The sequence below is a fragment of the Shimia sediminis genome (genome assembly GCF_003990645.1).
GTDB classification, from domain to species: domain Bacteria; phylum Pseudomonadota; class Alphaproteobacteria; order Rhodobacterales; family Rhodobacteraceae; genus Shimia; species Shimia sediminis.
The window spans coordinates 283823-340713 of record NZ_RYZK01000003.1 but is presented as its reverse complement, the minus strand read 5'-3'; the positions used below and the strand labels follow the sequence as shown (position 1 = coordinate 340713).

Here is a 56891-nt window from a genome sequence, read left to right as displayed (position 1 = left end):
TGCATCAAAGTGAGCAAATCCTTGGGTTCGTCCTCTGCTTTCGGCCTGAGCGCGGCAAGGCGGTCCTCGACCCGGTCGATGTGCATTTGCGGCGCGCCGGTGTCGCGAGCCAGCATCAACCAGTAATCGGCCTCGTCCAGATCCCGGGCCACGTACTTGCCGTCGATGTAGGCATTAGCGGCATGAATCGCGGCCATGCCATACCCGCCATTAACCGCGCGGGTGATAAAGGTCAGACCGCGCTCAACATTCTTTTCAGCGTGGTAGCCCTGAAGAAAGCGAAAGCCAGTCACCATCAGTGATGCCGGGAAATTGTACTCGGATGCGTGCAGGTAAATCTGCGAAACCTCTGGCCCTTCGCCAGTATGGAACGCACATTCAGGCCCCGAGATCATCCAAGCCCATGAATGCATGGCCGCCGGGTTCAGATCGTTGAAGGCCATGTCGTAAAGCCGATCTCTGGCAGCGGTTTCGCCGTTGTTACACGCGGCCCGGGCCAGTTCCCGCGGTTCTTTTGAAACCTCTTGCCAGAATTTGGAAATCTCGGCGTTTGCTGCATTGGCCATTGTTGCAAGGATGGCCACCACCCACGAAAGCTTTTTCATGCTGTCCCCCCAAAACTGGAGGCCAGCTTAGCATGAACTGCCTGTTCGGCAACAAAACGAGAAACGCCTAGCGGGCTGACACCTTTTCGGGCTTGGCCAGCCATTCCTTGCCGCGCAGCATCGCTTTCCAATAAATCGGCGGCAGGATCTGTTCCTTGAGCACCCAGGCGCGGCGGGTGGCCTTGGTGCCATCGACCAGCCACGTAGGGAAGGTCGGCAGCAGCGTGCCGCCATAGCCAAATTCCGCCAGCACGATCTTGCCGCGTTCCACGGTCAGCGGGCACGAGCCGTAGCCGTTGTAGATCGCCGTGGGCGATTTGCCGTCGATGTCGTCGATCAGGTTCTCGGCCACCACCGGGGCCTGCGCGCGGGCGGCGGCGGCGGTCTTGGCGTTGGGGGCGTTCATCACGTCGCCAAGCGACCAGATATTGTCGAACTCTTTGTGGCGCAGGGTGGACTGGTCCACGTCGATCCAACCCGCCGCATCGGCCAAGGGAGACACGCGGATAAAGTCCGGCGCGATCTGCGGTGGGCAGACGTGCATCATGTCGAACTCGGTGGTGACGGTTTCCGGTTCCGCGTCGGGTTTGGTGACCTCGAAGGTGGCGGTTTTTGCGGCACCATCCACGGCAATCAGGTTGTGGTGAAAGTTGAGGTCGGCGTCGTAGCGCTCGACGTATTCCATCAGGGCGGGGACGTAATCCTTGATCCCGAACAACACGCCGGTGGCGTTCATGAACTGGATGTCGATGTCTTTCAGAACGCCCGCCTTTTCCCAGTTGCTGGCCGACAGGTACAGCGCCTTTTGCGGGGCACCGGCGCATTTGATCGGCATTGGCGGCTGGGTGAACAGGGCGCGGCCCGACTTCATGCCTTTGACCAGTTCCCAGGTATAGGGCGCGAGGTCATAGCGGTAGTTCGAGGTGACGCCGTTCTTGCCCAGCGTTTCGACCAGACCTTCAACCCCGTTCCAGTTCAGTTTCAGCCCCGGACAGACGATCAGGCGGTTGTATTTCACCACCCGGCAGCCATCGAGGATCACCGCGTTGTCTTTGGGTTCAAAGGCGGCAACCGCCGATTTCAGCCAATGCACCCCCTTGGGGATCAGCGAGCCCATGGTCTTGGCCGTGGTTTCGGCGTCGAAAATGCCCCCGCCAACCATGGTCCAGCCCGGTTGGTAGTAATGCGTGCCCGCAGGGTCGATCACGGCGATGTCCAATCCGGGGCGACGGGATTTCAGCGACGAAGCCACGGCGATCCCAGCGGCGCCTCCGCCCACGATCACGATGTCGAACGCGGCATCGGCGCTGTCGGTCGGCGTCTTGCCTCCGTTGACGATGCGGCGCACCACACCGGCCATGTCGTACCCGGCATTCTGCGTGGCTTCGAGGATCTGCGCGGTGTCCATGGATTTCGCCTGCGCCAGCGACCAGAGCGTCGCGCAGCGGGTGCCGGTGCGGCAATAGGCAAAGACCGGACCCGGCAGTTCCATCAGCGATTTGCCAAAGGCGGCGGCGTCTGCGTCTGTCACCTTGCCCGAGATCACAGGCATGTACAGACAGGTCAGCCCTGCCTTTTCAGCGGCGTCCTCGACCTCGTCAAAGGTGGGCTGGTCCGGACCTTCGCCATCGGGGCGGTTGCAGAGGATCGAGCGAAAGCCTGCCTTGGCGATCTCGGCCACATCATCGGGCGTGATCTGGGGCGAGACGGAAATCTGGTCAGAAATCTTACGGGCGTCCATGGGGCAATCCTTATCCGGGCAGGCCAAGCATATTTGGCGCGGATACTACCGCATAGAAACGCGCGGCGCCCGTGACTTAGGGACACAGTTTGCGGGGGGGTGAAAAGGCGATGTTAACCACGAAAGCCGGTGGCAGAATCAAAGGTGAACGTGCTAGGTTTTGCGGTATGCCCATGCCTGACCCCAAGATAAGCGATAATCGGCCTGTTATCCGACAGTTAGACGATGCTGCCATCAACCGCATTGCTGCCGGTGAGGTGGTCGAACGCCCGGCGTCTGCCGTGAAAGAGCTGGTGGAAAACGCGCTGGACGCGGGCGCGCGGCGGATCGAGGTGGCCTATGCCGATGGCGGCAAGACGCTGATCCGCGTGACGGATGATGGCTGCGGGATTGCGGGGGCGGACCTGCCGCTGGCCCTGTCACGCCATGCCACGTCAAAGATCGACGGCAGTGATCTTTTGGACATTCACACCTTTGGTTTTCGGGGCGAGGCCCTGCCCTCGTTGGGGGCTGTTGGGCGGCTGACCATCACCAGCCGGGTTACGGGGGCAGATGCGGCCTCGATCACCGTTGAGGGCGGCACCATGGGGCCGGTCAAGCCGGCGGCTCTGTCTGACGGCACCATCGTCGAGTTGCGCGATCTGTTCTATGCCACCCCTGCCCGGCTCAAGTTCATGCGCAGCGATCGGGCCGAGGCACAGGCGATCACCGATGTGGTGAAGCGGCTGGCCATGGCCGAGCCTTTTGTGCGGTTTGTGCTGCGCGATGTGACCGGTGGCGGCGAGGGGCGTGTGACCTTTCAGGCCGATGCCGAAAGTGGCGACCTGTTTGACGCGCTGCACGGGCGATTGGCCCGCATTCTGGGGGCGGAATTTGCCGAGAACGCTTTGCGGATTGATGCGCCGCGCGAGGGGTTGCACCTCACCGGGTATGCGGCGCTGCCGACCTATTCGCGTGGCTCGTCCACGGCGCAGTACCTGTTCGTGAATGGCCGCCCTGTCAAAGACAAGATGCTGCTGGGCGCGTTGCGGGCGGCCTATTTCGATTTCCTCAGCCGCGACCGCCACCCGGCGGCGGCGCTGTTCATCGAGTGTGATCCACATCTGGTGGACGTGAACGTGCATCCCGCGAAATCCGAGGTGCGGTTCCGCGATCCCGGACTGGCGCGCGGGTTGATCGTGAGCAGCCTGCGTCACGCCCTGGCCGAAGCGGGGCATCGTGCCTCGACCACGGTCGCGGGGGCCACATTGGGGGCGTTCCGGCCCGAACCCACCGGCCCGGCGCGGGTCTATCAGATGGACCGCCCATCGCTCGGCGCGCGCACGGCGGCCTATGCGGCGCAAGCGCCCGAAAGCGGGTTTGCCGAGCTGTCAGGTGCCTTTTCCGCGCGGGTTGAGCCTGTGGTCGAAGAGGCCCCGCACGGGGCCGAAGAGACATCTGCCGAACGTCTGCCTCTTGGCGCGGCACGGGCGCAGGTGCATGAGAACTACATCGTTGCGCAGACCCGCGACGGCATGGTGATTGTCGACCAGCACGCCGCGCACGAGCGGCTGGTGTATGAAAAACTGAAACACCAGATGGCCGAGACCGGCGTCGCCGCGCAGGCCCTGCTGATCCCCGAGATCGTCGACCTGAGTGACGGCGATTGCGCGCGGCTTTTGGCGGTGGCCGAAGACCTTTCCAGGTTCGGCCTGACCATTGAACCCTTTGGCGGTGGCGCCGTGGCGGTGCGCGAAACCCCTGCGATCCTTGGCGAAGTCAACGCCCGCACCATGATCCTCGACATTCTGGACGAGCTGGACGATCAGGGCGAAAGCAATCTGGTGCAAGCCCGCATTGAGGCGATCCTGAGCCGGGTGGCCTGTCACGGATCGATCCGTTCGGGCCGCCGCATGCGGGCGGATGAGATGAACGCCCTCTTGCGCGAGATGGAGGCAACGCCGCATTCGGGGCAATGCAACCACGGGCGGCCCACTTACGTGGAACTGAAGCTCGCCGATATTGAAAAGCTGTTTGGACGGTCATGATCACCATTGGAGAATACGTTGTGGGGCCGGTAGAGCTGGTCGCCTTGGGAATCGCCGCCATCGTGATCGTGCTGTTGATCCTCTCGGTGCGTGCGGCGGGGCGGTCGGCGCGGCTGGCGGAACCTTTGGCGCAGCAGATGGGCTCTGTCGCGGCGCGGGTGCAGATGCTGTCGGACGGGCAACAACAGCTGGCCGGAGGTCTGACCCATGTGTCCGAAGCACAAGCCGCCGCGCAATCCTCGATGTTGCAGCTGATGGAAAAGCGGCTGGCGCAGGTCAGTGAAAAGATGAACGAGAACCTGCAAGGTTCGTCCCGGCGCACGGCGCATAGCTTGGGTGAATTGCAGGAACGGCTGAAAACCATCGACAAGGCGCAGGAGAACATCACCAAGCTGTCGGGTGATGTGTTGTCGTTACAGGACATCCTGTCGAACAAGCAGACGCGCGGGGCGTTTGGTGAAATCCAGCTGAACGACATCGTGGGCAAGGCCCTGCCCAAGGACAGTTACGCACTGCAACATACGCTGTCGAATGGTAAGCGCGCTGATTGCCTGATCCACTTGCCGAACCCTCCGGGCCCGATTGTCATCGACTCCAAGTTTCCGCTGGAAGCCTATGAGGCGCTGCTCAATGCCAAGACGCAAAGCCAGTTGAACGAGGCCGCGCGCATGCTGCGCACCTCGGTCAAGGCGCATATCAAGGCGATTTCGGAGAAGTACATCCTCGACGGCGAAACCGCCGATGGCGCGTTGATGTTCCTGCCGTCCGAAGCGGTCTATGCCGAGTTGCACGCCAACTTCCCCGAGCTGGTGCGCGAAGGGTTCGCGGCGCGGGTCTGGATCGTGTCGCCCACCACCTGCATGGCGACGCTCAACACCATGCGCGCGATCCTGAAAGACGCACGGATGCGGGAACAGGCCGGGGCCATCCGGCGCGAGCTGGGGTTGCTTTATGCCGACGTGGAACGGCTGGGCACGCGGGTCGAGAACCTCGACCGGCACTTTGGCCAGGCCGCCAAGGACATCTCGGATATCAAGATCAGCGCGGACAAAGCCGGGCGTCGGGCACGGCGGCTGGACAATTTCGACTTTGAAGAGCTGGCCCCGGAAGACGACAAGGTCGTGCCCCTGGCCAAGCCCGACAGTTAAAACCCTGCCAGCGTGTCACGAACCTGTTGCCGCAACCAGCGGTGCGCAGGGTTTGTGGTGCTGCGCTCGTGCCAGACCATGCACAGCTCAGGCTCGGGCAAGGCAAGAGGCGGCTGGAACTGATCGAGACCCTGCGCGTGGGCAATATGATCGACATACTGATGCGGCAACAGCGCGATCAGATCACTGTGAGCCACTGCATTTGCCACGCCAGAAAACACCGGCAGGGTCATGACAACACGGCGGCTGCGCCCGATCTCGGCCAGCGCCGCATCGGTCGGTCCGGCCCCCTTGCCTTCGGGTGAAAACAGCACATGGCTCAGACGGCACATCAGGTCCAGGGGCATCACCGAGCCGGGCGCAATGCCAGCCGACGAGAGGGCCGGGTGCCCCTGCCGCGCCACGACGACAAACCGCGAGCGGAACAACGCCTGATGCGCAATCCATGACGGAAACGGCATGCGCGGGATCAGGGCCAGGTCGATTGTCGCATCCTCGAGAATGCTGACATAGCTGTCCGGGTGAAGATCGACTTGTTGAATACACATCCGGGGTGCGGTGCGCGCAAAAAGCTTGCCCAGGCGGGGCATCAGAAGCGTGGCGAAAAAGTCTGAACCAGACACTTTGAATGTGGTCCCGGCCTCGTGCGGATCAAACACCTCGGGACCGGCCAGCACATCCTGAAGGTCCGCCAGAATCCGGGCAAGCGGGCGTTCGAGGGACTGGGCAAAATCCGTCGGTACCAACCTTTGTCCCTCGCGGACAAACAAGGGATCGCCAAGCGCGTGGCGCAAACGCCCAAGCGCGGCAGAGACCGCCGATTGCGACAGGCCAATGCGTTCCCCGGCGCGCGTTGTGGAATGCTCGGCCAGAAGGGCGTTGAGCACCCGCAGCAGGTTGAGGTCGAAGGACAATAAATTCATGCCATCAATTCATACCATAAAATCTATTCGTTTTGTATATGCCCCCTCTGGCGGCACCCTTTCGTCACAGCCGGAGCGAACACCGGCGGTCACAGGGACGGAGGAAACAATGCAAGGGATTGCAAAAGCGTTTTTTGGGCTGGCACTGCTGTCGGCCATCATCGGCATGGGCTGGGGCATCCAGATGTCGGCAAGCGGGGATCACCTCTTGTCGCCGGCACATGCACATTTGAACCTGATCGGCTATGTGGGCTTTGCGATTTTCGGGATTTACTATCATCTGGTTCCGGCGGCTGCGGAGTCATTTTTGGCCAAGATCCATCTTGGGATCGCCGTTGTTGGCGTGGTTGTGATGGTGCCGGGAATCGTCATGGCCATCCGCGAAACCAGCGAGACTCTGGCCAAGCTGGGGTCAATCGCCGCCATCAGTTCGATGCTGCTGTTTGCGTGGATATTCCTGTCGACGGGGCGCAAAGCTTAACCCAAGAACCCGCCAGCCGTGTTGCGCGAGATCAAGGACGCAGGGCATACTAATCTGTGAAATAAAACCGCACAGGACATAGTGGAGACCCTGACATGCTTGAAATTACGCCGTGGAAAGTTGCACAGGTCGTGCTGATGGCGCGCGAGCTGGACCGCGCCGAAGGTGAGCTGCGCGGCTTTATCGAACGCCTGAACGAAGACGAACAGGCCAGTCTGGTTGCCGTGATGTGGATCGGTCGGGAGAGCTTTGCCGGTGAGGAACTGGCAGAGGCGATCGCCACCGCCAAGCGCGAAGCCACCGCACCAACTGCAGACTACCTGCTGGGGTCGCCGCATCTGTCCGACCACCTTGAGAACGGCATGGACGAACTGGGCATTTCATTGTCCGACGAAGAGGATGAACTGGTTCGGCGCGGGTAACCGCTCTGAACACGATCCCCTCAAACGCGGGGCCTATCCTTTTGGCGTGAGCCAGGCATTCAGATAGAGGGTCAGCCGGGCGCGCAGGTCGACCTCGGCGTGCAACGCGCAAAACACCAATGACATCGCCTGCACAGTAAAGGCCTGCACGCCTTCGGCCAGCAACATGCCGTCAATATCCTTGCGAAACGGGCCCTTGGCCAGCCAGGGCGCGACCACCTCGACATGGCGCCCAAAGGTGTTGGCGATCGGCCCGATCTCGGAAATGGCCGCGGCGCCAGAGTGGCGCAGGATGACGTCGAACACGTAGCGCTCGCAGGTCATGAAGCGCATCAGGGGCATAAAGGCCTCGACGATTTCTGCCACCGACTGCGGTGTCGCCAGCGCCTCGATTTGATCGAGATGCGCATCAATGCCCGCGCCGATCAGCTGGTCCATCAGGGCGTCCTTGTCGCGGAAATGGGCAAAGAACGTCCCCTTGGCCACGCCTGCACGCAGCACCACCTGCTCGACGCGCAACCCCTCGTAGCCGACGTCTGCGATCACCTCTTGCGCCGCCGCCACAAGGCGGGCGCGGGTTTGCAATGTGCGTTGTTGTACTGCCTTGGCCATGGGGCCTTGTGCCACGAAATCTGACCGCGGTCAAATTTATTATTGACCGCGGTCATTTTTTACATCATTAAAACTGACCATGGTCAATTTATGAGAATCATGGAGAGAGTTATGACTGGGAAACGCATTTTTGTTTTGAACGGACACCCGGCAGCAGAGTCGCTGACCGGGAGCATGGCCGAAGCCTATGCCGAGGCCGCACAAGGCGCGGGGCACGAGGTCCGGCTGGTGCATTTGCATGATCTGGACTTTGATCCGGACTATGGGTTTGGCGGCTATGAGAACAAGAAACCGCTGGAACCGGCGCTGGAAAAGGTGATGGCGGACATCGCCTGGTCCGAACACGTGGTGATCGCGACACCTGTGTGGTGGGGCGGCCTGCCTGCGAAGCTCAAGGGATTGTTTGATCGCGCTTTCCTGCCGGGGGTGGCGTTTGACACCCGCAACACCACGCGTCTGGGGTTGCCAGCACCCCTGCTTGGGGGGCGCACGGGGCGGGTTCTGATGCTGTCAGACACACCGGGCTGGTTCTTTCGGCTGATGTACCGAAATGCGATGATGGTACAGATCAGTGGTCAGATTCTGGGGTTTGTCGGGATAAAACCCTTGCGGATCACGCAGTTCAGCGGTGCAAGCCATCCAAAGGCCGGTGCAGTGCAGAAATGGCTGCGCTCGGTCGCACGCATTGGGGCGGCCGCGGCGTAACTGGCGGCCAGACCGACTTCGGCAGCGTTGGTAGGTCGGACAATATTGTCCGACCTACGAGGGTCAGGCGAGGTGATCGACCACCTGCAAATGCTGCGCCAGCTTGTCGATTTCAGCCAGCCACGGGGTGAACAGGGCAGGATCGCTGGGGGCGGCATGCACTCCGGTGGCAATCTGGCGGTTCAGCACGGCTTCGACCGCCAGTGACACCGGGATCGACACCAGGCGCGCCATGGCGGTGCCGCGGTCATCCCCCCAGGCGTCCATGGCATAGGTCTTGTGCCAGACCTCTTGCCCGTCCTTCTCGGCCTTGAGACCAACGCAGAGGATCACCCGGTCGGGCTCGCCTTCGTCATAGGCGTTCTCGGCCCAGAACTGGTCGGACATATCCTTGAGCCGCGCATCGCCCTCGGGGCCTGACAGGGTTTCGATTTCCCTGAACACATCACCCCAGGCCTCGGCCCAGCCATTCAGGCGCAGGGTGCCGCGCACGAATTCCTTGACGGTCCAGTCGGGGTCAAAGCGGTAGTCTTCCATGAAGGGGATCGAATCCCGGTTGGGATAGACTTCGAAGCTTTCCGGCGTGGGCAACGGGGCGACATAGCTGGAAATCGCGTCCCAGGGCCGGGCCACATCCAGCGGCGCGTGATCGCGGATCGAGCGCGAGGGGGATCGCAACGCTTTCAGAACACCCAGCGGCGACCAGCTGAACTTGTACCGGAAAGGGTTGGCGTGTTTCGGTACGCCGCCGCAGTAGCTTTTGAACGAGATCGTATTGGCCACGTCATAGGCGGCGGACGCCTTGTAGTCGGCAATCAGCGCATGGGCCATCAGGTGGTCGATACCGGGGTCGAGACCAACTTCGTTCACGCAGGCGACACCGGCCTTGCGGGCGGCGGCGTCCAGCGCCTTCATCTCGGGCGCGATGTAGGAGGACGAGACAAAGTTGGCGCCCTTGGCGATGCAGAGTTCGGCGAGCGGCACGTGCCAGTCACCGGGCAGCATTGAGACCACCACGTCGTCCTTGGCCAGAACCGCGCCCAGCGCGTCGATGTCAAAGGCACGGATGTCCTTGGCAATGTCGCCCACGGCCTCTTCTGCCTTGGCAATCGTGCGGTTCCATACGGTGACGTCTTGTCCCGTGTCGATCAGGCGACGCAGGCCGGGAATGGCGGAAAGGCCGGTGCCACACCAGTGGATTGTCATATTGCGTCCTCCTTACAAGTCTTTGGAATGGGTGATAAAATCGGCTTCGGCCCGGGTCCATACCCCGTCCGAAAGGTCATCAAGTGTCAACAGTGTTGCCAGAAGTTGCTCGGCGTAATCCTGCGAGGATTCGGCGGGCAGCATCGAGGGCAGGTTGTCGATCGCCATCACGTCGAGCACCGGCGCGTCATGCACGCGCAACGCAGGGGCGTCCCAGGTGGTGGCCTTGTCGTAGACCGGCACCGGGTTGTAATCGCTGTCGGGATCGCAGGCGACGTCACCGATGGCGGTGAGGGCACGGGGCGCGGTCTTGGCGGAGTGCGGCACGAACACCGGGGTGCCGGGGCGGGCGAAGATGCAGTTCATGAAGATGTTGTGGGACAGGATTTCGGGGAAAGGACCACCGCTTTGAGTTTCGGCCAGATCCCATTTTGTTACTGCGATTCCAAGCGTTTGCAGGAGATCAGAGGCCCCCGTCCCGACGCGGCCCAGGGCGCCGATCACGATGGCGTTTGGCAGGTCCACGGTGAGCTTGTCGAGGTCGAGACCAAGGTCATCCAGAAGCGCATCTTTGTCAGGGTAGACGCCGACAGGTCCGCAGATTTGACCGCGCTGCTGGGCCACCCAGGATTTCAGTGTCACGGCGGCACCCGCATAGCCCGCCCAGTAGCCGAATGCGGCGACGCGGCGGCTGGTGTCGTCGACCAGATATTCAAGATCATAGAGCGTGCCACCGCCCCCCTTGAAGCGTTTTAACAGAGCGATTCCAGAGTGTTGCCCCTTGTAGGCATGGCCGAACATGATGTGTTTGTGGGGCAGCGGCGTGCCGTCTTCGGGCAGTTCCTTGAGGCCAAAGATGATGGCATCCAGCGGGGCCTCGGGCCATGAATTCTCTGGCGCGATCTCGCAGCCTGCGGCCCGGTAGCCGTCAATCGGAATGGCGCGGACCGAGCTGTCCTCAACCGTCACGCGAATGCCCTTGTCGATCAGGGCCCTGGCCCCTTCGGGGGTGATCCCGACGCGTTCTTCGTTGGGCCGTTGTTCGGCGCGTACCCAGAGGTGAGTCATGGCTTTCCCTTCGTTGACCGCCGCATGGTAAAGCACTGCGCTGATGGCTTGGCAAGGGGGGCGCTGCCCCCCTGTGACCCCCCGGGATATTTTTGGCCAAAAGAAGCCTGAGGGAGGGAAATGACCATGTTGTACAACTTTTTTGGGGGGGACTCTCCATGTTGTACAACATGGAGAAGGGCGGATTTCTGGCTGGCACCGGGGGTCGGGGCGTGGCAAGAAGTAGGGGAACAAAACGGGGAGACGCGCGACATGGAAACCGGGTTTGGCAAGGGCTGCCATTTGCATCTGATCGACGGGTCGGCGTTCATTTTCCGCGCCTATCACGCGCTGCCTCCGTTAACGCGCAAATCTGATGGCTTGCCGATTGGCGCGGTGGCGGGGTTTTGCAACATGTTGCAGCGCTATGTCGAGGGCAACACCGGCCCGGATGCGCCAACCCATGTGGCGGTGATCTTTGATTACTCGGGCAAGTCGTTCCGCAACGAGATTTACGATCTCTACAAGGCCAACCGCCCCCCTGCCCCCGAGGACCTGGTGCCGCAGTTCCCGCTGACGCGCGAGGCGACCAAGGCCTTTAACATCGCCTGCAAAGAGATCGAGGGATTTGAAGCGGACGACATTATCGCCACGCTGGCCTGTCAGGCGCGCGATGCGGGTGGGCGGTGTACCATCATTTCATCCGACAAGGACCTGATGCAGCTGGTCGGTGACGGGGTCGAGATGCTGGATGCGATGAAGAACAAGCGCATCGACCGTGACGGGGTGCATGAGAAGTTTGGTGTCGGGCCGGAACGTGTGGTGGATGTGCAGGCGCTGGCCGGTGATAGCGTGGACAATGTGCCGGGCGCGCCGGGGATCGGGATCAAGACAGCCGCGTTGTTGATCAACGAATTTGGCGATCTGGAGAGCCTGTTGGATCGGGCCGAAGAAATCAAGCAGCCCAAGCGACGCCAGACATTGATCGAGCAGCGCGCGCAGATCGAGATGTCCAAGCGTTTGGTGCAGCTGGATTGCGAGATGCAGCTGGATTTCACGCTGGATGATCTTGAGGTGCAGGACCCGGTGTCGGAAGAGCTGATGCATTTCCTGTCCGAGATGGAGTTCCGCACGCTGGCGAAACGCATTGCCGATCAGCTGGGCGTTGAAGCGCCGGTGATCTCGGATGCGCCTGCAAAGACGGCTGAAGCCGGGGCAGCGGACTCGCCCGAGGACCTGCCGTTTGATGCCGGGGCTTATGAGTGGGTCAAGGACCGCGCGCGGCTGGAGGACTGGGCCGCCAAGGCGGTGGCGCGGGGCTATGTGGCGGTGGATACCGAAACCACGGGGCTGGACGAGATGGTCGTGGACCTTGTGGGTGTCTGCCTGTCGGTGGAACCGGGCGAGGCCTGTTACATCCCGGTGGCGCACAAAAAGGGCGCGAGCGACGATCTGTTTGGCAGTGACGAGCTGGCCGAGGGGCAGTTGAGCGTCGACGAGGTGCTGGAGGTGTTAAAGCCGGTGCTGGAAGACCCTGCGGTCATGAAGGTGTTTCAGAACGCCAAGTATGACTGCAAGATTTTCAAGCGCTACGGGGTCAGTGTCGCGCCGATTGATGACACCATGCTGATGTCCTATGCGCTGCAGGCCGGGTTGAACCGCCATGGTATGGACGCGCTGTCGGAGCTGTATCTCAGTCACCAGCCGATCCCGATCAAGACGCTGTTGGGCAGTGGCAAATCGGCCATCACCTTTGACCGGGTGCCGATCGAGGACGCGGTGAAATATGCCGCCGAGGATGCGGATATCACGTTGCGCCTGTGGCAGAAGTTCAAACCGCAGCTGCATCAGGAACAGGTGACGACGGTTTACGAGACATTGGAACGCCCGCTGTCGCCGGTACTGGCCGAGATGGAGATGCATGGCATCAAGGTGGACCGGGACACGCTGAGCCGGATGTCCAATGCCTTTGCCCAGAAGATGGCGGGATACGAGGCCGAGCTTTATGAATTGGCAGGGCATGAGTTCAACGTGCAATCCCCGGCGCAGGTGGGCGCGATCCTGTTTGAAGAGATGGGGTTGGAGGGTGGCAAGAAGACCAAGACCGGGCAGTGGTCAACGCCGGCGGATGTGCTGGAAGACCTTGCCGCGACACATGATTTTGCCGCGCGGGTGCTGGATTATCGCCAGCTGCAAAAGCTGAAAAGCACGTATACGGATGCCTTGCAGGACCATATCAACCCGGACACGGGCCGGGTGCACACCAGCTACGTGCAGACCGGGGCGAACACCGGGCGGCTGGCGTCCACGGACCCGAACCTGCAGAACATTCCGGTACGCAGCGAGGAAGGGCGGCGCATTCGCGAGGCCTTTGTCAGCGAGCCGGGCAAGACGCTGATTTCGCTGGACTATAGCCAGGTTGAGTTGCGCATTCTGGCGCATATTGCCGGGATCGACGCGCTGAAACAGGCCTTCCGCGAGGGGCAGGACATTCACGCCATGACCGCGTCCGAGATGTTCGATGTGCCAATGGATGAGATGACGCCCGAGGTGCGCAGCCGCGCCAAGGCGATCAACTTTGGTGTGATCTATGGCATTTCCGGCTTTGGTCTGGCGCGCAACCTGCGCATTCCACGCGGCGAGGCGCAGGACTTTATCAACCGTTATTTCGAACGGTTCCCGGGCATCCGCACCTATATGGATGAGACCAAGGCGTTCGCGAAAGAGAACCTGTATGTGCAGACGCTGTTCGGGCGGAAAATCCACATGCCGCAGATCAACGCCAAGGGGCCGCATGCCGGGTTTGCCGCGCGTGCGGCGATCAATGCGCCCATTCAGGGTACGGCGGCGGACATCATCCGGCGCGCGATGATCCGGATGCCGGAGGCAATTACCCATCTGCCTGCCAAGATGCTGTTGCAGGTGCATGACGAACTGATCTTTGAGGTCGAGGATTCAGCGGTCGAGGAAACCATCGAGGTGGCGCGTGACATCATGCAGGGCGCGGCAGAACCGGCGGTAAAGCTGGACGTGCCGTTGATTGTCGATGCCGGGCGCGGGCAAAATTGGGCCGAGGCGCACTAGGAGGACCCCAGAACGCCCCGGCCCGCAAGGGACGTCAGCCGAGAGTAAGCCAACGCAACCCCTTGGAGGTTTCGCCTGCAGGGTTGTATTCGCCACTGACATAGCCGCTATAACGGCCGGCCTTGAGCTGCGCGAAGAACTGGCGATAGTCGATATCGCCGGTCTGAGGTTCACGCCGCCCGGGCGCGCCTGCAATCTGGATATGTCCGGCCCGGTGACCATGCGCCTGCCACAGGGCCATCATGTCGCCCGAGATCATATGGGCGTGATAGGCATCGAACTGGAGCGCGAGATTGGGGGCCGAGACTTCGTCAAGGATGCCTGCCGCCAGGTCAAAGTCGCTCAGGAAATAGCCGGGCATGTCGGTGGTGTTGAGCGGTTCGATGGTAACCTTCTGGGTCGGCGCGTGATCCGTCGCCCAGCACAGGTTCTCGACCATGGTGGCGCGTGCCGCGTCGCCCTCAGCGATGCCGGACATGATGTGGATGATCCCGGCCCCCAGCACATCGGCATAGCGCAGCGCGCGTTTGAAATCGTGGCGAAAGCGATCCTGCCCGCCGGGGATGGCCGCAAAACCGCGGTCGCCGCCGGTCCAGTTGGGGGGCGGAGTGTTGATCAGCACCAGCGGCAGATCGGCCCCTTGCAGTGCGGCGCGGATCTCGCGGGCCGAGATGTCGTAGGGGAACAGAATCTCCACCGCATCGAAGCCTGCCTTCTTGGCGGCAGGTATCCGATCCAGAAACGGCAGCTCGGTAAAGAGCATGCTGATATTGGCAGCAAACTTGGGCATGTCATAACACCTTTCGCGCCCCTGTATGCCTGACGTGATTTGGCGTCAAGCTGATTCTGACGTTGGTTGGCGTCTATTTTCCACAAAAATCCGGCCTCAGTCTGAATACGACATCCTGTCGAAAACGGAACAGATCAAACACCGTCCGCACGCCAATCTCGCGGGCAATCGGGACTATTTTGCGCCCGTTTCTGATTCGTTTTGAAAGGTGTGGGAATGTCTGTGACAGGCCCCGACGCCGCTGGTTTTGACGCCCGCGCGCGCACTCGTCAGGTTGTGTCTGGCAATGCCCTGGGCATGGCCTCGATGCTGGCATGGGCCTGCGGATTTCCTGCGGCCGAATTCCTGTTGGCAAGCTGGCCACCGCTGGCGCTGATCGCGGCGCGGTTTGCTTTTGCGGTTGCCTTGCTGATGATCATCTGGGTGATGCGCGACGGCGTTCAGGCGCTGATGACCGTGCGTTGGGGACGGGGCACGCTGATCGGGGGGCTGACCTTTGGGCTTGGGGCCTATCTGTTGCTGCTGGCGCAGAGCCTGACTGATGCGGTGACCGTGGCCATCATTGCCTCGGCCTGCCCCGTCGCGGCAGCCATTGTCGAGGTCGCACATGGCACGCGGCGCATGACCTGGGCTTTCCTGATCGGGCTTGGGGCCTCGGTGGTTGGCGGCATCGTTGCAATTGGCGGCGGCACGGTCGGCAGCCTGGGTCTTGGGGCGCTGGCGGCGATTTTCTCGTGTTTCCTGTTTGTCTACGGCAGCCTTTATACGGTGCGCGACTATAGCCATCTGTCCGAGGTTGGCCGGTCGACCGTCACGCTGGTTGGCGGGCTGGTGTTCACGGCGGGCGCCCTGTTGATCTCTCACATGATGGGGCTGGACGTGCTGCCGACGCGGGTGATCGACGCCGAGCAGATCGGTCTTTTGGCGATTTACGCCATTGCCGGTATGGCGCTGAGCCAGGTGATGTGGATCGCCAGCGTGGGGCGGTTGGGCGTGGCAGTGGCGTCGTTCCATATCAACGTCGCGCCGTTCTACGTGATGCTGATCATGTTCGCGCTGGGGGATGGCTGGAGCTGGTCCAAGGCGCTGGGCGCAGGGATCGTGATTGCCGGTGTTGTGGTGGCGCAGAAGCCGCCGCGTCGGCGCAGGGCACACGCGCACCTATAGGACAAAGGGTTTCGAAACCCTTTGGAGCAAGCAAATTCGAATTTGCTTGGGAAAGCGCCTTGGAAGGCGCTTGTGCAAGCCGCTTCGAAGCGGCTTTGCCGTCGTAAAGGGATGTTAGACCGCCGGGGCGCCCAGGCGCTTGCGGCAGGGTCCGAAGATCGCGGTGAGCGCGAGGATCATCCCCGACATCGTCGCAATCATGCCCGCCGCGCTGACCGCATTGCCAAAGCCCAGCCAGAGCGGGCCAAAACCTGCCACGAAGTATCCCAGCACCGCCGCGGCGATGGCAAAGACCACGCTCCAGACGATCTGCATTTCCAGACGGTTGGTCATCAGTCGTGCGGCTGCGGGGGGGCAAATGAACATGGCGATGACAATGATCGACCCGACCGCATCAAAGGCCGCCACGGCAGCAATGGCCGCCACCACCACCAGCGCCAGCCCCAACAGATTGGTGCGCATGCCCATGGTGCGGGCAAAGCCTTCGTCAAAGGTCGAGATCTTCAGGGGCCGCCAGAACAGCCAGACAAAGGCGGTGACGGCGACCAGTGTCAGGGCCATGCGGATCAGCTCGGGCGGCAACCCGGCCAGTGCGACGGGGTCCCACAGGCTCTCCCAGCCCATGGCATCAAGCCAGATCAGGCTTTCCAGGTTGCCATAAAGCGCGTGTTCCACGTCCAGATGCACGGTCGAGGTGTCGGACTGTTCCAACAGCAGCACCCCAGCGGCAAACATCGAGGTAAACGCCACGCCCATGGCTGCCCCCGGCTCGATCCGGCCCAGACGGCGGATCGCCTCGATCAGGGCCACCGCCACAATCGCCGCCCCTGCCGCGCCGAACATCATCGGCCATGTGGCCACGGTGCCGGTGATGAGAAAGGCGACAACAATGCCGGGCAGGACCACGTGGCTGATGGCATCGCCAATCAGCGCCTGTTTGCGCAGCACCAGGAAATTGCCGGGCAGCGCGCAGGCGATGGCGGCAAAGACGCCGATCAACAGCGGGGTCAGGGAGAGGGGGACAAACTCTTCGCCGCTCATGAGGGCACTCCGGTGGGGGGGGCGATGCGGGCGTCGATCTCGGTCAGCTGGTCGGCGGTCAGGATGGTTTCCAGCTCGCGCAGCCCGTCATAAAGCGCCGCGGCGCCTTCGAACGCCTGATCGGCGCGGACGATCTCCCAGCGTTTCTCGTCCCACAGCGCCTTGGCGGCGCGGGCGCGCCCGGTCTCGGTCACCACGCCATCCGCGCGGGCAAGGCCTGCGCGCGTCAGCAGGCGCAGGGTGAGTTTCTCATAGATCGGTTGCCCCTGCGCCAGCGCCAGCAATCCCTGGCGCATATGCACGCGGCGCTGGAACTTCAGGTGTCGCAACACGGCGGCCAGCACGCCGCGATTGGGGGCAAAGAACAGGGCCAGCGCGAAAAAGGCAAAGCTGACCAGAACGATGATCGGCCCCGTCGGCACATTGGGGGCCGCCGCCGAGAGGCTGGCACCGAGATAGCCCGACAGCCCCCCTACCGCGCCCGCGATCAGCGACACGCGGTCGGTGCGCTCGGTCCAGAACCGCGCGGTGACCGGCGGGATGATCAGCATGGCGACAATCAGGATCAGGCCGACGATCTTGAGACCCACAACGGTGACCGCCATCGCCAGCCCCATGATCATCAGGTCGATCCGCGCCACGTTCAGCCCGTTGGCGGCGGCAAACTCGGGGTCAAAGGCCACCATCCCCATCGGGCGGCGGAACATGAGCACCAGGGCCAGCGTCGCTGCGCCGCCGACAAGGATCACCATGGCGTCGCTCCACAGCATGCCCGCGGTTGAGCCCAGCAGAAAGCCTTCGAGCCCTGCGGCACGCCCCGAGGACATGGACTGGATCACGGTCAAGAGCACGATGCCGAACCCGAAGAACACCGAGAGCACCGCGCCAATGGCGGCGTCTTCAGCCAGGCGGGTGTAGCGGGTGAGCCAGCTGACACAGAGGAGGCCGATCCAGGCAGAGACCGCCGACCCCAGCAACAGGCCGATCAGGTTGCGCCCATCGCCGCCAAAGCTGACCATAACGATAAAGGCCAGTGCCACACCCGGCAGGGTGGCATGGCTGATCGCGTCACTGACAAGCGCGCGTTTTCGCAGGAACAGAAAGGTGCCGGTCACCCCCGCGGCGATGCCAAGAAAGCAGGCACCGATTGTCACCAGCGTGGCGTTGTAACCAAGCTGGAGGAGCAAAGCGTCCCAAAGCATCGGGCTACCCCGCCGCCAGATCCAGCTGGTCGATCTGGCCGGTCACCAGACGCCCGCCATAGGTCTTGTCGAGATTGTCGGCGGTAAAGGCCTCGGCCACGGTGCCTTCGGCAACCTTGCGGGTGTTGATCATGAAGACGCGGTCGAAATACTCGGGCACCGTGGCAAGGTCGTGATGCACGGCGACAACGGTCTTGCCCTCGTCACGCAGGGATTTCAGGACCGAGATGATGGCCTTTTCCGTGGCGGCATCAACGCCCGCAAAGGGTTCGTCCAAGAGATAGAGGTCAGCCCCCTGCGCCAGGGCGCGGGCAAGAAAGACTCGCTGTTGCTGGCCGCCGGACAACTGGCCGATCTGACGCTCTGCGAATTCGGTCATGCCGACACGCTCCAGACAGGCCATCGCCTTGTCCCGGTGGTGCGGGCGGATGCGGCGCAACAGGCCCAGTTCGCGGTAGAGACCCATCAGCACCACGTCGATCACGCGGGTCGGGAAATCCCAGTCCACGCTGGCGCGCTGCGGCACATAGGCGATGCGCTGGCGCTGCGAGGCCAACGCGTTGCCATTTACCATCACCTGACCCGAGAGCGGTTTGACAATGCCCAGTGCGGCCTTCAACAGCGTCGATTTCCCTGCCCCATTGGGGCCGACAATGGCGGTCATGGCACCGGGCACGACGGTCATGTCGACCGAGAAGACCACGGGTTTCTGGCCGTAGGACACGGTCATGCCGCGAATGGCCAGCGGGCTGGTCTCGATCGCGTCGGCGGCGGGGGCTTGTCCCTGATTGGCTGCCAGTTCCAGTGTCATGCTGCCTGCTCTTCCCTTAAAACCCGGCTGACAGTTTGCCAGCCATGCCGCGCACCGGGGCTTTGCCGCCCAGCGCATTTGCGATCACGGTCACGTTGTGGTCGATCATGCCCAGATAGGTGCCTTCATAGCTGCCCTCCTGGCCCATGGCGTCAGAGAACAACTCTCCGCCGATAATAACATCATGGCCTTTTGCCGCAGCCCCTTCGGTCAGCGCGCGGATCGAGCGGTCCGAAACCGAGCTTTCGACAAAGACCGCGCCGATTTTGCGCGTCACAAGCAGGTCGACCAGGGCGCCGACGCGGTTCAGGCCGGCCTCGGATTCGGTCGAGATGCCCTGGATGCCCATCACCTCAAAGCCAAAGTCGCGGCCAAAATAGCTGAACGCATCATGGGCGGTGATCAGCACTCGGGATTGCTCGGGCACCGTGGCAATGGCGGTATCGGCATAGGCCTGCAACGCATCCAGTTCGTCCAGAAACGCCGAGGTGTTGGCGATAAAGGTGCCGGACATGTCCGGGCGCACCTCGATCATGGCGTCGCGCACGTTTTCAACACAGTGCTTCCACAGCGACGGCACCATCCAGACGTGCGGATCGAACTTGTCCTGATAATCCGGATGGGCGCGCAGCAATTCGCGCGGCAGGCCCTCGGCCACGGCGCGCACGGTGACGCGCGATTCCAGCTTGTGCAGGAACTCTTGCATCTGCGCCTCGAGGTAGAGACCGTGCCACAGCACCAGATCGGCGCGGGTCATGGCAACGATGTCGGTGCGGGTCTGGCGATAGGCGTGCGGGTCAACCCCCGCCCCCATCAGGCCCTGCACCTCGACAAAGTCGCCACCGACGTGGCGCACCGCATCGGCAATCATGCCGGTCGTGGCCACAACGGTCAGCTTATCCATCGCCAGCGCAGGCGTCGCCAGCGCAGCAGCCCCGGCAAATGTGGTCTTGATGAAGTCACGGCGCGACAGGCGCATGGAATCACTCCTACGGTCTTGTTGCATTTGAATATGAGAGCCATTCGCAACAAAGTCAATGCAATTGAGAATTGTTCTCAATTGCATTGACCATTTGGACAAATTTCAGGCCGTTGACCCGACGCATCGCCTTGAAATGCGGGGCTTGGCGTGACACGGTGGAGTCTGTTTTCTTGATGGTGAGAGAAATGCACACCCAAACAGCAACATCTGACGATCTGAAGCTGCCGCAGACGGTTGAGCCACGCAATCCCGGCATGGAGCTGGATCTGGACTGGGTGCGCCGCGCGCAGGCCAATACCTCGGCCATTGAACGGCGGGCCAAGACCCTGCCCGGACGGCGCTCGGTCAAGAAGGACTATCAGGCCGCGTGGCTGCTCAAGGCGATCAGTTGCATCGACCTGACGACGCTGTCGGGGGACGACACCGAGGGACGCGTACGGCGCCTGTGTGCCAAGGGCCGCCAACCGGTGCGCGCCGAGATGTTGCAGGCGCTGGGGATGGAGGGTCTGACCACCGGCGCGATCTGTGTCTATCACGACATGATCCCCACCGCTGTTGAGGCGCTGAAAGGCTCGGGCATTCCCGTGGCCGCCGTCTCGACCGGCTTTCCGGCGGGCCTGTCGCCGTTCCATTTGCGCGTCGAGGAAATCCGCGAAAGCGTCAAGGCGGGCGCGGAAGAGATCGACATCGTCATCACCCGCCGCCACGTGCTGCAGGGCAACTGGCAGGCGTTGTATGATGAGATGAAGGCCTTTCGCGAGGCCTGTGGCGATGCCCATGTGAAAGCCATCCTTGCCACCGGTGAACTCGGCACGCTGCGCAATGTCGCGCGGGCCAGCCTCGTCTGCATGATGGCGGGCGCGGATTTCATCAAGACGAGCACCGGCAAGGAAAGCGTCAACGCCACCCTGCCCGTGTCGTTGGTGATGATCCGCGCGATCCGCGACTATTACGAGCGCACGGGATACCGGGTGGGCTATAAACCCGCGGGCGGGATTTCCAAGGCCAAGGACGCGGTGACCTATCTGGCGCTGATGAAGGACGAGCTGGGCCATCGCTGGCTGCAGCCCGACCTGTTCCGCTTTGGCGCGTCGTCGCTGTTGGGTGACATCGAACGCCAGCTGGAACACCACCTGACCGGCGCCTATTCCGCCACCTATCGCCACGCGATGGGCTGAGCCGCGATGCTGCGCACCCTGTTCCTGACCCTCTGCGGCGCCTTGGCGCTTCCTGCCAGCCTGGTGGCGCAGGAGCTGATGTTCTGCGGTGAGTGGAGCAATGCCAGCCTGCGTCACAAGGGCGAGGTCACGCTGCGCGTGGCGGACACCGGATTGACCTGGAGCAACGGCAAATCCGAGTACACGGCGGCTTATGTCGATGGCAAACCGGGTCGCATGACCTTTGTCGACGATGCCTCGGTGTACATTGCCTATGGCGTGCCCGAGCAGAACGACCAGAACGCGTGGTTCCTCGGCAAGCCTGTGTCGCTTGTGCGCATCTTTTATGTGAGCAGTGAGCTCAAAACTTCCCAACTCAAATGTGGGTACTGAACAATGACCGTCAAAGACATTTTTGAGACCATGGACTATGGCCCCGCCCCCGAAGCCGCAGGCGACGCGCTCGCCTGGATCGTGGATCAGGGGGCCAAGTTTGGTCACTTTATCGACGGCGGCTTTACCGCGCCCGGCGATGGCTTCAAGAGCCAGAACCCCGCCAATGGCGAAACGCTCGCCACCCTCTCGCAGGCCACGGCCGGGGATGTGGACGCGGCCGTGGCGGCCGCTCGTCGGGCGCAAGGGAAATGGGAGAAACTCGGCGGGCACGCGCGGGCGAAATACCTCTATGCCATCGCGCGACTGGTGCAGAAACACAGCCGCCTGTTTGCCGTGCTGGAAACGCTGGACAACGGCAAGCCGATCCGCGAGAGCCGCGACATCGACATTCCGCTGGTGCACCGGCATTTCTATTACCACGCGGGCATGGCGCAGCTGATGGATGCAGAATTGCCGGGCCGTCAGGCGTTGGGCGTCTGCGGCCAGATCATCCCGTGGAACTTCCCCCTGTTGATGCTGGCGTGGAAGGTCGCGCCGGCGCTGGCGATGGGCAATACCGTGGTGCTGAAGCCTGCGGAATATACCTCTCTGACCGCACTCCTGTTTGCCGACATCTGCCAGCAGGCAGGCCTGCCCAAGGGCGTGGTGAACATCGTCACCGGTGACGGGGCGGTGGGCGAGATGATCGTCGGCCACGAGGGCATCGACAAGATCGCCTTTACCGGCTCGACCGAGGTGGGCAAGCGTATCCGCCAGGCCACTGCCGGTTCGGGCAAGTCGTTGACGCTCGAGCTGGGGGGCAAGTCGCCCTATATCGTCTTTGACGACGCCGATATCGACAGCGCCATCGAAGGCTTGGTCGATGCGATCTGGTTCAATCAGGGGCAGGTCTGTTGTGCAGGTTCGCGGCTCTTGGTGCAGGAAGGCATTGCCGAGCGGTTCCATGAGAAACTGCGCGCCCGCATGGATGGCTTGCGGCTGGGCGATCCGCTGGACAAATGCATCGACGTCGGTGCCGTGGTCGATCCGGTGCAATTGCAGACCATCACCGAGATGGTCGCGGGCAACACCGAAGGCACAACCTATCACGCCAATGTCACCATGCCGGTCGAGGGCTGCTTCTATCCGCCAACCCTGATCACCGGCCTGACCCCGGCCTCGCGCCTGATGCAGGACGAGATTTTTGGCCCCGTGCTGGTCTCGACCACCTTCCGCACGCCGGGCGAGGCGGTAGAGCTGGCCAACAACACCCGCTATGGCCTCGCGGCGAGCCTGTGGACCGAGAACGTCAACCTCGCGCTGGATATCGCGCCGAAACTGGTTGCGGGCGTGGTCTGGGTCAATGCCACCAACCTGTTCGACGCCGCCGCCGGTTTTGGCGGCATGCGCGAGAGCGGCTTTGGCCGCGAAGGCGGTTGGGAGGGGCTGTCGGCCTATACCAAACCCAAGGGTGCCGCCAAACCTCTGGCCCCGGTTTCAGCCTTCAAAGGTGACAAGGGGCCCAGTGATCCGCTGGACCGCACGCCGAAGCTTTATATCGGTGGCAAACAGGCGCGGCCCGATGGTGGCTATGCGCAGACCATCTATGGCAAATCCGGCGCGCTGTTGGGGCAGGCCCCGATTGCCAATCGCAAGGACATCCGCAACGCGGTTGAGGCGGCCCAAGCCGCCAAGGGTTGGAGCAAGACCACCGGCCACCTGCGCGCGCAGATTCTTTACTACATCGCAGAGAACCTCTCGGCGCGTGGGGATGAGTTTGCCGCCCGCATCAACGCGCTGAACGGCGCGCGGAATGGGCGTAAAGAGGTGGACGCCTCTATCGACCGCCTGTTCAGCGCCGCCGCCTGGGCCGACAAGTTCGACGGTCAGGCGCATAACGTGCCGATCCGCGGCGTCGCACTGGCAATGCGCGAACCCGTGGGCGTGATCGGCGCGCTTTGCCCCGATGAAACGCCGCTCCTGGGCCTCGTCTCGGTCATGGCCCCGGCGCTGGCCATGGGCAACCGCGTGGTGCTGGCCGCCTCCGAGCCCTTCCCTCTGGCCGCGACGGATTTCTACCAGATCCTTGAGACCTCGGACGTGCCGGGCGGCGTTGTGAATATCCTGACCGGTTCGCACGCCGAACTGGCACCGACACTGGCCAGCCACTTGGATGTGGATGCGGTGTGGAGCTTCTCCTCGACCGATCTCGCGGCTGAGATCGAACGCGCCAGCGCGGGTAATCTCAAGCGCACTTGGGTCAACAATGGCAAGGCTCGGGATTGGGGCACGGACCATAGCCGGGCGTTTCTTGAGGCTGGGACTGAGGTCAAGAATATTTGGGTGCCTTACGGAGAGTAGGGGGCTGGTGGGAGACTGTCGAACATTCCGGCCCAATATCCGCTTCGAGGACATTACGGGCTATTACTGCAGTTGTGCGAATGTCGGCTTCTAGGTCGAGCGCGATTGACATGTAGGCCCAAAGACCGGTTTCATTGAGGCTACTTTTTGGAGGTGGCTGGCATGACAGAAATAGCTATTCGGCTCGCAAGCAACAAAGACGACATTGAAGCTGCACGTGAGCTATGCCGTGAATGGCTGGAATGGCACTGGAAGAACTACCCATCCGATTGGCCCAGAGGCGACAACCACCCTATGGACCCTGTTGGCTTCCAGGCAACTCTGAATGATTTGCCTGACCTGCATAAGCGACCGCTAGGGGGCATTCTTATTGCATCAGTGAACGGAAAAGACGCTGGGTGTGTCATGTATAGCGAAGCAAGCTCAGGCATCGCTGAGTTCAAAAGAATGTTCGTCAGCGAAGATGGTCGTGGCCAAGGTCTTGGTCGCAAATTGCTCGATCGCATGTTCGAGCAAATGACTATCGACGGGTACGCAAAAGTCTTTTTCTCGTCTGCAACCTTTCTGGCGCATGCGCGCGACATGTATGAGAAAGCTGGTTTCATCCCAATGCCGCACCCTGCAGGGTTTCCAGATGCGTGGCGCGACAAGGTCTACTTCATGGAACGTACACTTACCTAGTCACGCAAGTTGTGTGAATGAACCTTTGTCCAATCTGACAACTGCGAACTCCAATCTCTCACGCAGCACCCGTAGCCTTGGGGTACTATCAAGCCTTCAACCCTTCGGAACGAACCCAACCAGCAGGATTCAGCGAACGGCGCGTATCAGCCGATTCAATCGGTGACTTTGCGCCGACCGGCATGTATCATCTCGCAAAAAGCCACCAAGGCGCAGAGGCAGTAGAGATGAGCAACCCCGACGGGTTTCAGGCGCGCTGGACGCGCTTTATGCATCGTGTGCATGCGCGGTGGAGTGCGCGCGCGCGGCCTGCGACCGGCTTTACCTCGATGCCCGAACCGCGCACCATCGGCTCGTTTGCGCGGGGGCGTCAGCTGGTGGCGGGCAATTACCTCTTTGCAGGGCACCTCGTCACCGCACCGGAACTGTCGGTCTGGGATATCAAGGTGGCCGACCCGGTCTATGGTCAGGAACTGCAGGGCTTTGCCTGGCTCGATGATCTGGCCGCCGTGGGGGACATGCCCGCACGCGACAAGGCGCAGGACTGGGTCTGGCACTGGATCGACCGCTATGGCCGGGGTCAGGGCGAAGGCTGGACGCCGGACCTGACCGGGCGTCGTCTGATCCGCTGGATCAACCATGCGATTTTCCTGCTGCGGGGGCGCGAATCCGCACAATCCGAGGCGTTTTATCGCTCGCTTGGTCAGCAGACGATTTTCCTGTCGCGACGCTGGCAGAAATCCAACTCGGGCCTGCCCCGGTTCGAGGCCCTGACCGGGCTGATCTATGCCGGGCTGGCGCTGGAGGGCATGGAGGGTCACGTCGATCCCGCCGTCAAGGCGCTGGAGCGCGAATGCCGCGATCAGGTCAGCGATCAGGGTGGCATTCCGACCCGCAACCCCGAAGAGCTGCTCGAAGTCTTTACCCTGCTGACCTGGGCCGCCGCCGCGCTGACCGAAGCCGGGCGCGCGCCCGCAACGGCCCATGTCGCCGCGATTGAGCGCATCGCCCCCACCCTGCGCACCCTGCGCCATTCGGACGGCGGGCTGGCGCGTTTTCATGGCGGCGGGCGCGGCATCGAAGGGCGGCTGGATCATGCGCTGGCCGAAAGCCAGATCAAGACCCGTCAGGCCGACGGCTTGTCGATGGGCTATGCGCGGCTGTCGGCGGGGCGCACCAGCGTCATTGTTGACGCCAGCCCACCGCCCACCGGGCCGGCCTCGATCAACGCCCATGCGTCAACGCTGGCGTTTGAGCTGACCAGCGGACGCCGTCCCCTGATCGTGAACTGCGGCTCGGGCGTCAGTTTTGGCGAGGAATGGCGCCGCGCGGGCCGTGCCACCCCCAGCCATTCAACGCTGGCCCTCGACGGCTACTCCAGTGCGCGCCTTGGCGAAGGCGGGCGCGGCTGGCGCGATGAACAACTGGTCGATGCCCCAGACTCTGTGCCAATCCAGATGTCCCAGGCCCCCGATGGCCTGCGCTTTCAGGGGGGCCATAACGGATTTGTCGCGACCCATGGTCTGACCCATGCGCGCACGCTGGAACTGACCTTTGACGGGCGCGGCATGGTGGGCGAAGACCTGCTTGTGGCGCTGGACGATCGCCCCAAACGCACCTTTGATCGCGCCATGGATGCCAAGAGCCTGCAAGGCATCCCCTATCAGTTGCGTTTTCACCTGCACCCAGAGGCCGACGCGACGCTCGATCTGGGCGGGACGGCTGTCTCAATTGCGCTGAAAAGCGGGGAAATCTGGATCTTCCGGCAGGGTGGTGGCGGAGAAATGGCCCTGGAACCGTCGGTTTATCTGGAAAAGAACCGTTTAAAGCCGCGCGCGACAAAACAGATCGTTCTATCTGGCGCCGCAATAGAGTATGCGACCCGCATCCGGTGGTCTCTGGCCAAAGCGCAGGATTCTGCGGTGGCGATCCGAGACTTGAACCGGGATGAGCTGGATATAACAACCTGACCCTGGGACAAACGAACCTATGACCGAAATGACCCCCATCCGCCGCGCCCTGATCTCAGTCTCCGACAAGACCGGACTGATCGAACTGGGCCAAGCGCTCGCCGCGCGCGGCGTTGAGCTTTTGTCCACCGGAGGCAGCGCCAAAGCCATGCGTGACGCCGGGCTGGACGTGAAAGACGTCTCTGAGGTCACCGGCTTTCCGGAAATGATGGATGGCCGCGTAAAAACCCTGCACCCCAAGGTGCACGGCGGCCTGCTGGCGCTGCGCGACAATGACACCCATGTCGCGGCGATGGAAGAACATGGCATCGGCGCGATCGACCTGTTGGTGGTGAACCTTTATCCGTTCGAGGCCACCGTGGCGGCAGGGGCCGATTATGACACCTGCATCGAGAACATCGACATCGGCGGCCCCGCGATGATCCGTGCCGCGTCAAAGAACGCCGCCTTTGTGAACGTGATTGTCGATGTCGAGGATTACGACAAGCTTTTGGGCGACATGGACCAGCACAACGGTGCGACCTGCGCCAAGTTCCGCCGCAAGCTGGCGCAAAAGGCTTATGCCCGCACCGCCGCCTATGATGCTGCCGTGTCGAACTGGATGGCGGATCAGCTGTCGCTTGAGGCCCCCAAGCGCCGCGCCGTGGCGGGTGAGCTGAAACAGACCCTGCGCTATGGCGAGAACAGCCACCAGAAGGCGGCGTTCTACACCGACGGCTCGAACCGTCCGGGTGTGGCAACGGCCACGCAGCTGCAGGGCAAGGAGCTGAGCTACAACAACATCAACGACACCGACGCGGCCTTTGAGCTGGTGGCCGAGTTTGACCCGGCAGGTGGCCCCGCCTGCGCCATCATCAAGCACGCCAACCCTTGTGGCGTCGCTGTGGGTGCAACCCTGACCGAGGCCTATCAAAAGGCGTTCGACTGTGACCGCACATCCGCGTTCGGGGGCATTGTCGCGCTGAACCAGCCGCTGGACGCCGCAACCGCGTCGAAGATCGTCGAGATCTTTACCGAGGTGGTGATCGCCCCCGGTGCCTCGGATGAAGCCAAGGAAATCTTTGCCGCCAAGAAGAACCTGCGCCTGTTGCTGACCGACGGCCTGCCCGACCCGAAAGCGCCGATCATGGCGTACAAACAGGTCGCCGGTGGCATGTTGGTGCAGGACAAGGACGTGGGTTACGTCGGGATTGACGATCTGAAGGTTGTGACCAAAAAGGCCCCGACTGAGCAGGAAATGGCCGATCTGCTGTTTGCCTGGAAAGTGGCCAAGCACGTGAAATCGAACGCCATTGTCTACGTCAAGGACGGCGCAACCGTCGGCGTCGGCGCGGGCCAGATGAGCCGCCTCGACAGCGCCAACGTGGCCGCGGCCAAGGCACAGCGCATGGCGGATGAACTGGGTCTCGACGCTAGCCCCGCCAAGGGCAGCGCCGTGGCCTCGGACGCGTTCTTTCCATTTGCGGACGGTCTGCTGGAGGCCGCAGCCGCAGGCGGCAGATGCGTGATCCAGCCCGGTGGTTCGATGCGCGACGACGAGGTGATCAAAGCCGCTGACGAGGCGGGCCTGGCCATGGTCTTTACCGGCATGCGCCACTTCCGCCACTAAGACGCGGACAACTTCTGCGCGGCCCGCCCCTAGGCAGTTTAAGCGGGCCGTGACAACAACAGCGTAAACCCTTGGAAACAAAAGGGATCGCGGCAGGCAAAAAGGGGGCGCGCCATGCGTCTGGTATTCTGGGCAGGGTTCTGGGCCTTTCTTTCCGATCAGGCGACCAAATATGTGGTCGTGCATTGGATGAACCTGATTGAATTGGGGCAGATCGACGTCGCACCGCCGTTCCTGCGGTTCTACATGGCGTGGAACCGGGGCGTGAACTTTGGCCTGTTTGCCAATGACAGCGATGCCGGACGCTGGTTGCTGATCGGTATTGCGCTGGTCATCTCGGGCTTTGTGATCTGGTGGATGCGCCGGGACCCGCCGGGCAAATGGGGGCTGATCTGTGCCGGGCTGCTGGTCGGCGGCGCGCTGGGAAACGTGGTGGATCGCATTCTTTACGGCGCGGTTGCGGATTTCATCAACATGTCCTGCTGCGGCATCAACAACCCCTTTGCCTTTAATCTGGCGGACACGTGGATTTTTGCCGGGGCCTTTGGCCTGATCTTTCTGGGCGGGACAAAAAAGCCCTCGTGACCTCGGCTACAAGATGCGCTAAAAGCGGGCCGAGGTAGCAGGAGAAACACCATGCGCAAGACGCATGTCATGTTGGTTATGATCGGATTGTTGCTTGCCGCGTGCAGCGACGATGACGGCATTCGTCGTCTGAGCTCGAACGGCGATGGCCCGGATGAGTTCCGCATTGTGCCCTCAAAACCACTTGAGGCACCAACCGACTATGCCAGCCTGCCCACCCCGACACCGGGCGGTAAAAACCGGACCGATCTGGACCCGGCGGGTGATGCGGTTGTGGCCCTCGGGGGGTCGCGCAAAGCTGCCAACAGCACGACGATCCCAAGCGGCGATTCCGGCCTGGTCAACTATACCGGGCGCAAGGGGCGCTCTGCGGATATTCGCCCGACGCTTTATGCCGAGGACGCGAAGATGCGCAAAGGCCGTGGGCGGTTCTCGAATTTCCGCATCGTCAAGACCGACGTCTACAACGAGGTCTACAAAAAGTATCACCTCGACGCCTTCCAGGAACAGGAACGCTGGCGCCAGGGCGGCGCCACGACACCCGCAGCCCCTCCGGGGTGATCCCGGCGCAGGCCTTTGAAACCAACACACATTGGTTCCTGTCGGGCAGAGTTGTTATCTCACTTTGCTCGTAAATCGGTGGAGTAGGCCTCTGAGCGCCCCTTTCCCGCAGTGCAATTCCGGACGTTCTAGCAAGACGCGGAGAACGGCAGCAGAGAGCTCATAGTTCCGAATGTTGCAATGTGCCTGAAATGAAGCGACTTGGCGTAAGCAGACTTTGGGACCGCAAGGAAAGCGTTTGCCTTCGGGTGCCGAAATACAAAAACTCACTGATTGCAAGCTGTGAAGGCGCATTTCAGATCACCTATTCTGATTTGGCATGGTAAGATACTCCTGACACTTAGCCGGGGATGGTACAGCCGATGCAGATCAAGCAGTTGGAGATCTTCGATGCGATCGTTCGGGCGGGATCGGTGTCAGCTGCGGCACGCGAACTGGGTATGACGCAGTCTGCGGTCAGCCGAATACTTGCGAAGTTCGAAAGCGAACTGGGGTTTGACCTGTTCAACCGCCGCAACGGGCGTCTGGTGCCATCGTCGCGCTCTTCGCTTGTGCTGACCCGGGTGCGGCGGGTGCTCGAGGCGGTTTCTGAATTGCACGATGTCAAGCAGGACTGGGCAGGAAAACGACCGCAGGCCCTGGAGCTGGTCACGGTGCCCAGTCTTGCACAAGGTGTGATTCCACGAGTTTTATCCGAATTTTCAAAGACTTACCCAGAGATTCGCATTCATCTGGATGTCAGGACCACGCAGGCGACCATTGATTCAATTATAGCCAGACAAGCCGATTTCGGGCTTTTGACTTTGCCCGTATCGCACCAGACCTTGTCGGTTCAACCCCTGATGAGGATGAAATCGGCTTGCGTTCTACCCAAGGGGCACAGGTTGGCGGACAAGACGGAAATCACTCCGAAAGACCTGGAAAATGAGCCGCTCGTCCTGCTTACGAGACGGCAGCCGTCCCGATTGCTGATCGATGAGGCCTTTCGCCGCGAAGGTGTCAAACCCTTTGTGCGTATTGAAACCGCAAATGTCCATGCCGCCTGTCAATGCACCCAGGAGGGGCTTGGTATCACCATCGCAAACGCCCTCATGGCCGGGTATTCGGCCAGCACAGGGATGGTGATTCGAAGTTTCGGACCGCAAATTCACCATACTCTTGCGCTGATTGAGCCCGCCGGGAAGGATCGATCCCCCTTAACAAGCGGTTTCTTATCTTGCTTCTACAAGGATGTTCTGCGGATGGAACAGGAAAGATGCTTGAATATCGAGCACTTACACGATGCCCATTCTTTTTCGGAATAGGCTTGTTCTGATGCTGCATAGGATTGCGCGAGGCCAATAGCGTTTCTTACTCTCTCAACAGAAAAACTGGGAGGTTTTCATGAACAAGCTTCTTGCGAAAGCTGCGCTCGCGGTGGGCGTAGCTGCACTTGCCGGTCCGGCTTTAACCGAGACCCTAACTGCCGGGTTTGCGTCCGAACCGTCTTCGGTTGATCCGCTCTATCACAACCTTGGCCCGAACAATGCGATCAGAAAGCACATATTCGAGGGGCTGGTTGGCGAAGATCCCAACCTGGGCATCGAACCGCTGCTGGCCGAAAGCTGGGATAATCCGGATGCGACCACCTGGTTGTTCAATCTACGCAAGGGCGTGAAGTTCCATGACGGGTCGGAATTCACCTCACGTGATTTTCTGTACACAGCCTGCCGGATCCCGAATGTGCCCAATAGCCCGTCCTCATTCGAGGGTTTCACCAAACGGGCCGAAACGATTGAGGCGCCGGATGATTACACCATCAAGGTGACAACGCCCGGACCTTACCCGCTGCTCCTGTCCGATTTCGCTTCGTTTGGCGTGGTTTCGGCCAGTGCCGCCGGGCATGACGGGCCTGTGACCTATGCCAAGGATGGATGTCCGGGTATCGACAACTATCCGGATTCAGCCGCTTACAATTCGGGCGAGGCCGCTGTTGGCACTGGCGCTTACAAGTATGTCGAATTCGTGCAGGGCGATCACCTGACGCTGGCGAAGAACGAAAACTACTGGGGCGAGGCTGCGCATTGGGACGAGATCGTGATTCGACCGATCTCGAACGACGGGGCCCGTGTGGCCGCGCTTCTGGCCGGTGACGTCGACATCATCGAAAAGCCGCCCGCGCAGGATCTTGAACGACTGCGTGCCGAAGCGGGCACGGACGTGGTTCAGGGTGCTTCGAGCCGTGTGATCTATCTGCATTTTGACCATGTGGGTGATCCGACCCCCGGTGTCTCGGGCACGGATGGCAAGAACCCGTTCATGGACGTGCGCGTGCGCAAGGCCGTATCGCTGGCCATTGACCGGGCTCTTATCGTTGACAAGATCATGGATGGCCTGGCGGTTCCGGCCGGTCAGCTCGTCCCTGATTTCATGCGCGGCGTAAATCCGAATATCGCCGTGGAAGAGGCAAATGTCGAAGAGGCCAAGCGGCTACTGGCCGAGGCTGGTTACCCGGACGGGTTCGGTCTCATTCTCGGTTCGCCGAATGACCGCTATATCAACGACGCCAAGATCGCGCAGGCGGTGGCACAAATGCTGACCCGAGTGGGCATCCGTACCGAAGTTGATGCAACCACCAAGTCGGTATTCTTCTCGCGCCGCAACAAGTACGAGTTCTCTCTCTACATGGCGGGATGGGGATCGGGCAGTGCAGGCATGGCCAGCCCGCTCCGCGCGCTGGTGGCCACCCAGAACAAGGACAAGGGCCTGGGCGGCACCAACCGAGGCCGCTATTCCAATCCGGAACTTGATGCGGTGATCGAAGAAGCGCTCGTTACGGTCGATGCGGCAGCGCATGATGCGCTCCTTGCAAAGGCCAGCCAGATCGTGCGGGACGATTATGCGATCCTGACGCTGCATTACGAGGTCACGCCCTGGGCTTTGCGCAAAGGTCTGACCATCACCCCGCGCGCCGATCAGCATACCGTGCTGACGACCGTACGCCCGGTGAACTAACCACAACCGGACCGGCGTCTGAACGACGCCGGTCCCCCTTGCCCGGATTCCAGCCATGCTTGCCTATCTCATCCGACGTTTCGGTCAGGCGATCCTTGTCATGTCGGTCATGGCGACAATCGTTTTCTTCGGCCTATACATGGTCGGCAACCCGGTTGACCTGCTGATCAACCCCGAAGATGACCTTTTGGCGCAGGAAGCAGCAATCCGGCGTCTCGGGCTGGATAAACCTGTCCATATTCAGTTTTTTCATTTCCTGGGCGGTCTCGTGCAGGGCGATCTGGGCACATCCTTTGTGCATAACACGCCCGCGCTTGAGTTGATCCTTTCACGTCTGCCGGCGACGCTGGAGCTTGCCTTCCTCGGCGTTTTCTTCGCCCTCGTCATCGGCATACCGCTTGGCATGTATGCCGGGCTGTATCCGAAATCACCGGTCTCGCGCACCATCATGGCCGGATCGGTCATCGGGTTTTCCACACCCAATTTCTGGCAGGGATTGATGCTGATCATGCTGTTCGCGGTGTTCTGGCGCATCCTTCCCGCGGGCGGGCGGGGCGAGACAGTGGATGTGCTGGGTATTCCGGTGAGTTTCCTCACTTGGGATGGGCTTAGCCACCTGTTCCTGCCTGCACTCAACGTAGCGATCTACAAGATCTCGTTGGTCATCCGCCTGACCCGTGCAGGCACGGCCGAGATTGGGTTGCAGGACTACGTCAAGTACGCCCGAGCGCGAGGGCTGTCGGAGTGGCGGGTGATCAATGTGCATATCCTCAAGAATATCCTGATACCGGTGGTCACTGTGGTGGGGCTTGAACTGGGTAATGTCATCGCCTTTGCCGTGGTGACTGAAACAGTCTTTGCCTGGCCCGGAATTGGCAAGCTTCTGATCGACTCGATCGGGCTTTTGGACCGACCCGTGGTGGTCGCCTATCTCATGCTGACGGTGTTCATGTTCGTGATGATCAACCTGGTGGTGGATATCATTTATTCACTGCTTGACCCCCGCATCCGTGTAAAGAGGAGGGCGTGATGGTCGCCGACACGCCACTCAAGCGCTTCATCGCCGACTACGTATCCAGCCCGTTGGCGGTTATCGCCGCGATCGGCATGGCCCTCGTCATCCTTGCCGCAGCCTTCGCCGAATTCGTGGCGCCGCAAAACCCCTATGACCTGATGACGGTCAACATCCTCGATGGCTCGCTTGAGCCCGGTGAGACCGGGTTCGACGGATTCTACTACTGGCTTGGCTCGGACGAACAAGGGCGAGACATGTATTCCGCGATGATCTACGGGCTGCGCATCTCGCTCGTCGTCAGTGTTATCGCGGTAACCTCGGCGGTCTTCATAGGCCTTACAATGGGTATGATAGCAGCCTGGAAAGGCGGCTGGGTTGAAAGCCTGATCATGCGGATCGTGGATATTCAGCTTTCTTTCCCCGCGCTCTTTGTTGCGCTTTTGCTGCTGGCCATCCTTGGCAAGGGGATCGACAAGGTAATCATCGCGCTGATCCTGATCCAATGGGCCTATTTCGCCCGCGCGGTGCGGGGTGCGGCGCTGGTCGAAATCCGCAAGGATTACGTTATGGCGGCACGTTGTGCGGCGCTTTCTCCTCACCGCATCCTGTTTCGGCACGTCATGCCGAACTGCCTGCCACCGGTGATCGTCATCGCTACGGTTCAGATCGCAAACGCGATTGCCATCGAGGCGGCGCTCTCCTTCCTCGGCGTCGGCGTGCCGATCACCGAACCTTCGCTTGGGCTCCTGATCGCCAATGGTTTCGATTACCTGCTGTCGGGGCGCTACTGGATCAGCTTCTACCCCGGTGTTGCGCTTCTGATCACGCTGGTTCTGATCAACCTTGTCGGTGACCACCTACGCGACATCCTGAACCCGAGAATGAACAAATGAGCGCGCCTGTCCTATCTGTCCGTGGTCTGATCACCGAATTTGAAACCCGCGAGGGGTCCGTTCGTGCGGTCAACAACGTGTCGTTTGACCTTGCCCCGGGCGAGGTGCTGGGGCTGGTGGGTGAATCAGGTTCGGGCAAGACCATCACCGGCTTCTCCATCATGGGGTTGGTCGAAGAACCCGGCGTTATCCGTGGGGGCGAGGTGTTGTTGAACGACGAAAACGTGCTCGCCCTGCCCGAGCCCAAGCTTCGAGCGCTGCGCGGCGACCGCATTGCAATGATCTTTCAGGACCCGATGATGACGCTCAACCCGGTCCTGCGCATCGACACGCAGATGATCGAGACCATTCTGGCACACCGCAAGCTATCCAAGGCCGAAGCCCGCGAAATGGCGACCGAGGCGCTGGCGCTGGTCGGAATTCCGTCACCCGCTGAGCGCCTGCGCGCTTATCCGCATGAGCTGTCGGGGGGCATGCGTCAGCGGGTGGTGATCGCTATCGCGCTGATGCTTGAACCTGACCTGATCATTGCGGATGAGCCGACCACGGCGCTCGACGTGACCATCCAGTCGCAGATCCTGTTCGAGATGCAGAAGCTCATGGCTTCCCGGCAAACGGCAATGATCTGGATCACCCATGACCTGACCGTCGTTGCCGGGCTCGCCCAGAAAGTGGCGGTGATGTATGCGGGCAAGATCGTGGAATACGGCCTTGTGGACGATTTGCTCGATCGACCCGCGCATCCCTATACGCAGGGGCTTATGCAGTCGATCCCGTCCAATACGTCCCGCGGCAATCGGCTGACGCAGATCCCCGGTATGACGCCTTCGCTTTTGAAACTTCCCAAGGGCTGTGCCTTTGCACCCCGATGTGCCTATGCCAGCGAGGCCTGCAAGGTTGCGCCCGAGGAAACCGCGATTGGCGAGACCCGCCGCGTACGCTGCCATCACGCTCTGGGAGGTGTATCATGACGGCGCTCCTGACCCTCGAGAAGCTTAACCAGATCTATGTCAGTGATCCGGATTTGGCGGAAAAGATCGCCAATCTTGCCGGAGCGAGCTACAAATCCGCGATTGTGCGGGCAGTCGATGGTGTGACGCTGGAAATCCAACCGGGCGAAGTCCTGGGATTGGTCGGTGAATCTGGCTGCGGCAAGTCTACGCTCGGGCGCATGGTGGCTGGTGTCGAAGACCCGACCTCTGGTGAAATCTTCTATGACGGCAAGCCGGTTAGCTCCATGAGCCCCATTGAGCTCAAGGCCTTCAAGCTAGAGATTCAGATGATCTTTCAGGATCCTTTCGCTTCACTCAACCCGCGTATGCGGGTCGAACAGATCATCGGCGAGGCACCGGTGGCGCATGGGCTGATCAAGCGCGCCGACCGCAAGGACTATGTCGCCGGGCTGATGGAGAAGGTGGGGCTCGAAGCCGGGTTCATGACCCGCTTCCCGCACCAGTTCTCGGGCGGGCAGCGCCAGCGCATCGGTATCGCCCGCGCGCTTGCCCTGAAGCCCCGGATCATTGTCTGCGACGAGGCGATCGCGGCGCTGGACGTGTCGATCCAGGCACAGGTGATCAATCTGTTCATGGACCTGCGTGAGGAATTCAACCTCACCTATCTGTTCATCAGCCACGATCTGGGCGCGGTCGAACACATCTCGGACCGTATTGCCATCATGTATCTCGGCAAGGTTGTGGAGATCGGGAATACGGACGAGATTTTCACCGATCCGCGCCACCCCTACACCAAGGCGCTGCTGGACGAAGCACCAAAGCTCGACAAACGGGGGCAGGAATTCACACCCATCGTGGGAGAAATTCCATCGCCGCTTGCGCCGCCTCCAGGATGCACCTTCCACCCCCGTTGCACGAGGGCCGAGGACCGGTGCCGGGTCCAAGTGCCAGAACTGCGCAAAGGGCAGACGGGTCGGCGCACCGCATGCCTTCTGGAACAGGTGATCCCGTGAACCGGAAAACACATGAGCAGTTGTTCGGAGAAGGCGATCTGAACGCGCGCCGACAGGCCTTTCGCGCACAAGGTGGTGCGTTCGATGCCATCTCCTGCGGAGCAACAGCGGATGACGGCACGGTCGGGGCTGTGGCGACCGGCAGCCCGCACGCCACCAATGCCGGCATGGATATGCTCCGCCGCGGCGGCAGCGCCGCGGATGCAGCGGCAGCGGCAGCCTTTGCCCTGATGGTCGCCGATCCCGTCAATTGTTCACCCGCCGGGCGCGCGCAGATTCTCTTCCAGCGTGAAGGCGAAGAAGCTCGGGCGATTGACGGAAGCACAAAAGCGCCCTCCACCCTGCCTGAGCGGCTCACCGAGTTGCCCGAACATCAGGCCGTGCCGCTTCCAGGGGCGGTTCGCGCGATCCTGGAACTGCATCGTCAGGCCGGGTGCTTACCGCTGTCAGAAGTAGCCCGGCATGCATTGAAACTTGCACAAGACGGTTTCACCATCGTTCCGGAGCTTGCCCGCATTTGGCACTGGCGTGCGCCAGAGTTACGAGATGAGGACGCTTGTGCCTGGTATCTGCCCAAAGGGGCCGCCCCTGCGTCGGGCACGCGGTTTCGCCAACCCGGGCTGGCAGGTTTCTTCGGAAAACTGATCGACTGTTGCGGCGATCCTTTTGCAGATGAAATGTTCGCTCGCGCCATCTGCCAACGGCTTGAGCGCAAGGGAATCCTCTGGACGCCCGAGGAACTCATCGCCGCTGAGCCGCTTTCCGGCGAAGTCATCTCCTGGCAGGGTGAGGACTGGCGCATGGATACGGTTGGGCGGCAGGGCTGGGGCCATACGCTGGTGCAGATCGTTGCGCTGATGAGCCGGGCCGGGACCGGTCTGACTGCTCCGCTCGACGTCGAGCTGGGCCACCTGTTGGCGGTGCTGCGCGCCTTCGACGACCGGCCGCAGGAACTAAGATCACTCAAGCCCAAGTCGAACCCGATCCCTTGGGATGACCTGGTCACACGGCTTCAGGAACCCGTGGCACCGGAATGGCGCGAGGTAATGGCGCTTCTCGCGGATAAGGCTGGCGCGCGCGATATCGCGTGGCTTTCGCGCCTGCTCACCCCTCCGCGCATAGCTGAGGGCGAAGATCGCGACACGACTCACCTGTCAGTGATCGACGCAGACGGGATGCGCGTTTCGCTCACCCAATCCATCGGACCGCATTTTGGCGCCCGAGTGGCCGATCCGGAAACAGGCATTCTGCTTGCGCATTCCTATGCCATGTGCGCCGCCCCCGAGCCCGGTGCGCGCGACGTCACCGAACAATGCCCAAGCCTTCTGGACATCGGTCCGGCGCGCTATGCCATCGGCGGGGCGGGCAGCGAGCGTATTCCCGGAGCGGTGGCTGCGGTAATCCGCGGACTTCTGGACGGCAAGCCTTTGCCGCACGCCGTGGCGGCCCCGCGCTCGAACTGGATCGGCGAGACCGTGCGGTTGCATGTGGATGCGCCTGCCGGGCTCGAAGACGTGCTGGCCTCGGCAGGTATCAACGTGCAGTTCACCGGGCGCGGTCCGGTCGATCATCTCGGGATCGTTCAGGCGGCTGGGCGTGACCACAAGGGCCGTTTCACAGCGGCGTCAGACCCGGCCTATGCCGGTACGGCGATGGCGGAATAGGGAGCAAGCGAAACCATGCCACAACAAAATACCGACCGGATTTGGGACCTCGTCGAGCAGCGGCGCGACGCCTATATCGGGCTCAGCGACCGGGTCTTTGACAGCCCCGAGATCGCCTATACCGAAACCCGCAGCGTGGAAGAGCACCGCAGGATGCTTGAAACCGAGGGTTTCCGCATCACCGAAAACGCCGCCGATATTCCCACCGCCATCATAGGCGAGGCCGGATCCGGCGGGCCGGTCATCGCCATTCTGGGTGAGTTCGACGCATTGCCCGAACTGGGACAAGAATCCGGCGTGGCGGAACACGCGCCGCTTGAGCCCGGAGGGCCGGGGCATGGCTGTGGTCACAACCTGCTAGGTGCGGCGGCACTCGCCGCGGCGGCAGCGGTCAGGGATTACCTCGCCGAGAACGGTATCGAGGGTCGGGTACGCTATTATGGCTGCCCTGCCGAGGAAGGCGGTGCCGCCAAGGTCTTCATGGTCCGCGCGGGGCTTTTTGACGATGTGGATGCCGCGATTTGCTGGCACCCGGCAAGCTTCACCGCCCTGCACGAGGCCAAATCGCTGGCCAACACGCGCATCGATTTCACTTTCCACGGCAAGGCCGCCCATGCCGCCGGATCGCCCGAGCTGGGGCGTTCGGCGCTGGATGCGGTCGAATTGATGAACGTGGGCGTCAACTACATGCGCGAGCACATGCCGGATGACGCCCGTATCCACTACGCTTATCTCGATGCAGGTGGCGTAGCGCCAAACGTGGTCCCTGCCAGGGCAACTGTTCGACAGCTCATCCGGGCCCGCGATCTTCCCGAGCTGCGTTCCTTGATCGAACGGGTGCGCAAGATCGCCGATGGGGCGGCGCTGATGACCGAGACGCAGGTCGAAACCCGCGTGGTCAGCGCAGTGTCGAACCTTGTTGGCAATGCGCGGCTTGATACGATCATGCAAGCCAGTCTGGAACGGCTCGGGGCGCCCGAATTCGACGCAGATGACCGTGCTTTTGCCGAAAAGATCCGCAAGACCCTGACCCGAGACGACATCAATGCTTCTTTCAAACGGATCGGCATCGAACCCGACCCTGATCTGCCGCTGTGCGATTTCGTGGCACCTTTTGGCAGCAGGGGCACAGGTGGCATCGGCTCGACCGATGTGGGCGATGTGAGCTGGACGGTTCCCACGGTCCAGGCTCGCATCGCCACTTGCGCTGTCGGCACGCCGTTCCACACCTGGCAACTCACCGCCCATGGCAAAACGCCGATCGCACATAAGGGCATGCTCTGCGCCGCCAAGGCGATGGCCGCAACGGCGCGGGATTTGTTCGAGAACCCGGAAATCGTGAAGGACGCGAATTCAGAACATCAGAAAATGCTTGCTGCCACCCCCTATATCTGCCCCATCCCCGATGAGGTCGATCCGCCGATCGTAAAGGCCTAGATCAAACGCAAAGCGCCCGGGCGTCCTCGCATGTGAGGACGCCGCATTTTCAAAAACCGCCAATAGGTTTCGAACCTCTCGCCCTAAACCCGTTAGGCAGCGAGGAGCCTATTGCAGTGAATGCAGCGGTTTGAACGAAATGATAATACGCTCCGACACTGCCTTTGGACCGGGTCCGGTGATTGGTCGCATTGTCCCGCATATCGGTTATCCGAACATCGCAGAAGGAATGGCCGCTGGCTCTTGGGCGCTGGCGGGAAAGATTATGCGTTTCCAGGCAACTTTGGATGCGCAACGCGAAGGCAGCGCCGCTGATTTCGCTCTATCCATGAGGCAACAAAACAGCCCATGGTGTCCCTGATCCATTTCACCGCCTGAAAAACTATTCGTGACATCGTGTGTTTGCCCCTTGAAGCCGCTTCAAGGGGTCGTAACTATCCTTGGAAACAAACCAACAAACAGGGAGAAGCGCATGCGACGCGTTCTGGCCCTGGTCTTGGGTGCGACGCTGGCAGCCCTGCCCGCCTTTGCCAAAGACCAGGTCACCGATTTCCAGCTGGATAACGGGATGCAGGTGGTGGTGATCGAAGATCACCGCGCCCCGGTGGTCATGCACATGGTGTGGTACCGTGCCGGTTCCGCAGATGAGCAGCCCGGCGTGTCCGGCGTGGCGCATTTCCTCGAGCACCTGTTGTTCAAGGGCACCGAGACCATGGAGTCGGGCGAATTCTCGGCCACGGTCGCCGCCAATGGCGGGCGTGACAATGCCTTTACCAGCTACGACTACACCGCCTATTTCCAGCGCGTTGCCGCTGATCGGCTTGAGCTGATGATGCAGATGGAAAGCGACCGCATGGTCAATCTGCAACTGGACGAGGGCGATATCCTGACCGAACGCGATGTCATCATCGAAGAGCGCAATCAGCGGGTCGAAAACAGCCCCGGCGCGCTGATGCGTGAACAGATGGATGCCGCGCAATACCTCAACCATCGCTATGGCGTACCGATCATCGGCTGGCGTCACGAGATGGTCGATCTGTCGCTGGACGATGCGCTGGCCTATTACACCACCTATTATGCGCCCAACAACGCGGTGCTGGTGGTGGCCGGTGATGTGACCCCGGACGCGGTGCGCGCGCTGGCGGAGACCTATTACGGTGTTCTGCCTGCCAACCCCGACCTTGGCCCACGTCAGCGCCCGCAGGAGCCGGTGCAAAACGCCGCGCGTCGGCTGGTGTTCGAGGATGCCCGCGTGTCACAGCCCTATGTCACCCGCAACTACCTCGCCCCCGAGCGCAATCCGGGCGATCAGGAAACCGCCGCCGCCCTGACCATTCTGGCCGAGCTTTTGGGGGGTGGCACCACGTCGTTCCTGAACGAACGGCTGCAATTCGACCAGAAAGTTGCGGTCTACACCGGCGCCTTTTATCGCGGCACCACGCTCGACAGAACCGCGTTCAACGTGACGGTTGTGCCAAGCCACGGGGTCAGCCTCGAGGATGCCGAGACGGCGATGGATGAGGCCCTTGCGGCCTTTATGCAGGCCGAGATCGATCAGGAGCATCTGGACCGGATCAAGATGCAGCTGCGCGCCTCGCAGATCTATGGCCGTGACAGCGTGGAATCGCTGGCCAACCGCTATGGCCGTGCGCTGACCTCGGGTCTGACCATTCAGGATGTGCAGGACTGGCCACAGGTGTTGCAGGCGGTCACGGCAGAAGACGTGAAAGCCGCCGCCAGACTGGTGTTCCAGGACCGCCATTCTGTCACCGGCTGGCTGATGGCCCCTGCGCCCAAGGAGGTATCACAATGAGGTTCCTGATTGCCGTTGCCGTCACGATCTTTGCCACGCTGCCCGCCTGGGCCGAGGTCCGGATCAAGGAAGTCACCTCGCCCGGCGGCATCACCGCATGGCTGGTCGAAGAACCCTCAATCCCCTTTGTGGCGCTGGAGCTGCGGTTTCAGGGCGGCGCATCGCTGGATGCCCCCGGCAAGCGCGGCGCCACCAACCTGATGATGGGATTGCTGGAAGAAGGCGCCGGGGATCTGGATTCCCAGGGCTTTGCCCGCGCCTCCGAGGCGCTGGCCGCACAGTTCACCTATGACATCGGGGACGACACGGCCTCGATCTCGGCGCGGTTCCTGACCGAGAACCGCGATGAGGCGGTCGAGCTGTTGCGCCTGTCGATCATCGAACCGACGTTTGACGAGGTCTCGCTGGAGCGCGTGCGCCAGCAGGTGCTGGCTGGCATCCGCTCGTCCGAGACCGATCCCAACGACATCGCGGGCCGCGCCTTTGATGCGCAGGCCTTTGGGGATCACCCCTATGCCACGTCACTGAAGGGCACGCTGGACAGCGTCACCGCCCTGAGCCAGGACGACATCCGCGCCGCGCATCAGTCCGTGCTGACGCGTGACCGTCTGTTTGTCGGGGCCGTGGGCGACATCACCGAGGAAGAGCTGGGCCTGTTGCTCGACAGGCTTTTGGCGGACCTGCCGGACACCGGCGCGCCGATGCCGGGCAAGGTGGCCCCGGCGCTGGATGGCAGCACCCAGGTTGTCGAGTTCGACACGCCACAGTCCGTCGCCCTGTTCGGCCAGATCGGCATGGAACGGGATCACGATGACTTTTTTGCCGCTTACCTGCTCAACACGATCCTTGGGGGCAGTGGCTTTGAAAGCCGTCTGATGGAAGAGGTGCGTGTCAAGCGCGGGCTGACCTATGGGGTTTACTCCTACCTCGTGCCCAAGGACCACGCGGCCCTGTACATGGGCAGCGTATCCTCGGCCAATGACCGGATTGGCGAGGCGATCGAGGTGATCCGCGCCGAATGGGCCCGCATGGCGGCCGAGGGCGTCACGCAGGATGAGCTGGACAAGGCCAAGGCGCTGCTGACCGGCGCCTACCCACTGCGCTTTGACGGCAACGGGTCGATTGCCCGGATCATGGTCGGCATGCAGATACAGGGCCTGCCCATCGACTATATCGTCACCCGCAACGACAAGGTGAACGCCGTGACGCTGGAGGATGTGAACCGGGTGGCGGGTGAGCTGTTGCAGCCCGAGGGGCTGACCTTTGTCGTGGTGGGCAAGCCCGAGGGGGTTTAGGGGCGCTGCCCCTCTTGCCCCCCGAGGGGGGCAATTCACCCCGGGATATTTTTGGCCAAAAGAAGGATCAGGCTTTGCGCAGGACCGCGATGTAAAAGCCGTCCATGCCGCCCTGATCCGCCCAGTAGTCAGGGCGCAGGCGCAAGCCGCCCTCTTCGGTGATCCAGGCCGGGTCGATGCCAGGAATGGCCAGGGCCTCTTGGTCGGTTGTCAGGCCCTTGTGGCGGCCCAGCGCGTCTTCGACCTGGCATTCGCCTTCGTCGGGCAGGAGCGAGCAGGTACAAAACACCAGCCGCCCGCCGGGTTTCAGCAGGCTGAGGGCATGGTCCAGCATCACCGCCTGCATCTCGATCAGCGCGCCAAATTCGCTGCCGTCCTTGGCATGCGGCAGGTCGGGGTGGCGGCGGATGGTGCCGGTGGCCGAACAGGGCGCATCCAGCAGGATCGCGTCCCATTGGCCGGATTGCGCCATGACGTCGCCAACGATGCACTCTGCTTTCAGCTTGGTGCGTTTGAGGTTCTGTTGCAGCCGGGTCATGCGGCTTGCGGAATCATCCACCGCCGTGACCTCGGCCCCCGAGGCCGCGATCTGCATGGTCTTGCCGCCGGGAGCGGCGCAGAGATCAAGGATCTTTTCTCCGGCTTGCGGGTTCAGCACCTGCACCGGGATCGCAGCGGCGGCGTCCTGCACCCACCAGCTGCCTTTCTTGAAGCCCGGCAATTCCGAGACCTGACCCGCATTGTCCAAGCGCACGGTGCCCGTGGGCAAAAAGGTCCCACCCAGCGAGCGATGCAGCGCGCCCTTGTCGCCCTTGGCCGTGAGGTCCAGCGGCGCGCCCGCGTAATGCGCGACCTCGATGGCGGCAACGGTCTCGGGGCCATAGGCCGCGACCAACGGCCCACGCAGCCATTTCGGCAGACGCGGGGTGCGCAGGATCGGCCAGGTTTCCGGCCCCGTGACAACAACCTTGCGCAGCACGGCGTTCACGAGCCCCTTCATCGAGGCGGTGTTCTTGCTGCGCCCGACAATTTCGACCGCCGCGTTCACCACACCATGGGCCGCGCCCCCGGCGCACAGCTCGATGGTGGCCAGCCGCAGGGTATTGCGCACGGTCAGCGGCGGATATTTTTGCAGGTGCTTCTGCAGGATACGGTCGGCACGTTCCAGACCACGCAGGGTATCGGTCGCCAACCGCTGTGCACGGGCGCGATCCTCGGGCTGCAGCTTTTCCAGCGCGCCGCCGCCGATCAGTTCTGACAAGAGGCGCCCTTCACCCAAAACCTGATCCAACAGGTAAACCGCGCTGCGACGGGCCTGAATTCCGCTCTGGGACATTGGGACGCTCCTTAAAACCTTGTCTGCAAGGGACGGGCGCGTATATCAAGGGTACGGCCCGAAAGGAACCCTGACCATGAGCGATAATTCAGATCAGCCCCAAACAGACCTGCCCCCCGCCGCCCAACGCGCGCTGGCCGAGGCCGAAGAGCGCCGCAAAAAGGCGAAAGCGCTGGAGATGCCGACTGAATTGGGCGGGCGCGACGGCCCGGAACCGGTGCGCTATGGCGACTGGGAGAAAAAGGGAATCGCGATCGATTTCTGAGTATGTGTAGGATCGCCATGGCTGGATGGAAAGGCGCGTTAGTTATCGCGGTTTGTGTCTTTTTGCTCGGCGTGAAACAAGCCTCTGTACAAGCGGAACCAACCTCGTTTTGTGCGCCTAAGGACCGCCATGCGCCCCACGGGATCGTTGTACGGATGGGTGAGGAATACTATCGAACCTGCGGCGGCTGGGGCGTCGGTGGAGGACGGTGGCGTCAGTTTAATCTGAGGCTGAACCCGTCATTGGTTAAGAACACGTTCTCAACATACTCGCCGTACACTTTGAGGGTTATAGAAAAAATAGACGGCAGTGATCGACGATCCACTGAAATCCGGAGCTTATCTAAAGCTGGTTTGAGGCGTTTTGGCGCGTCTCTTTATGAAACCTTTGAGTCGAAGCCGCTTGAACCAAGTGGCAAGCCACACAGAGCCGTTTTCTTCTATGTACCTGAGGGCAAGTCTGACGTACCGGATCATTGGGTTTCATGCGTGGGGTGGGCCCGAATTGAAACAGAAGAAAAACGGTCCCTGCATTGCAATGTCAAAATCATCAAGGGTGCAGTCTATGGCTCTCTTACGGTTTTCGCCAAAAAGGAAAACGGTTTGGGCAACCTCAATCATTTTGCCGATTACGCGAAGGACATCGAGCTGATGTTGGACGCTGCGAACGTCACCGATCAGATTGGCGAGTTAAGAACAGTAATGGACGTTTTCGACTAAGCCATGTCACCGCTGGCCCGTGATGGCACCACGCAGGGCACGACACCGTGCGGGGCATTTTTCAGGGACCTCGAGAAGCTATTTTGACCCGTCAAAGCCTCGGATCAGGTCCGGGGCGGTGTTTGCAGACCTAGAGCCCCAGCACATCCAGCATGTCATATTCGCCGGGTTTCTTGTCCTGCCCCCACAGGGCGGCCTTTAGCGCGCCACGGGCAAAGACCGCGCGGTCGCTGGCCAGATGGCGCAGCACGATACGCTCACCGGGGGCGGCAAACATCACGTCATGCTCGCCTACGATGTCGCCGCCACGGATGGCGACAAAGCCGATGTCACCGGGCTTGCGCGCGCCGGTGATGCCGTCACGACCCCGGTCGGCCACATCCGACAGCGTGACACCGCGCCCTTCGGCAGCGGCTTCGCCCAGCATCAGTGCCGTGCCCGAGGGCGCATCGACCTTTTGGTTGTGGTGCGATTCAATGATCTCGATGTCGAAATCCTCGTCCAGTGCGGCGGCGACCTTTTTGGTGAGCTGCGTCAGGAGGTTCACGCCCAGCGACATGTTGCCGGCGCGTACGATCACCGCATGACGGCTGCATGGCCCCAGCTTGGCGATATCCTCATCCGTCATGCCGGTGGTGCCGATCACATGCACCGCACGCGCCTGTGCGGCCAGTTTGGCAAACTGCAGCGTCGCGGCGGGGGCGGTAAAGTCGATCACGGCCTGCGCCCTGGCAAAAGCCTCGAGCGGCTCGTCGGTGACCGTGACGCCCAGCGCCTGCCCGCCCATGGCCTCGCCAATGTCCATACCGACCCAAGGGTGCCCTGCCCGCTCGATCGCGCCGACCAGCTGCGCCTTGGGGCTGTCCACCACGGTCTTGATCAGCATCTGGCCCATGCGGCCCGAAGCCCCGGTAATCACGATCCCTGGCAGGTTGTCCATTGTCTTGTCCCTTGTAGCGGCGATTGATTGCGTGCCCCCCCCTTTATCGCAAGCCTCAACGCTTGGCAAAGCCTGCCGAAACGCCTAAGTGGGGGCCATGGCAAAGAACAAGTTTCATGATGGCCCCGGCCCCTCGCAACGTCAGCTTCGTGTTGGCGAATTGATCCGTCGTACGCTGGCCGAGGTGCTGGCGCGGGGGGATATCCACGACCCCGACCTCAACCGCATGTCGATCACCGTGGGCGAAGTGCGCACATCGCCCGACCTCAAGATCGCCACGGCCTATGTGTTGCCGCTGGGTGGCAAGGGGCAAGAGGACGTGCTGAAGCTGCTGGCCCAGAACAAACACGAGCTGCGCCGTGCGATTGGCAAGAAAACCGGGCTCAAGTTCACCCCGGACCTGCGGTTCCAGCTGGATCAGACCTTTGACCAGATGGACGAAACCCGCCGCATGCTGAACCAGGATCACGTGCGCCAGGACATTGAGCCTGACGAATGAGATGGCTTGCCGCCTCTGTTGCCCTTTGTGTGGCCTGGGCGGCATCGGTGGCAGGCGCGGTGGACTGCCGTGACCTGAGCTATCAGGGCAACGCCTATACGATCTGCGAGGTGGACGCCGCACAGGACGACCTGCGCCTGTTCCTGCGTGACGAGGCAGGCGCCCCCTATGGCCAGTTCTCCGGCATTGAGCGCGCGTTGCCTGACGGACAGCGCCTGTCCTTTGCGATGAATGCGGGCATGTACCACGCCGACCGACGCCCGGTGGGGCTCTATGTCCAAGGCGACACGACCGAGGGTCGCCTGTTGACCGGTGCCAGCAAGGGCAACTTTGGCCTGTTGCCAAACGGGGTGTTCTGTATCGGCGAGGGCCGCGCCGACGTGATCGAGACCCTTGCCTTTGAGCGCCAACGCCCCGCCTGCACCTACGCCAGCCAATCCGGCCCGATGCTGGTGATCGACGGCGCCCTGCACCCGCGGTTCCTGCCCGACAGCACCTCGCGCTTTCTGCGCAACGGTGTCGGCACCAGCGCCGATGGCACGCGGGCGATCTTTGCCATCTCCAACACCCCGGTCACCTTCCACGCCTTTGGCAGCCTGTTCCGCGATCACCTGAAAACCCCCAACGCGCTGTTCTTTGACGGCAAGATCAGCCGCCTGCACGCGCCTGACCTCGACCGCTCCGACCCCGGCTTCTGGATGGGGCCGATCGTGGGCGTGGTCTCGTCCAACTAGGGAGTGCTCCCGCCATCTGCCCAAGGCCTGCCGGCCTGTGGCCAGATGTTGGGCGTGGCCTCGCTGCGCTCGGACTCGCTCTCCCCCTCTCTAACTGGTCCCGGATACCCCGGGCACAACATCTCGCGGCCGCGTCCCCCCCCTTTCGACCTTGCGCCTTTCCCGAGCGCAGCGAGGCTACGCCCAACGGGGTGCAGGGCATCTTCTGATGCCCTGACAACCGGGCGGGAGCACCACCTGCCCTACACCACCACTTTTGGTCAGGGGCTTGAAACTCCGACGAACTGAATGTCTTCTATCGCAAAAGGCGCGGTACTAAGGATGGCAAAGGATGTCTCGGCCCTGGTTGCGGACGCCGTTGCTTCAAACGTCAGCGTCACCTCTGTCGTGTAAACACCGTTCTCTTCGCTCTGCACAAACCCGATCTCGACGTCCCGATCCGCGCTTTCAGCGCTGCGATCAAGTGACACCACCAGCGCATCCTCTGCCGGGTCAAAATCTTCGATCCGGCCAATATCGGACTCCAGCAGATCGTCAGACCCTTGTAGATCGTCTTCGCTGTTGTGCAGTGTGAGCTGCAGTTCAAACCGGTCAGCGCCCTCGCCGCCAGCCAAGGAAACGCCCCCGGTGTCAGGATGATCCAATCCGGCATCGGCAAAGACCATGATGCTGTCATCCCCCTCACCGCCCTCAACCACGGCGGTTTGATCGTTCAGATCGACATGCAGCTCGACAGTTATCTCATCATCGCCCTCGCCGCCCAAGAGACGGGTGGCATCAATCCCTTCCAGCGTGTCGTCCCCGGCGCCGCCATCCAGCGTGTTCACGACCGCGGTGCTGACAAGATGGTCGTCTCCCTCCCCACCAAACACCTGGGTTCCAAAAGGGTACTCAACCACCGCGCTGTCGTCCCCCCCCAGAAGCCGGATGACATCAGGCGACAAGTCGGGGTTCTGATCAGCAGGCAGAGCATCATCCCCCTCGGTGCCCTCCAATATCTCGGAGCCATCATAGGCAAGTTCATTGGGATCGCTTTCAGGCTGGGGCTCATCATCGTCCTCTGCCACCTCGTACAAAACAAGGCCCAAGAACCCACACAAAAAAATCAAACTGAACATAAACAATATCCTGCAAATAGATGGCGTAATCGTCTCGGGTGACGTCAGGCCAGGGCAAAACTTGCGGAACTCTTGTGGGTTTCGCTGAAAACCCTTCCGACACGCATTCCTGAAATAACAATTCTTTCACCCACGACATCCGCCCGACGACGAGACACCAATACCATCAACATCTTAGATAAATTCTCGGAATGAGTCACGACCAATGGTTGAGTCTCCCTAAACCAGAACCTCCGCCGGGGTAGCTTGACCCGACGCCACCTTTGACAAGGCCCGCAGCAATTTGGCGTAATCGCCGACAAGGGAGGACACCCATGCCGCTCATCATCCTTGGCCCGCTGGTGGTCATTGGCATTCTCGCGATCGCGCTGATCCTGCATCTGTCGGGCCGCACCGCGCCGCGCCGCCTTGCGACCGAGGCCGAGGCGCGGGACGCATGGGCGCGGGAATACCCCGAGAACCCGGCGCTGACCATTCTGCTGTCATCCGACAACCGCGCCGCGCTGATCCGGGCGACGCGGGGTCTTGGCCTTGTCTGGTGCCTGGGCGACGACACCGTGGCGCGCATCGTGACCAAATCGAAAACCCACACCACCGCAACGGGCCTCGCGTTTGAACGCCGCGAATTTGCCGCCCGCCGCATCAATGTCACCCTTGACGCAGACACCCTTGCCCTGTGGCAGAGCCAGCTGGAGTCCAAATGACCACGCCCATCACCTATCCCGATGTCGTCAGCTGGGCGGTGCCCTTTTTCATCGCCGCCATCCTGATCGAGCTTGCCTGGATCACTTTCAAAGGGCGCGGTGGCCGGTATGAAACCCGCGACGCTGTCACCTCGCTCATCATGGGGGCCGGGAACGTCGCCAGCGGCATCGCGCTGGGGTTCATTGCCTGGGCGTTCTTCATGGCGCTGTGGCAGATCACGCCCTTTGACCTTGGCACCGCATGGTGGGTGGTGCTGTTGTGCTTTGTGCTGGATGATCTGCGCTATTACTGGGTGCACCGCTTTGGTCACCGCGTGCGCTGGGTCTGGGCCAGCCATGTGAACCACCACTCCAGCCAGCACTACAACCTGACCACCGCCCTGCGGCAAACCTGGACCTATACCTTCACCTTCATGATGGTCGTCCGTGCGCCGCTGATCCTGATCGGCTTTCACCCCGCCATGGTGCTGTTTGTCGGTGGTCTCAACCTGATCTACCAGTTCTGGATCCACACCGAGGCGATCACCAAGATGCCGCGCTGGTTCGAGGCGGTGATGAACACCCCCAGCCACCACCGCGTGCACCATGGCCGCAACCCGCGTTATCTGGATTGCAACTATGCGGGCGTCTTTATCATCTGGGACAAGATGTTCGGCACCTTCGTGCCCGAGTATGACGGGGAAAAGGTCGACTATGGGCTGGTCCACAATATCGGCACCTTCAACCCCCTGCGCGTCGCCTTTCACGAATGGGTTGCGATTTTCAAGGACATGGCGCGCCCCGGCCTGTCGCTGCGCCAGCGTCTACTCTATGCGGTCGCCCCTCCGGGTTGGAGCCATGACGGCAGCCGCGATGACGCCGAGCGCATGAAGGAAAAGCACCTTGAACGGCACCCCGAGGATCGCGGCACGCCGGGCTTTGGCTAGGGCGGCGGGGCCTGGGACCTAGCCCTGCGCCGCAAACCGCTCGGGCAGTTCGGTGCGGAATTTCAACCGCAAACGACGGGCGCGCAGAATGTTGTAGCGGGCGTCACGCTTGGGGTTCAGGGTCAGTTTGTGATGCGCCTTGGTCTCGGCCTTGTCCCAGGGCAAAAGCCGCTTGTCCGCAAAGGCACCAAGCACCTCGAGCACGTGAATGTCCGGCTCGGCCCAGGCCGCTCCCGGCAGGCCGCTGCCTTCGGCTCCGGCGACGCTGCGCCGCACCTTGTTGGCCTCGGCCAGCGCAATGGTATTGGCGTATTTCAGATGCGCCAGATACAGCCCCTTGGGCAGCTGAAAAGGAAAGCTGGCCAGCGCCTGCGCCCCAACCGCAGCGCCGTGCATACGCAGGGGCACCGGCTGGCTGACCGCCACGGCCTTGGAGTAATGGCCGGTAAAGATCACGTCGCGCCGCTGTCCCAGAACCGGCCCCGGCATCATCGGCGTGCTGCCCCGGGTTTCGATCACGTTGAACCCCATGGCCCAGGTCACCGGTGTCTCATGCGGATCAAGCTGCCCCAGCGCGGCGCGCAGCCCGCCATACCGCTCGGGATCGTAACAGACCAGCTCATCGGCATCGGTGCGGATCACCCAGTCATAGTCCTGCAGCAACTCTGCCGTCAGATCATTCAGATACTGCCACCGCATCCGGTCAAACCCGCCCAGATCATCGCGCGGGATGGTCAGGATACGTGCATTGGGACAGATCCGGGCAATGTTGGGATCCTCGCCGTGGGCCACCACGATCAGGTTCTCCGGCCCCAACTCGAGCCCGTGGTGCGCGTACCAGCGCGACAGGGCCCAGTAATCGCGGTAGACCATGGTCAGGGCGCAAATCTTCATTGCCAGCCTTTCTTGCGTGCCGCCGCGGCGCAGCCCGCGCGCGATGGGCAGTCGAGCAGGTGATCGTTGACCATACCCATGGCCTGCATAAAGGCATAAACGATGGTCGGCCCGCAAAAGCGGAACCCGGCTTTCTTCAAATCTTTCGAAATTTGCGTGGATAATTCGGTATAGGCGGGCACCTCGGCCAATGTGCTGAACCGGTTCTGCGGCGGCTCGAAATCGACGTATTTCCACAGGTAGTGGGCAAAGCCTTCGCGCGCTTCGATCTCTTGCCAGGCGCGGGCGTTGCCGATGGTGGCCTCGATCTTGCCGCGGTGCCGGATGATCCCCCGATTGGCCAACAGGCGCGCCACGTCGCCCTCGCCCCACTCGGCAATGACATGCGGGTCAAACCCCTGAAATGCCTCGCGGAAATTATCGCGTTTCTTGAGGATGGTGATCCAGCTCAACCCCGCCTGGAACCCGTCCAGGATCAGCTTTTCCCACAGCGCGCGGCTGTCGTATTCCGGCATGCCCCACTCGGTATCATGGTAGTCCAGATAGATCTGCTCGGCCCCGGCCCATCCACATCTGTCACCCATCACTGCTGCCCTTACCTGCAATTTTCCACAAATCCGGACTTTAAGCCCCTGTTCACGGATTTGGCGACATTCTGGCGGGAACTGCAACACCCGCCTGCATCAGGAGCTTGCCATGGCGCGCGTCACAAAACGGGACAAGGCCAATATCCCGGCCGGTCACGAGACACCGCTGGACTTTGCGGTGACCTCGCGCGACGCCGGGACATTGACCATGGTCCGCAATGCGATCCAACACAAAGAGGTCATGCTGGCCTTTCAACCCGTGGTCAGTGCGGCGGACATGAAAACCCCGGCCTTTCACGAGGGGCTGATCCGTGTGCTGGACGAAACCGGCCGGGTGATTCCCGCCAAGGACTTTATGGGCGCCGTTGAGGACAATGAACTGGGGCGTCAGCTGGACTGTCTTGCGCTGCAGCTCGGCATGAATACGCTGGCGTCACATCCCGCCCTGCGCCTGTCGATCAACATGTCAGCGCGGTCAATCGGTTATGGCCGCTGGATGAAAACCCTGAAAAACGGCCTGTCACGTCACAAGGATGTCGGCGAACGGCTGATCCTTGAGATTTCCGAAACCTCGGCGATGCAGGTGCCTGAACTGGTGATCGACTTTATGGACGAATTGCAGACGCTGGGCATTTCATTCGCGCTGGACGACTTTGGCAAGGGCTTCACTTCCTTTCGGTATTTCAAGGACTTCTTCTTTGACATCCTGAAACTCGATGGCCGGTTCAGCCATAACATCCACAAGGACGCCGAGAACCAGATCATCGCGGGCGGCATTGCTGCCATCGCGAACGGGCTGGACATGTACACCGTCGCCAGCCGGGTTGAACATCCGCAGGACGCCCAGACGCTGGCGCATCTTGGCTTTCACTGTCTGCAAGGGTTCCTGCTTGGCGCCCCCACGGTGAAACCCGACTGGAAGACCTCTAAAAATGACCGCAACGCCGCGTAACGACGCAAGATAATTTCGCCCGTGACATCCTGGCCGTTGCCGCAACGCAGCAAATACGCTATGCACTGGCCCATATCGCGTTTTGGGGGATTGCATTCTGGCCCGTATGCCGAAAGCCTTCGCCCAGTCATTTGACAGAGGAAACACATATGACCAACGTAGTGATTGCTTCGGCAGCCCGTACCGCTGTCGGTAGCTTCAGCGGCTCGTTTGCCAATACCCCCGCACATGATCTGGGCGCCACCGTACTCAAGGCACTTGTCGAACGCGCCGGCGTCGACGCCTCGGAGGTCTCCGAGACCATCCTTGGTCAGGTTCTGACCGGTGGCCAGGGCCAGAACCCGGCCCGTCAGGCGCACATCAACGCAGGCTTCAACAAGGAAGCCGCCGCCTGGGGCATCAACCAGGTCTGTGGCTCGGGCCTGCGCGCCGTGGCATTGGCCGCGCAGCACGTCCAACTGGGCGACGCCGCGATCGTGGCCGCCGGTGGCCAGGAAAACATGACCCTCAGCCCCCATGTCGCGCACCTGCGCGCGGGCACCAAGATGGGTGACGTCAAATACATCGACTCGATGATCCGCGACGGTCTGTGGGACGCTTTCAACGGCTACCACATGGGCCAGACGGCAGAGAATGTTGCCGAGCAGTGGCAGATCAGCCGCGACGCTCAGGACGAATTCGCCGTCGCCTCGCAAAACAAGGCCGAGGCCGCTCAGAAAGCCGGCAAATTCGCCGATGAGATCACCCCGTTCACCGTGAAAACCCGCAAGGGTGACATCGTGGTCGACAGCGACGAATACATCCGCCACGGCGCCAACATCGAAGCCATGGCCAAGATGCGCCCGGCCTTTATCAAGGATGGCACCGTGACCGCCGCCAACGCCTCGGGCCTGAACGACGGCGCCGCCGGTGCGCTGGTCATGTCCGCGGATGAGGCTGAAAAGCGCGGCATCGAGCCGCTGGCCCGTATCGCTTCTTATGCCACTGCCGGTCTTGACCCGTCGATCATGGGCGTCGGCCCGATCTACGCCTCGCGCAAAGCGCTGGACAAGGCAGGCTGGGCCGTCGGCGATCTGGACCTCGTCGAAGCCAACGAAGCCTTTGCCGCGCAAGCCTGCGCCGTGAACAAGGACATGGACTGGGATCCGTCGATCGTGAACGTCAACGGCGGCGCCATCGCCATCGGCCATCCGATCGGTGCCTCGGGCGCGCGTATCCTGAACACCCTGCTGTTTGAAATGCAGCGCCGCGGCGCCAAGAAGGGTCTCGCCACCCTGTGCATCGGCGGTGGCATGGGCGTGGCCATGTGCCTCGAACGCCCCTGATTCTGCGCTTGCAGCAAGAATTTGTGAGAGGGCGCCGCACATGGCGCCCTTTTCGTTACCAGTGACATCCCTTTTTTACATTTCTTTGCCAGAAAAGCTGCGATGCGGCAAATTGCTCACGCAATAATGTTGCACACGCGGCGAATTCTGCGTAACAGAATTACCTGAAGATTACGCCAGACAGGAGATTACCCATGGCAAGAGTTGCACTCGTTACCGGCGGTTCGCGCGGTATCGGCGAAGCCATTTCCAAGAAACTGCAAGCCGAAGGTTACACCGTTGCCGCCACTTATGCGGGCAACGACGAAGCCGCGGCCAAGTTCACCGCCGAAACCGGCATCAAGACCTACAAATGGAACGTGGCCGACTATGACAGCAGCGCCGCTGGCATCGCCCAGGTCGAAGCCGACCTTGGCCCCATCGACATCGTGGTCGCCAACGCGGGCATCACCCGCGACGCGCCGTTCCACCGCATGACCCCTGAACAGTGGAAAGAGGTCATCGACACCAACCTGACCGGCGTGTTCAACACCGTACACCCCGTCTGGCCCGGCATGCGCGAGCGCAAGTTCGGCCGCGTCATCGTGATCTCGTCGATCAACGGTCAAAAAGGTCAGTTCGCCCAGGTGAACTATGCCGCGACCAAAGCTGGTGACCTCGGCATCGTAAAATCGCTGGCCCAGGAAGGTGCGCGCGCAGGCATCACCGCCAACGCCATCTGCCCCGGCTATATCGCCACCGAAATGGTCATGGCGATCCCGGAAAAAGTCCGCGATTCGATCGTGGCTGGCATCCCGGCTGGCCGTCTGGGTGAGCCCGAAGAAATCGCCCGCTGCGTGGCCTTCCTCGCATCAGACGACTCGGGCTTTATCAACGGCTCGACCATCTCGGCCAACGGCGCGCAGTTCTTCGTCTGATCTGTCCCCGCTCCTGGATTCAAAGGGCCGCCCTTGGGCGGCCTTTTTCGTGACGGAACAGTGAATATCCTTTTTGTACAAAACGGTTATTTGCCTCAGAACTTTTGTACAAAATGTACAAAAGGGCCGCTTCCGGCTGGAAACGACCCTTGCTTGATCCCGTAAGTGCCTGAGCCTCAGGCGCAGCGGGAAGGTTCCGTAAGGACCGATTGGCCCAGCGGAACGTCACGTTTTCCAAACAGCCAGCTGACCAGTTTGGCGAGTATCTGCGCGCGCTCTTTGTGGGCGCAGTCAAAGGCCTGTTGCATGCGGGCGGTGTGTGCAGTCTCGATCATCGGGGTGCCCTCCTATAGGCGTTTTGGCCCGTTTTTACGCAACAAGAACGGGGCAAAACGCTTGGCACCCATCGATGTGGCGTGCGTTTCGTGATCAATCTGTGAACCAGCTTGCTCTCGAAACGCTTTAGGCAAGTAATTCTGAACTGCACCCAATATGGCCCTCGCAAACAAAACTCACAAACGAGACTTTTCATCGCTTCAGTTAAGGTGTACTTAAACGAACATGCAGGACCGCCTACCGCCCCTCACCGCCCTGCGCGCCTTTGAAGCTGCCGCGCGCCACATGTCTTTTGCCAAGGCTGCGGATGAACTGCACGTGACTCCGGCAGCCCTGTCGTTCCAGATCAAATCGCTCGAAGAACACCTTGGCGCGCCGGTGTTCCACCGCCTCAACCGCGCCGTGGAACTGACCGAGGCCGGACGCGCCCTTGCCCCAGGTATTTCCGAGGGATTTCAGTCGCTTAACGTCGCATGGCGTCGCACCTTAAGTCAGCAGGATCACGACAGTTTGACGGTCGCCGCAGGTCCGGCGTTCACCGCAAAATGGCTCGCACCCCGGCTTTATGAATTCACCGAGGCCCACCCCGAGATCAACCTGCGCATCGTCACCTCTCTGAAACTGGTGGACCTGCACCGGGATGACGTTGATGTCGCCATCCGCTTTGGCTACGGCCCTTATGAAAATCTTTATTCAGTGCCCGCGCGCAAGGAGTGGTTGACGCCTGCCATGACCCCTGCCCTGGCCGAACAGTTTCCAACTCCGCAAAGCCTCGTCAACGCGCCGCTTGTCATCAACGATTACGATGGTTTCCTGAACCCACCTTGTGATTGGCCCACCTGGTTTCGCGCGGTGGGCATTCAGGATTTCGAGCCGCGCGGCACACGGTTTTCAAACGTCGAGCACGCAATTGACGCAGCCTGCGCCGGGGTTGGCGTTCTCTTGGGCCGCCGACCGCTCTTGATCAAGGATGTGCTCGAAGGCCGCCTGGTAACCCCCTTTAAAATCGCCATCGAGACAGATGCGCGGTTTTCCTTTCTATGCCTGCCCGGTGCAGAAAAACGCACCCAGATTGCAGTTTTTCGCGATTGGTATCTCGCGGAAATTGAAAAAACTGCCAATATCTGGGGTGAGTTTGACCTTGTACCGGTGACCTCTCTGCAATGAACATCTCCCGCCCCCGCGCCACCTTGATTGGCTTTGTCGCTGTCCTTCTTTGGGCTCTGTTGGCGCTGTTCACGGTCGGCACCGCGCCCACGCCGCCGCTGCTGCTGAACGCCATCTGTTTCACCATAGGCGGTACCATTGGCCTGATCTGGACCGCCCGCACCGGTGGCTTTGCCCGTCTGCGCGGGATCAGCTGGAAGGTCTATGCCTTTGGCACGCTAGGCCTGTTTGGCTATCACGCGCTCTATTTCAGTGCCCTGCGCCTCGCCCCCGCGGCCGAGGCCGGGCTGATTGCCTATCTCTGGCCCCTGCTGATCGTGCTGTTTTCCGGCCTGCTGCCCGGTGAATCCCTGCGCGCGGGCCACTTGATCGGTGCGCTCTGCGGGTTTTTCGGGGCTGCCCTGATCATTCTGGGTGGCGGAGGCGGCTTTGATACCGCTGCATTGCCCGGCTATCTTCTGGCGCTGGCCTGCGCACTGACATGGGCGGGGTATTCCGTGATGTCCCGGCGATTGGGCGACGCCCCAACCGAGACCGTGGCCGTGTTCTGTGTCGCCACTGCGATCCTGTCGGCGCTGATGCATCTTCTGACCGAAACCACGGTCTGGCCCCAGGGGGCCTTGGGCTGGGGGTCTGCCATTGCCTTGGGGCTCGGGCCTGTGGGCCTGGCGTTCTACGTGTGGGATATCGGGGTGAAACGCGGTGACATACAGCTCTTGGGCACGGCATCCTATGCGGCGCCCCTGCTGTCCACGCTGGTTCTCGTGGGTGTGGGCGTGGCCGACCCCAGCTGGATGCTGGGTGCAGCCACATTACTGATCACCGGCGGAGCCGTCATCGCGGCCCGCGCCAGCCTCAGGGCCTGAGGTCAGACCGATAGTCGTTCGATTTCTTCCTTGAGCTTGAGCTTTTGCTTTTTCATTTCGGCGATGTCGAAGTCGCTGGATCCCGGAGCACGTTGCTCGGCTTCGACCTGATCCGAGAGGGCTTCGTGTTTCCGTTTCAGTTCTTCCAAATGCGAGCTCACGCTCATGGCAGTCCTCCTCTCAAGTGTGATATTCAACCCGTCCAGTGCAGCATACTTTCTGCGATCTGTCACGCC

Annotated in this window: 54 protein-coding genes (1 of these 54 cut by a window edge); 36 read left to right on the top strand and 18 right to left on the bottom strand. The window is 61.6% G+C overall.

Annotation, left to right across the window (positions count from 1 at the left end):
• A protein-coding gene (locus tag EK369_RS09615; RefSeq protein WP_127113913.1) for an SEL1-like repeat protein crosses the window boundary here: on the bottom strand, positions 1-605 show its 5' portion. It extends 346 nt beyond the left edge of the window; 605 of the gene's 951 nt are visible here — the first part of the coding sequence; it begins with the start codon at positions 603-605; its stop codon lies beyond the left edge, outside the window.
• Positions 606-672: 67 nt separating this feature from the next.
• The gene (locus tag EK369_RS09610) at positions 673-2346 is read right to left on the bottom strand and encodes a bifunctional protein tyrosine phosphatase family protein/NAD(P)/FAD-dependent oxidoreductase (protein WP_127113911.1); all 1674 of its coding nucleotides are present in this window, start codon (positions 2344-2346) and stop codon (positions 673-675) included.
• A 167-nt stretch (positions 2347-2513) separates the two neighbouring features.
• Here EK369_RS09610 and mutL point away from each other — a divergent pair, with 167 nt between their 5' ends.
• Positions 2514-4373, top strand: coding sequence for a DNA mismatch repair endonuclease MutL (mutL, locus tag EK369_RS09605; RefSeq protein WP_127113909.1), 1860 nt, complete (start codon positions 2514-2516; stop codon positions 4371-4373).
• On the top strand, positions 4370-5521 hold the full coding sequence (locus tag EK369_RS09600) for a DNA recombination protein RmuC (protein ID WP_127113907.1): 1152 nt from the start codon (positions 4370-4372) through the stop codon (positions 5519-5521). The genes mutL and EK369_RS09600 overlap by 4 nt, the downstream gene beginning before the upstream one ends.
• Here EK369_RS09600 and EK369_RS09595 read toward each other — a convergent pair.
• Positions 5518-6444: a LysR family transcriptional regulator gene (locus EK369_RS09595; RefSeq protein ID WP_127113905.1), complete on the bottom strand. Its 927-nt coding sequence runs from the start codon at positions 6442-6444 to the stop codon at positions 5518-5520. The two genes, EK369_RS09600 and EK369_RS09595, sit on opposite strands and share 4 nt — an antisense overlap.
• A 109-nt stretch (positions 6445-6553) precedes the next feature.
• On the opposite strand from EK369_RS09595, the gene EK369_RS09590 reads away from it, so the two are divergent.
• Together EK369_RS09590 and EK369_RS09585 are read left to right on the top strand one after the other, a co-directional pair.
• Positions 6554-6925, top strand: coding sequence for a hypothetical protein (locus EK369_RS09590; RefSeq protein WP_127113903.1), 372 nt, complete (start codon positions 6554-6556; stop codon positions 6923-6925).
• A 95-nt stretch (positions 6926-7020) separates the two neighbouring features.
• On the top strand, positions 7021-7347 hold the full coding sequence (locus tag EK369_RS09585) for a DUF3775 domain-containing protein (RefSeq protein WP_127113901.1): 327 nt from the start codon (positions 7021-7023) through the stop codon (positions 7345-7347).
• Positions 7348-7380: 33 nt separating this feature from the next.
• On the opposite strand, the gene EK369_RS09580 is transcribed toward EK369_RS09585, so the two are convergent.
• Complete coding sequence (locus EK369_RS09580) at positions 7381-7959, bottom strand: TetR/AcrR family transcriptional regulator (protein ID WP_127113899.1); 579 nt, start codon at positions 7957-7959, stop codon at positions 7381-7383.
• A gap of 111 nt (positions 7960-8070) precedes the next feature.
• Between EK369_RS09580 and EK369_RS09575 the strand changes: the two genes are divergently transcribed.
• On the top strand, positions 8071-8664 hold the full coding sequence (locus EK369_RS09575; protein ID WP_127113897.1) for an NAD(P)H-dependent oxidoreductase: 594 nt from the start codon (positions 8071-8073) through the stop codon (positions 8662-8664).
• A 63-nt stretch (positions 8665-8727) separates the two neighbouring features.
• On the opposite strand, the gene EK369_RS09570 is transcribed toward EK369_RS09575, so the two are convergent.
• A complete protein-coding gene (locus EK369_RS09570) occupies positions 8728-9870 on the bottom strand; it encodes a saccharopine dehydrogenase family protein (RefSeq protein WP_127113895.1) in 1143 nt (380 codons plus the stop codon).
• Positions 9871-9882: 12 nt separating this feature from the next.
• Complete coding sequence (locus EK369_RS09565; protein WP_127113893.1) at positions 9883-10938, bottom strand: saccharopine dehydrogenase; 1056 nt, start codon at positions 10936-10938, stop codon at positions 9883-9885.
• 252 nt (positions 10939-11190) lie between these two features.
• Between EK369_RS09565 and polA the strand changes: the two genes are divergently transcribed.
• Entirely contained in the window at positions 11191-14001 is a 2811-nt protein-coding gene (gene polA, locus EK369_RS09560; protein ID WP_127113891.1) for a DNA polymerase I, read from the top strand.
• A gap of 34 nt (positions 14002-14035) precedes the next feature.
• Here polA and EK369_RS09555 read toward each other — a convergent pair whose 3' ends face one another.
• Positions 14036-14791: a hydroxypyruvate isomerase family protein gene (locus EK369_RS09555; protein WP_127113889.1), complete on the bottom strand. Its 756-nt coding sequence runs from the start codon at positions 14789-14791 to the stop codon at positions 14036-14038.
• 216 nt (positions 14792-15007) lie between these two features.
• Between EK369_RS09555 and EK369_RS09550 the strand changes: the two genes are divergently transcribed.
• The gene (locus EK369_RS09550) at positions 15008-15958 is read left to right on the top strand and encodes a DMT family transporter (protein ID WP_127113887.1); all 951 of its coding nucleotides are present in this window, start codon (positions 15008-15010) and stop codon (positions 15956-15958) included.
• A 114-nt stretch (positions 15959-16072) separates the two neighbouring features.
• On the opposite strand, the gene EK369_RS09545 is transcribed toward EK369_RS09550, so the two are convergent.
• The 4 genes from EK369_RS09545 to EK369_RS09530 are packed head-to-tail and all read right to left on the bottom strand — an operon-like array spanning position 16073 to position 19991.
• Positions 16073-16999 (bottom strand): metal ABC transporter permease, encoded by a 927-nt coding sequence (locus EK369_RS09545; protein ID WP_127113885.1) that lies wholly within the window; start codon positions 16997-16999, stop codon positions 16073-16075.
• On the bottom strand, positions 16996-18201 hold the full coding sequence (locus tag EK369_RS09540; RefSeq protein WP_127113883.1) for a metal ABC transporter permease: 1206 nt from the start codon (positions 18199-18201) through the stop codon (positions 16996-16998). Before EK369_RS09540 ends, EK369_RS09545 begins: the two co-directional genes overlap by 4 nt.
• A gap of 4 nt (positions 18202-18205) precedes the next feature.
• A complete protein-coding gene (locus tag EK369_RS09535) occupies positions 18206-19012 on the bottom strand; it encodes a metal ABC transporter ATP-binding protein (RefSeq protein WP_127113881.1) in 807 nt (268 codons plus the stop codon).
• A gap of 16 nt (positions 19013-19028) precedes the next feature.
• Complete coding sequence (locus EK369_RS09530; RefSeq protein ID WP_127113879.1) at positions 19029-19991, bottom strand: metal ABC transporter solute-binding protein, Zn/Mn family; 963 nt, start codon at positions 19989-19991, stop codon at positions 19029-19031.
• Between the two features lie 188 nt (positions 19992-20179).
• On the opposite strand from EK369_RS09530, the gene deoC reads away from it, so the two are divergent.
• The 18 genes from deoC to EK369_RS09440 all read left to right on the top strand — a co-directional run bounded on the left by deoC (position 20180) and on the right by EK369_RS09440 (position 42370).
• Positions 20180-21172 carry a deoxyribose-phosphate aldolase gene (gene deoC / locus EK369_RS09525; RefSeq protein ID WP_127113877.1) on the top strand — a complete coding sequence of 331 codons (993 nt, stop codon included), beginning with the start codon at positions 20180-20182 and terminating at the stop codon, positions 21170-21172.
• A gap of 6 nt (positions 21173-21178) precedes the next feature.
• Positions 21179-21544 (top strand): hypothetical protein, encoded by a 366-nt coding sequence (locus EK369_RS09520; RefSeq protein ID WP_127113875.1) that lies wholly within the window; start codon positions 21179-21181, stop codon positions 21542-21544.
• A 3-nt stretch (positions 21545-21547) separates the two neighbouring features.
• A complete protein-coding gene (locus EK369_RS09515; RefSeq protein ID WP_127113873.1) occupies positions 21548-23887 on the top strand; it encodes an aldehyde dehydrogenase family protein in 2340 nt (779 codons plus the stop codon).
• A gap of 162 nt (positions 23888-24049) precedes the next feature.
• Positions 24050-24568, top strand: a complete 519-nt coding sequence (locus tag EK369_RS09510) for a GNAT family N-acetyltransferase (protein WP_127113871.1) — start codon at positions 24050-24052, stop codon at positions 24566-24568.
• Positions 24569-24795: 227 nt separating this feature from the next.
• On the top strand, positions 24796-26538 hold the full coding sequence (locus EK369_RS09505) for a heparinase II/III family protein (RefSeq protein WP_235871380.1): 1743 nt from the start codon (positions 24796-24798) through the stop codon (positions 26536-26538).
• A gap of 19 nt (positions 26539-26557) precedes the next feature.
• Positions 26558-28147, top strand: coding sequence for a bifunctional phosphoribosylaminoimidazolecarboxamide formyltransferase/IMP cyclohydrolase (gene purH / locus EK369_RS09500; RefSeq protein WP_127113869.1), 1590 nt, complete (start codon positions 26558-26560; stop codon positions 28145-28147).
• Between the two features lie 114 nt (positions 28148-28261).
• Positions 28262-28732 carry a signal peptidase II gene (gene lspA / locus EK369_RS09495; protein WP_127113867.1) on the top strand — a complete coding sequence of 157 codons (471 nt, stop codon included), beginning with the start codon at positions 28262-28264 and terminating at the stop codon, positions 28730-28732.
• Positions 28733-28783: 51 nt separating this feature from the next.
• Positions 28784-29293 (top strand): DUF3035 domain-containing protein, encoded by a 510-nt coding sequence (locus EK369_RS09490; RefSeq protein ID WP_127113866.1) that lies wholly within the window; start codon positions 28784-28786, stop codon positions 29291-29293.
• A gap of 350 nt (positions 29294-29643) precedes the next feature.
• Complete coding sequence (locus tag EK369_RS09485) at positions 29644-30597, top strand: LysR family transcriptional regulator (protein ID WP_127113864.1); 954 nt, start codon at positions 29644-29646, stop codon at positions 30595-30597.
• Positions 30598-30676: 79 nt separating this feature from the next.
• Positions 30677-32287, top strand: a complete 1611-nt coding sequence (locus EK369_RS09480) for an ABC transporter substrate-binding protein (RefSeq protein WP_127113862.1) — start codon at positions 30677-30679, stop codon at positions 32285-32287.
• Between the two features lie 55 nt (positions 32288-32342).
• Positions 32343-33317: an ABC transporter permease gene (locus tag EK369_RS09475; protein WP_127113860.1), complete on the top strand. Its 975-nt coding sequence runs from the start codon at positions 32343-32345 to the stop codon at positions 33315-33317.
• Positions 33317-34195: an ABC transporter permease gene (locus tag EK369_RS09470; RefSeq protein WP_127113858.1), complete on the top strand. Its 879-nt coding sequence runs from the start codon at positions 33317-33319 to the stop codon at positions 34193-34195. The genes EK369_RS09475 and EK369_RS09470 overlap by 1 nt, the downstream gene beginning before the upstream one ends.
• Positions 34192-35166 (top strand): ABC transporter ATP-binding protein, encoded by a 975-nt coding sequence (locus EK369_RS09465; protein WP_127113856.1) that lies wholly within the window; start codon positions 34192-34194, stop codon positions 35164-35166. Before EK369_RS09470 ends, EK369_RS09465 begins: the two co-directional genes overlap by 4 nt.
• Complete coding sequence (locus tag EK369_RS09460) at positions 35163-36161, top strand: ABC transporter ATP-binding protein (RefSeq protein WP_127113854.1); 999 nt, start codon at positions 35163-35165, stop codon at positions 36159-36161. The genes EK369_RS09465 and EK369_RS09460 overlap by 4 nt, the downstream gene beginning before the upstream one ends.
• Positions 36158-37825, top strand: coding sequence for a gamma-glutamyltransferase (locus tag EK369_RS09455; protein ID WP_164726952.1), 1668 nt, complete (start codon positions 36158-36160; stop codon positions 37823-37825). The genes EK369_RS09460 and EK369_RS09455 overlap by 4 nt, the downstream gene beginning before the upstream one ends.
• A gap of 15 nt (positions 37826-37840) precedes the next feature.
• The gene (locus EK369_RS09450; protein ID WP_127113850.1) at positions 37841-39262 is read left to right on the top strand and encodes an amidohydrolase; all 1422 of its coding nucleotides are present in this window, start codon (positions 37841-37843) and stop codon (positions 39260-39262) included.
• Between the two features lie 472 nt (positions 39263-39734).
• On the top strand, positions 39735-41075 hold the full coding sequence (locus EK369_RS09445; protein ID WP_127113848.1) for a M16 family metallopeptidase: 1341 nt from the start codon (positions 39735-39737) through the stop codon (positions 41073-41075).
• Positions 41072-42370, top strand: a complete 1299-nt coding sequence (locus EK369_RS09440) for a M16 family metallopeptidase (protein ID WP_127113846.1) — start codon at positions 41072-41074, stop codon at positions 42368-42370. Before EK369_RS09445 ends, EK369_RS09440 begins: the two co-directional genes overlap by 4 nt.
• A 67-nt stretch (positions 42371-42437) precedes the next feature.
• On the opposite strand, the gene EK369_RS09435 is transcribed toward EK369_RS09440, so the two are convergent.
• A complete protein-coding gene (locus tag EK369_RS09435; protein ID WP_127113844.1) occupies positions 42438-43706 on the bottom strand; it encodes an RsmB/NOP family class I SAM-dependent RNA methyltransferase in 1269 nt (422 codons plus the stop codon).
• A 76-nt stretch (positions 43707-43782) separates the two neighbouring features.
• On the opposite strand from EK369_RS09435, the gene EK369_RS09430 reads away from it, so the two are divergent.
• Both EK369_RS09430 and EK369_RS09425 read left to right on the top strand, forming a co-directional pair.
• Positions 43783-43971, top strand: a complete 189-nt coding sequence (locus tag EK369_RS09430) for a DUF1674 domain-containing protein (protein ID WP_127113842.1) — start codon at positions 43783-43785, stop codon at positions 43969-43971.
• A gap of 17 nt (positions 43972-43988) precedes the next feature.
• Positions 43989-44690, top strand: coding sequence for a hypothetical protein (locus tag EK369_RS09425; RefSeq protein ID WP_127113840.1), 702 nt, complete (start codon positions 43989-43991; stop codon positions 44688-44690).
• Positions 44691-44820: 130 nt separating this feature from the next.
• Here EK369_RS09425 and dapB read toward each other — a convergent pair whose 3' ends face one another.
• Complete coding sequence (gene dapB, locus EK369_RS09420; protein WP_127113838.1) at positions 44821-45630, bottom strand: 4-hydroxy-tetrahydrodipicolinate reductase; 810 nt, start codon at positions 45628-45630, stop codon at positions 44821-44823.
• A 97-nt stretch (positions 45631-45727) separates the two neighbouring features.
• Here dapB and rbfA point away from each other — a divergent pair, with 97 nt between their 5' ends.
• Positions 45728-46129, top strand: a complete 402-nt coding sequence (rbfA, locus tag EK369_RS09415) for a 30S ribosome-binding factor RbfA (protein WP_127113836.1) — start codon at positions 45728-45730, stop codon at positions 46127-46129.
• The gene (locus tag EK369_RS09410; RefSeq protein WP_127113834.1) at positions 46126-46863 is read left to right on the top strand and encodes a phosphodiester glycosidase family protein; all 738 of its coding nucleotides are present in this window, start codon (positions 46126-46128) and stop codon (positions 46861-46863) included. Before rbfA ends, EK369_RS09410 begins: the two co-directional genes overlap by 4 nt.
• 260 nt (positions 46864-47123) lie before the next feature.
• Here the strand turns inward: EK369_RS09410 and EK369_RS09405 are convergent, their stop codons facing one another.
• A complete protein-coding gene (locus tag EK369_RS09405) occupies positions 47124-47981 on the bottom strand; it encodes a hypothetical protein (protein WP_127113832.1) in 858 nt (285 codons plus the stop codon).
• Between the two features lie 314 nt (positions 47982-48295).
• Between EK369_RS09405 and EK369_RS09400 the strand changes: the two genes are divergently transcribed.
• Positions 48296-48685: a hypothetical protein gene (locus EK369_RS09400; protein WP_127113830.1), complete on the top strand. Its 390-nt coding sequence runs from the start codon at positions 48296-48298 to the stop codon at positions 48683-48685.
• Positions 48682-49611, top strand: a complete 930-nt coding sequence (locus tag EK369_RS09395) for a sterol desaturase family protein (protein ID WP_127113829.1) — start codon at positions 48682-48684, stop codon at positions 49609-49611. Before EK369_RS09400 ends, EK369_RS09395 begins: the two co-directional genes overlap by 4 nt.
• Positions 49612-49629: 18 nt before the next feature.
• On the opposite strand, the gene EK369_RS09390 is transcribed toward EK369_RS09395, so the two are convergent.
• Together EK369_RS09390 and EK369_RS09385 are read right to left on the bottom strand one after the other, a co-directional pair.
• Positions 49630-50505, bottom strand: a complete 876-nt coding sequence (locus tag EK369_RS09390) for a glycosyltransferase family 2 protein (protein WP_127113827.1) — start codon at positions 50503-50505, stop codon at positions 49630-49632.
• Positions 50502-51089 (bottom strand): DNA-3-methyladenine glycosylase I, encoded by a 588-nt coding sequence (locus EK369_RS09385; RefSeq protein WP_127113825.1) that lies wholly within the window; start codon positions 51087-51089, stop codon positions 50502-50504. The genes EK369_RS09390 and EK369_RS09385 overlap by 4 nt, the downstream gene beginning before the upstream one ends.
• A gap of 112 nt (positions 51090-51201) precedes the next feature.
• Between EK369_RS09385 and EK369_RS09380 the strand changes: the two genes are divergently transcribed.
• From EK369_RS09380 to phbB, 3 genes are all read left to right on the top strand, one after another.
• Positions 51202-52044: an EAL domain-containing protein gene (locus EK369_RS09380; protein ID WP_127113823.1), complete on the top strand. Its 843-nt coding sequence runs from the start codon at positions 51202-51204 to the stop codon at positions 52042-52044.
• Between the two features lie 149 nt (positions 52045-52193).
• Positions 52194-53369: an acetyl-CoA C-acetyltransferase gene (locus tag EK369_RS09375; protein WP_127113821.1), complete on the top strand. Its 1176-nt coding sequence runs from the start codon at positions 52194-52196 to the stop codon at positions 53367-53369.
• Positions 53370-53563: 194 nt separating this feature from the next.
• Positions 53564-54286 carry an acetoacetyl-CoA reductase gene (gene phbB, locus EK369_RS09370; protein WP_127113819.1) on the top strand — a complete coding sequence of 241 codons (723 nt, stop codon included), beginning with the start codon at positions 53564-53566 and terminating at the stop codon, positions 54284-54286.
• Between the two features lie 176 nt (positions 54287-54462).
• Here the strand turns inward: phbB and EK369_RS21765 are convergent, their stop codons facing one another.
• Positions 54463-54621 (bottom strand): hypothetical protein, encoded by a 159-nt coding sequence (locus EK369_RS21765; RefSeq protein ID WP_164726951.1) that lies wholly within the window; start codon positions 54619-54621, stop codon positions 54463-54465.
• A gap of 226 nt (positions 54622-54847) precedes the next feature.
• Here EK369_RS21765 and EK369_RS09365 point away from each other — a divergent pair, with 226 nt between their 5' ends.
• Positions 54848-55789, top strand: a complete 942-nt coding sequence (locus EK369_RS09365) for a transcriptional regulator GcvA (RefSeq protein WP_127113817.1) — start codon at positions 54848-54850, stop codon at positions 55787-55789.
• Between the two features lie 2 nt (positions 55790-55791).
• Positions 55792-56655: an aromatic amino acid exporter YddG gene (yddG, locus tag EK369_RS09360; RefSeq protein ID WP_127114070.1), complete on the top strand. Its 864-nt coding sequence runs from the start codon at positions 55792-55794 to the stop codon at positions 56653-56655.
• Positions 56656-56657: 2 nt separating this feature from the next.
• On the opposite strand, the gene EK369_RS09355 is transcribed toward yddG, so the two are convergent.
• Positions 56658-56822 carry a YdcH family protein gene (locus EK369_RS09355; protein WP_127113815.1) on the bottom strand — a complete coding sequence of 55 codons (165 nt, stop codon included), beginning with the start codon at positions 56820-56822 and terminating at the stop codon, positions 56658-56660.
• Positions 56823-56891 lie beyond the last annotated feature (69 nt).

Coding starts and splice junctions, on each gene's coding strand:
- EK369_RS09365 (WP_127113817.1), top strand. CDS start 54,848: ATGCAGGACCGCCTACCGCCCCTCACCGCCCTGCGCGCCTTTGAAGCT.
- EK369_RS09380 (WP_127113823.1), top strand. CDS start 51,202: ATGGCGCGCGTCACAAAACGGGACAAGGCCAATATCCCGGCCGGTCAC.
- EK369_RS09585 (WP_127113901.1), top strand. CDS start 7,021: ATGCTTGAAATTACGCCGTGGAAAGTTGCACAGGTCGTGCTGATGGCG.
- EK369_RS09570 (WP_127113895.1), bottom strand. CDS start 9,870: ATGACAATCCACTGGTGTGGCACCGGCCTTTCCGCCATTCCCGGCCTG.
- EK369_RS09480 (WP_127113862.1), top strand. CDS start 30,677: ATGAACAAGCTTCTTGCGAAAGCTGCGCTCGCGGTGGGCGTAGCTGCA.
- EK369_RS09595 (WP_127113905.1), bottom strand. CDS start 6,444: ATGAATTTATTGTCCTTCGACCTCAACCTGCTGCGGGTGCTCAACGCC.
- EK369_RS09510 (WP_127113871.1), top strand. CDS start 24,050: ATGACAGAAATAGCTATTCGGCTCGCAAGCAACAAAGACGACATTGAA.
- EK369_RS09445 (WP_127113848.1), top strand. CDS start 39,735: ATGCGACGCGTTCTGGCCCTGGTCTTGGGTGCGACGCTGGCAGCCCTG.
- EK369_RS09600 (WP_127113907.1), top strand. CDS start 4,370: ATGATCACCATTGGAGAATACGTTGTGGGGCCGGTAGAGCTGGTCGCC.
- EK369_RS09475 (WP_127113860.1), top strand. CDS start 32,343: ATGCTTGCCTATCTCATCCGACGTTTCGGTCAGGCGATCCTTGTCATG.
- EK369_RS09355 (WP_127113815.1), bottom strand. CDS start 56,822: ATGAGCGTGAGCTCGCATTTGGAAGAACTGAAACGGAAACACGAAGCC.
- EK369_RS09555 (WP_127113889.1), bottom strand. CDS start 14,791: ATGCCCAAGTTTGCTGCCAATATCAGCATGCTCTTTACCGAGCTGCCG.
- EK369_RS09430 (WP_127113842.1), top strand. CDS start 43,783: ATGAGCGATAATTCAGATCAGCCCCAAACAGACCTGCCCCCCGCCGCC.
- dapB (WP_127113838.1), bottom strand. CDS start 45,630: ATGGACAACCTGCCAGGGATCGTGATTACCGGGGCTTCGGGCCGCATG.
- EK369_RS09505 (WP_235871380.1), top strand. CDS start 24,796: ATGAGCAACCCCGACGGGTTTCAGGCGCGCTGGACGCGCTTTATGCAT.
- EK369_RS09515 (WP_127113873.1), top strand. CDS start 21,548: ATGACCGTCAAAGACATTTTTGAGACCATGGACTATGGCCCCGCCCCC.
- EK369_RS09375 (WP_127113821.1), top strand. CDS start 52,194: ATGACCAACGTAGTGATTGCTTCGGCAGCCCGTACCGCTGTCGGTAGC.
- EK369_RS09485 (WP_127113864.1), top strand. CDS start 29,644: ATGGTACAGCCGATGCAGATCAAGCAGTTGGAGATCTTCGATGCGATC.
- EK369_RS09410 (WP_127113834.1), top strand. CDS start 46,126: ATGAGATGGCTTGCCGCCTCTGTTGCCCTTTGTGTGGCCTGGGCGGCA.
- rbfA (WP_127113836.1), top strand. CDS start 45,728: ATGGCAAAGAACAAGTTTCATGATGGCCCCGGCCCCTCGCAACGTCAG.
- EK369_RS09580 (WP_127113899.1), bottom strand. CDS start 7,959: ATGGCCAAGGCAGTACAACAACGCACATTGCAAACCCGCGCCCGCCTT.
- EK369_RS09545 (WP_127113885.1), bottom strand. CDS start 16,999: ATGAGCGGCGAAGAGTTTGTCCCCCTCTCCCTGACCCCGCTGTTGATC.
- lspA (WP_127113867.1), top strand. CDS start 28,262: ATGCGTCTGGTATTCTGGGCAGGGTTCTGGGCCTTTCTTTCCGATCAG.
- EK369_RS09470 (WP_127113858.1), top strand. CDS start 33,317: ATGGTCGCCGACACGCCACTCAAGCGCTTCATCGCCGACTACGTATCC.
- phbB (WP_127113819.1), top strand. CDS start 53,564: ATGGCAAGAGTTGCACTCGTTACCGGCGGTTCGCGCGGTATCGGCGAA.
- EK369_RS09405 (WP_127113832.1), bottom strand. CDS start 47,981: ATGTTCAGTTTGATTTTTTTGTGTGGGTTCTTGGGCCTTGTTTTGTAC.
- EK369_RS09450 (WP_127113850.1), top strand. CDS start 37,841: ATGCCACAACAAAATACCGACCGGATTTGGGACCTCGTCGAGCAGCGG.
- EK369_RS09400 (WP_127113830.1), top strand. CDS start 48,296: ATGCCGCTCATCATCCTTGGCCCGCTGGTGGTCATTGGCATTCTCGCG.
- EK369_RS09590 (WP_127113903.1), top strand. CDS start 6,554: ATGCAAGGGATTGCAAAAGCGTTTTTTGGGCTGGCACTGCTGTCGGCC.
- EK369_RS09425 (WP_127113840.1), top strand. CDS start 43,989: ATGGCTGGATGGAAAGGCGCGTTAGTTATCGCGGTTTGTGTCTTTTTG.
- EK369_RS09435 (WP_127113844.1), bottom strand. CDS start 43,706: ATGTCCCAGAGCGGAATTCAGGCCCGTCGCAGCGCGGTTTACCTGTTG.
- deoC (WP_127113877.1), top strand. CDS start 20,180: ATGCACACCCAAACAGCAACATCTGACGATCTGAAGCTGCCGCAGACG.
- EK369_RS09530 (WP_127113879.1), bottom strand. CDS start 19,991: ATGCGCCTGTCGCGCCGTGACTTCATCAAGACCACATTTGCCGGGGCT.
- EK369_RS09390 (WP_127113827.1), bottom strand. CDS start 50,505: ATGAAGATTTGCGCCCTGACCATGGTCTACCGCGATTACTGGGCCCTG.
- EK369_RS09565 (WP_127113893.1), bottom strand. CDS start 10,938: ATGACTCACCTCTGGGTACGCGCCGAACAACGGCCCAACGAAGAACGC.
- EK369_RS09520 (WP_127113875.1), top strand. CDS start 21,179: ATGCTGCGCACCCTGTTCCTGACCCTCTGCGGCGCCTTGGCGCTTCCT.
- EK369_RS09440 (WP_127113846.1), top strand. CDS start 41,072: ATGAGGTTCCTGATTGCCGTTGCCGTCACGATCTTTGCCACGCTGCCC.
- EK369_RS09460 (WP_127113854.1), top strand. CDS start 35,163: ATGACGGCGCTCCTGACCCTCGAGAAGCTTAACCAGATCTATGTCAGT.
- EK369_RS09550 (WP_127113887.1), top strand. CDS start 15,008: ATGTCTGTGACAGGCCCCGACGCCGCTGGTTTTGACGCCCGCGCGCGC.
- EK369_RS09465 (WP_127113856.1), top strand. CDS start 34,192: ATGAGCGCGCCTGTCCTATCTGTCCGTGGTCTGATCACCGAATTTGAA.
- EK369_RS09575 (WP_127113897.1), top strand. CDS start 8,071: ATGACTGGGAAACGCATTTTTGTTTTGAACGGACACCCGGCAGCAGAG.
- mutL (WP_127113909.1), top strand. CDS start 2,514: ATGCCCATGCCTGACCCCAAGATAAGCGATAATCGGCCTGTTATCCGA.
- EK369_RS09540 (WP_127113883.1), bottom strand. CDS start 18,201: ATGCTTTGGGACGCTTTGCTCCTCCAGCTTGGTTACAACGCCACGCTG.
- EK369_RS09610 (WP_127113911.1), bottom strand. CDS start 2,346: ATGGACGCCCGTAAGATTTCTGACCAGATTTCCGTCTCGCCCCAGATC.
- EK369_RS09385 (WP_127113825.1), bottom strand. CDS start 51,089: ATGGGTGACAGATGTGGATGGGCCGGGGCCGAGCAGATCTATCTGGAC.
- EK369_RS09395 (WP_127113829.1), top strand. CDS start 48,682: ATGACCACGCCCATCACCTATCCCGATGTCGTCAGCTGGGCGGTGCCC.
- EK369_RS09490 (WP_127113866.1), top strand. CDS start 28,784: ATGCGCAAGACGCATGTCATGTTGGTTATGATCGGATTGTTGCTTGCC.
- EK369_RS09535 (WP_127113881.1), bottom strand. CDS start 19,012: ATGACACTGGAACTGGCAGCCAATCAGGGACAAGCCCCCGCCGCCGAC.
- polA (WP_127113891.1), top strand. CDS start 11,191: ATGGAAACCGGGTTTGGCAAGGGCTGCCATTTGCATCTGATCGACGGG.
- purH (WP_127113869.1), top strand. CDS start 26,558: ATGACCGAAATGACCCCCATCCGCCGCGCCCTGATCTCAGTCTCCGAC.
- EK369_RS21765 (WP_164726951.1), bottom strand. CDS start 54,621: ATGATCGAGACTGCACACACCGCCCGCATGCAACAGGCCTTTGACTGC.